Annotated in this window: 60 protein-coding genes, 1 tRNA gene, 2 pseudogenes and 3 riboswitches (2 of these 66 cut by a window edge); of the genes and pseudogenes, 35 read left to right on the forward strand and 28 right to left on the reverse strand. The window is 37.4% G+C overall.

Annotated features, from left to right (window positions below; genetic code table 11):
- From ACHABU_RS14345 to lipA, 5 genes are all read left to right on the forward strand, one after another.
- Positions 1 to 520, forward strand: the 3' portion of a protein-coding gene (locus ACHABU_RS14345) for a phosphoribosylanthranilate isomerase (protein ID WP_435765579.1). Its footprint begins 101 nt before the window's first position; only the last 520 of its 621 coding nucleotides appear in the window; its start codon lies beyond the left edge, outside the window; its stop codon occupies positions 518 to 520.
- On the forward strand, positions 517 to 1716 hold the full coding sequence (trpB, locus tag ACHABU_RS14350) for a tryptophan synthase subunit beta (RefSeq protein WP_435765580.1): 1200 nt from the start codon (positions 517 to 519) through the stop codon (positions 1714 to 1716). The genes ACHABU_RS14345 and trpB overlap by 4 nt, the downstream gene beginning before the upstream one ends.
- Complete coding sequence (gene trpA, locus ACHABU_RS14355) at positions 1716 to 2507, forward strand: tryptophan synthase subunit alpha (protein ID WP_435765581.1); 792 nt, start codon at positions 1716 to 1718, stop codon at positions 2505 to 2507. The genes trpB and trpA overlap by 1 nt, the downstream gene beginning before the upstream one ends.
- A gap of 113 nt (positions 2508 to 2620) precedes the next feature.
- Positions 2621 to 2728, forward strand: a riboswitch (TPP riboswitch).
- Between the two features lie 84 nt (positions 2729 to 2812).
- Positions 2813 to 3676: a lipoate--protein ligase family protein gene (locus ACHABU_RS14360; RefSeq protein ID WP_435765582.1), complete on the forward strand. Its 864-nt coding sequence runs from the start codon at positions 2813 to 2815 to the stop codon at positions 3674 to 3676.
- Complete coding sequence (gene lipA, locus ACHABU_RS14365) at positions 3648 to 4592, forward strand: lipoyl synthase (RefSeq protein WP_435765583.1); 945 nt, start codon at positions 3648 to 3650, stop codon at positions 4590 to 4592. Before ACHABU_RS14360 ends, lipA begins: the two co-directional genes overlap by 29 nt.
- Before the next feature lie 321 nt (positions 4593 to 4913).
- On the opposite strand, the gene ACHABU_RS14370 is transcribed toward lipA, so the two are convergent.
- Positions 4914 to 5129 (reverse strand): hypothetical protein, encoded by a 216-nt coding sequence (locus tag ACHABU_RS14370; protein ID WP_435765584.1) that lies wholly within the window; start codon positions 5127 to 5129, stop codon positions 4914 to 4916.
- 128 nt (positions 5130 to 5257) lie between these two features.
- Between ACHABU_RS14370 and ACHABU_RS14375 the strand changes: the two genes are divergently transcribed.
- Together ACHABU_RS14375 and ACHABU_RS14380 are read left to right on the forward strand one after the other, a co-directional pair.
- A complete protein-coding gene (locus ACHABU_RS14375) occupies positions 5258 to 5389 on the forward strand; it encodes a hypothetical protein (protein ID WP_435765585.1) in 132 nt (43 codons plus the stop codon).
- Positions 5390 to 5611: 222 nt separating this feature from the next.
- Positions 5612 to 6160 carry a DUF4367 domain-containing protein gene (locus ACHABU_RS14380; RefSeq protein WP_435765586.1) on the forward strand — a complete coding sequence of 183 codons (549 nt, stop codon included), beginning with the start codon at positions 5612 to 5614 and terminating at the stop codon, positions 6158 to 6160.
- A gap of 48 nt (positions 6161 to 6208) precedes the next feature.
- Here ACHABU_RS14380 and ACHABU_RS14385 read toward each other — a convergent pair whose 3' ends face one another.
- The gene (locus tag ACHABU_RS14385; RefSeq protein ID WP_435765588.1) at positions 6209 to 6337 is read right to left on the reverse strand and encodes a hypothetical protein; all 129 of its coding nucleotides are present in this window, start codon (positions 6335 to 6337) and stop codon (positions 6209 to 6211) included.
- Positions 6338 to 6500: 163 nt separating this feature from the next.
- Between ACHABU_RS14385 and ACHABU_RS14390 the strand changes: the two genes are divergently transcribed.
- Positions 6501 to 6782 (forward strand): thioredoxin family protein, encoded by a 282-nt coding sequence (locus ACHABU_RS14390; RefSeq protein ID WP_435765675.1) that lies wholly within the window; start codon positions 6501 to 6503, stop codon positions 6780 to 6782.
- 15 nt (positions 6783 to 6797) lie between these two features.
- Here ACHABU_RS14390 and ACHABU_RS14395 read toward each other — a convergent pair whose 3' ends face one another.
- From ACHABU_RS14395 to ACHABU_RS14410, 4 genes are read right to left on the reverse strand one after another with little or no spacing between them, the layout of a single operon-like run.
- The gene (locus ACHABU_RS14395; RefSeq protein WP_435765590.1) at positions 6798 to 8018 is read right to left on the reverse strand and encodes a hypothetical protein; all 1221 of its coding nucleotides are present in this window, start codon (positions 8016 to 8018) and stop codon (positions 6798 to 6800) included.
- Between the two features lie 14 nt (positions 8019 to 8032).
- Complete coding sequence (locus ACHABU_RS14400) at positions 8033 to 8866, reverse strand: hypothetical protein (RefSeq protein ID WP_435765592.1); 834 nt, start codon at positions 8864 to 8866, stop codon at positions 8033 to 8035.
- A complete protein-coding gene (locus ACHABU_RS14405) occupies positions 8863 to 9552 on the reverse strand; it encodes an ABC transporter ATP-binding protein (protein ID WP_435765593.1) in 690 nt (229 codons plus the stop codon). Before ACHABU_RS14405 ends, ACHABU_RS14400 begins: the two co-directional genes overlap by 4 nt.
- A 12-nt stretch (positions 9553 to 9564) precedes the next feature.
- Complete coding sequence (locus tag ACHABU_RS14410; protein ID WP_435765595.1) at positions 9565 to 9939, reverse strand: GntR family transcriptional regulator; 375 nt, start codon at positions 9937 to 9939, stop codon at positions 9565 to 9567.
- Positions 9940 to 10270: 331 nt separating this feature from the next.
- Here ACHABU_RS14410 and ACHABU_RS14415 point away from each other — a divergent pair, with 331 nt between their 5' ends.
- Positions 10271 to 11032 (forward strand): exodeoxyribonuclease III, encoded by a 762-nt coding sequence (locus ACHABU_RS14415; RefSeq protein WP_435765597.1) that lies wholly within the window; start codon positions 10271 to 10273, stop codon positions 11030 to 11032.
- Between the two features lie 119 nt (positions 11033 to 11151).
- Here ACHABU_RS14415 and ACHABU_RS14420 read toward each other — a convergent pair whose 3' ends face one another.
- The 3 genes from ACHABU_RS14420 to ACHABU_RS14430 all read right to left on the reverse strand — a co-directional run bounded on the left by ACHABU_RS14420 (position 11152) and on the right by ACHABU_RS14430 (position 14359).
- On the reverse strand, positions 11152 to 12099 hold the full coding sequence (locus ACHABU_RS14420) for an MBL fold metallo-hydrolase (protein ID WP_435765598.1): 948 nt from the start codon (positions 12097 to 12099) through the stop codon (positions 11152 to 11154).
- Between the two features lie 634 nt (positions 12100 to 12733).
- Positions 12734 to 14089: a tripartite tricarboxylate transporter permease gene (locus ACHABU_RS14425; RefSeq protein WP_435765600.1), complete on the reverse strand. Its 1356-nt coding sequence runs from the start codon at positions 14087 to 14089 to the stop codon at positions 12734 to 12736.
- 3 nt (positions 14090 to 14092) lie between these two features.
- The gene (locus ACHABU_RS14430; protein ID WP_435765602.1) at positions 14093 to 14359 is read right to left on the reverse strand and encodes a hypothetical protein; all 267 of its coding nucleotides are present in this window, start codon (positions 14357 to 14359) and stop codon (positions 14093 to 14095) included.
- Positions 14360 to 14514: 155 nt separating this feature from the next.
- On the opposite strand from ACHABU_RS14430, the gene ACHABU_RS14435 reads away from it, so the two are divergent.
- The 7 genes from ACHABU_RS14435 to ACHABU_RS14465 all read left to right on the forward strand — a co-directional run bounded on the left by ACHABU_RS14435 (position 14515) and on the right by ACHABU_RS14465 (position 19158).
- Positions 14515 to 15129 (forward strand): spore coat protein, encoded by a 615-nt coding sequence (locus ACHABU_RS14435; RefSeq protein WP_435765604.1) that lies wholly within the window; start codon positions 14515 to 14517, stop codon positions 15127 to 15129.
- A gap of 218 nt (positions 15130 to 15347) precedes the next feature.
- Positions 15348 to 16142 (forward strand): TIGR00266 family protein, encoded by a 795-nt coding sequence (locus tag ACHABU_RS14440; RefSeq protein ID WP_435765606.1) that lies wholly within the window; start codon positions 15348 to 15350, stop codon positions 16140 to 16142.
- A gap of 83 nt (positions 16143 to 16225) precedes the next feature.
- Positions 16226 to 16396, forward strand: coding sequence for a YfhD family protein (locus tag ACHABU_RS14445; protein ID WP_435765607.1), 171 nt, complete (start codon positions 16226 to 16228; stop codon positions 16394 to 16396).
- A gap of 117 nt (positions 16397 to 16513) precedes the next feature.
- Positions 16514 to 16969, forward strand: a complete 456-nt coding sequence (locus ACHABU_RS14450) for a YueI family protein (RefSeq protein ID WP_435765609.1) — start codon at positions 16514 to 16516, stop codon at positions 16967 to 16969.
- A gap of 130 nt (positions 16970 to 17099) precedes the next feature.
- Positions 17100 to 17345, forward strand: a complete 246-nt coding sequence (locus tag ACHABU_RS14455) for a DNA alkylation repair protein (protein WP_435765611.1) — start codon at positions 17100 to 17102, stop codon at positions 17343 to 17345.
- A 122-nt stretch (positions 17346 to 17467) separates the two neighbouring features.
- Positions 17468 to 17992 carry a type 1 glutamine amidotransferase domain-containing protein gene (locus tag ACHABU_RS14460; RefSeq protein ID WP_435765613.1) on the forward strand — a complete coding sequence of 175 codons (525 nt, stop codon included), beginning with the start codon at positions 17468 to 17470 and terminating at the stop codon, positions 17990 to 17992.
- Between the two features lie 23 nt (positions 17993 to 18015).
- Positions 18016 to 19158: a conserved virulence factor C family protein gene (locus tag ACHABU_RS14465; protein WP_435765615.1), complete on the forward strand. Its 1143-nt coding sequence runs from the start codon at positions 18016 to 18018 to the stop codon at positions 19156 to 19158.
- Between the two features lie 171 nt (positions 19159 to 19329).
- On the opposite strand, the gene panF is transcribed toward ACHABU_RS14465, so the two are convergent.
- From panF to ACHABU_RS14485, 4 genes are all read right to left on the reverse strand, one after another.
- Positions 19330 to 20787 (reverse strand): sodium/pantothenate symporter, encoded by a 1458-nt coding sequence (gene panF / locus ACHABU_RS14470; protein WP_435765617.1) that lies wholly within the window; start codon positions 20785 to 20787, stop codon positions 19330 to 19332.
- 5 nt (positions 20788 to 20792) lie between these two features.
- On the reverse strand, positions 20793 to 21071 hold the full coding sequence (locus tag ACHABU_RS14475) for a YhdT family protein (protein WP_435765618.1): 279 nt from the start codon (positions 21069 to 21071) through the stop codon (positions 20793 to 20795).
- Between the two features lie 180 nt (positions 21072 to 21251).
- Positions 21252 to 24935 carry a 5'-nucleotidase C-terminal domain-containing protein gene (locus ACHABU_RS14480; RefSeq protein WP_435765620.1) on the reverse strand — a complete coding sequence of 1228 codons (3684 nt, stop codon included), beginning with the start codon at positions 24933 to 24935 and terminating at the stop codon, positions 21252 to 21254.
- Between the two features lie 252 nt (positions 24936 to 25187).
- The gene (locus ACHABU_RS14485) at positions 25188 to 25511 is read right to left on the reverse strand and encodes a DUF4870 domain-containing protein (RefSeq protein ID WP_435765622.1); all 324 of its coding nucleotides are present in this window, start codon (positions 25509 to 25511) and stop codon (positions 25188 to 25190) included.
- Positions 25512 to 25654: 143 nt separating this feature from the next.
- On the opposite strand from ACHABU_RS14485, the gene ACHABU_RS14490 reads away from it, so the two are divergent.
- Positions 25655 to 25727 (forward strand) — tRNA-Ala (locus ACHABU_RS14490).
- Between the two features lie 162 nt (positions 25728 to 25889).
- Here ACHABU_RS14490 and ACHABU_RS14495 read toward each other — a convergent pair.
- Positions 25890 to 26204: a hypothetical protein gene (locus ACHABU_RS14495; RefSeq protein ID WP_435765624.1), complete on the reverse strand. Its 315-nt coding sequence runs from the start codon at positions 26202 to 26204 to the stop codon at positions 25890 to 25892.
- 201 nt (positions 26205 to 26405) lie between these two features.
- Positions 26406 to 26520, forward strand: a riboswitch (TPP riboswitch).
- Between the two features lie 184 nt (positions 26521 to 26704).
- Between ACHABU_RS14495 and thiW the strand changes: the two genes are divergently transcribed.
- The 4 genes from thiW to ACHABU_RS14515 all read left to right on the forward strand — a co-directional run bounded on the left by thiW (position 26705) and on the right by ACHABU_RS14515 (position 29745).
- Positions 26705 to 27193: an energy coupling factor transporter S component ThiW gene (thiW, locus tag ACHABU_RS14500; protein ID WP_435765625.1), complete on the forward strand. Its 489-nt coding sequence runs from the start codon at positions 26705 to 26707 to the stop codon at positions 27191 to 27193.
- 112 nt (positions 27194 to 27305) lie between these two features.
- A complete protein-coding gene (gene thiD, locus ACHABU_RS14505) occupies positions 27306 to 28112 on the forward strand; it encodes a bifunctional hydroxymethylpyrimidine kinase/phosphomethylpyrimidine kinase (protein WP_435765627.1) in 807 nt (268 codons plus the stop codon).
- 24 nt (positions 28113 to 28136) lie between these two features.
- Positions 28137 to 28760, forward strand: a complete 624-nt coding sequence (gene thiE, locus ACHABU_RS14510) for a thiamine phosphate synthase (RefSeq protein WP_435765628.1) — start codon at positions 28137 to 28139, stop codon at positions 28758 to 28760.
- 223 nt (positions 28761 to 28983) lie between these two features.
- Positions 28984 to 29745 carry a MerR family transcriptional regulator gene (locus ACHABU_RS14515; RefSeq protein WP_435765630.1) on the forward strand — a complete coding sequence of 254 codons (762 nt, stop codon included), beginning with the start codon at positions 28984 to 28986 and terminating at the stop codon, positions 29743 to 29745.
- A 69-nt stretch (positions 29746 to 29814) separates the two neighbouring features.
- On the opposite strand, the gene ACHABU_RS14520 is transcribed toward ACHABU_RS14515, so the two are convergent.
- Positions 29815 to 31299, reverse strand: a complete 1485-nt coding sequence (locus ACHABU_RS14520) for an MDR family MFS transporter (protein ID WP_435765631.1) — start codon at positions 31297 to 31299, stop codon at positions 29815 to 29817.
- A 323-nt stretch (positions 31300 to 31622) separates the two neighbouring features.
- On the opposite strand from ACHABU_RS14520, the gene ACHABU_RS14525 reads away from it, so the two are divergent.
- Positions 31623 to 32162, forward strand: coding sequence for a hypothetical protein (locus ACHABU_RS14525; RefSeq protein ID WP_435765632.1), 540 nt, complete (start codon positions 31623 to 31625; stop codon positions 32160 to 32162).
- A gap of 713 nt (positions 32163 to 32875) precedes the next feature.
- On the opposite strand, the gene ACHABU_RS14530 is transcribed toward ACHABU_RS14525, so the two are convergent.
- A complete protein-coding gene (locus ACHABU_RS14530) occupies positions 32876 to 34429 on the reverse strand; it encodes a BCCT family transporter (RefSeq protein ID WP_435765633.1) in 1554 nt (517 codons plus the stop codon).
- 355 nt (positions 34430 to 34784) lie between these two features.
- Positions 34785 to 35603 (reverse strand): squalene/phytoene synthase family protein, encoded by an 819-nt coding sequence (locus tag ACHABU_RS14535; RefSeq protein ID WP_435765634.1) that lies wholly within the window; start codon positions 35601 to 35603, stop codon positions 34785 to 34787.
- A gap of 225 nt (positions 35604 to 35828) precedes the next feature.
- Here ACHABU_RS14535 and ACHABU_RS14540 point away from each other — a divergent pair, with 225 nt between their 5' ends.
- Entirely contained in the window at positions 35829 to 37016 is a 1188-nt protein-coding gene (locus ACHABU_RS14540) for an MFS transporter (RefSeq protein ID WP_435765635.1), read from the forward strand.
- A 17-nt stretch (positions 37017 to 37033) separates the two neighbouring features.
- On the opposite strand, the gene ACHABU_RS14545 is transcribed toward ACHABU_RS14540, so the two are convergent.
- The 3 genes from ACHABU_RS14545 to ACHABU_RS14555 all read right to left on the reverse strand — a co-directional run bounded on the left by ACHABU_RS14545 (position 37034) and on the right by ACHABU_RS14555 (position 39166).
- Entirely contained in the window at positions 37034 to 37708 is a 675-nt protein-coding gene (locus ACHABU_RS14545) for a hypothetical protein (protein WP_435765636.1), read from the reverse strand.
- Between the two features lie 115 nt (positions 37709 to 37823).
- On the reverse strand, positions 37824 to 38819 hold the full coding sequence (locus tag ACHABU_RS14550) for a D-cysteine desulfhydrase (RefSeq protein WP_435765637.1): 996 nt from the start codon (positions 38817 to 38819) through the stop codon (positions 37824 to 37826).
- Positions 38820 to 39007: 188 nt separating this feature from the next.
- Entirely contained in the window at positions 39008 to 39166 is a 159-nt protein-coding gene (locus ACHABU_RS14555; protein ID WP_435765639.1) for a hypothetical protein, read from the reverse strand.
- 198 nt (positions 39167 to 39364) lie between these two features.
- Between ACHABU_RS14555 and ACHABU_RS14560 the strand changes: the two genes are divergently transcribed.
- Genes ACHABU_RS14560 through thrB form a run of 3 tightly spaced genes read left to right on the forward strand, consistent with a single transcriptional unit; the run spans position 39365 to position 42605 of the window.
- A complete protein-coding gene (locus ACHABU_RS14560; RefSeq protein WP_435765640.1) occupies positions 39365 to 40666 on the forward strand; it encodes a homoserine dehydrogenase in 1302 nt (433 codons plus the stop codon).
- Positions 40663 to 41724, forward strand: a complete 1062-nt coding sequence (gene thrC, locus ACHABU_RS14565; RefSeq protein ID WP_435765642.1) for a threonine synthase — start codon at positions 40663 to 40665, stop codon at positions 41722 to 41724. The genes ACHABU_RS14560 and thrC overlap by 4 nt, the downstream gene beginning before the upstream one ends.
- Positions 41721 to 42605 (forward strand): homoserine kinase, encoded by an 885-nt coding sequence (gene thrB / locus ACHABU_RS14570; protein WP_435765643.1) that lies wholly within the window; start codon positions 41721 to 41723, stop codon positions 42603 to 42605. The genes thrC and thrB overlap by 4 nt, the downstream gene beginning before the upstream one ends.
- Positions 42606 to 42717: 112 nt before the next feature.
- On the opposite strand, the gene argF is transcribed toward thrB, so the two are convergent.
- The 7 genes from argF to ACHABU_RS14605 all read right to left on the reverse strand — a co-directional run bounded on the left by argF (position 42718) and on the right by ACHABU_RS14605 (position 48619).
- Entirely contained in the window at positions 42718 to 43683 is a 966-nt protein-coding gene (gene argF, locus ACHABU_RS14575; protein WP_435765645.1) for an ornithine carbamoyltransferase, read from the reverse strand.
- A 629-nt stretch (positions 43684 to 44312) separates the two neighbouring features.
- Positions 44313 to 45509: a class I SAM-dependent rRNA methyltransferase gene (locus tag ACHABU_RS14580; protein ID WP_435765676.1), complete on the reverse strand. Its 1197-nt coding sequence runs from the start codon at positions 45507 to 45509 to the stop codon at positions 44313 to 44315.
- A gap of 64 nt (positions 45510 to 45573) precedes the next feature.
- Positions 45574 to 46137 carry a GNAT family N-acetyltransferase gene (locus tag ACHABU_RS14585; protein ID WP_435765647.1) on the reverse strand — a complete coding sequence of 188 codons (564 nt, stop codon included), beginning with the start codon at positions 46135 to 46137 and terminating at the stop codon, positions 45574 to 45576.
- 150 nt (positions 46138 to 46287) lie between these two features.
- A complete protein-coding gene (locus tag ACHABU_RS14590) occupies positions 46288 to 46581 on the reverse strand; it encodes a DUF3219 family protein (RefSeq protein ID WP_435765648.1) in 294 nt (97 codons plus the stop codon).
- Positions 46582 to 46656: 75 nt separating this feature from the next.
- Entirely contained in the window at positions 46657 to 47139 is a 483-nt protein-coding gene (locus ACHABU_RS14595; protein WP_435765649.1) for an acyl-CoA thioesterase, read from the reverse strand.
- 140 nt (positions 47140 to 47279) lie between these two features.
- A riboswitch (cobalamin riboswitch) is annotated at positions 47280 to 47460 on the reverse strand.
- Between the two features lie 359 nt (positions 47461 to 47819).
- Positions 47820 to 48236: an ATP-binding cassette domain-containing protein gene (locus ACHABU_RS14600; protein WP_435765651.1), complete on the reverse strand. Its 417-nt coding sequence runs from the start codon at positions 48234 to 48236 to the stop codon at positions 47820 to 47822.
- Positions 48233 to 48619 carry a GntR family transcriptional regulator gene (locus tag ACHABU_RS14605; RefSeq protein WP_435765653.1) on the reverse strand — a complete coding sequence of 129 codons (387 nt, stop codon included), beginning with the start codon at positions 48617 to 48619 and terminating at the stop codon, positions 48233 to 48235. The genes ACHABU_RS14600 and ACHABU_RS14605 overlap by 4 nt, the downstream gene beginning before the upstream one ends.
- 672 nt (positions 48620 to 49291) lie before the next feature.
- Here ACHABU_RS14605 and ACHABU_RS14610 point away from each other — a divergent pair.
- The 9 genes and pseudogenes from ACHABU_RS14610 to ACHABU_RS14650 form a co-directional block, all read left to right on the forward strand.
- Entirely contained in the window at positions 49292 to 49867 is a 576-nt protein-coding gene (locus ACHABU_RS14610; RefSeq protein ID WP_435765655.1) for a TetR/AcrR family transcriptional regulator, read from the forward strand.
- A gap of 219 nt (positions 49868 to 50086) precedes the next feature.
- A complete protein-coding gene (locus tag ACHABU_RS14615) occupies positions 50087 to 50929 on the forward strand; it encodes an alpha/beta fold hydrolase (protein ID WP_435765656.1) in 843 nt (280 codons plus the stop codon).
- 72 nt (positions 50930 to 51001) lie between these two features.
- Positions 51002 to 52063 carry an alkene reductase gene (locus ACHABU_RS14620; protein WP_435765658.1) on the forward strand — a complete coding sequence of 354 codons (1062 nt, stop codon included), beginning with the start codon at positions 51002 to 51004 and terminating at the stop codon, positions 52061 to 52063.
- Between the two features lie 62 nt (positions 52064 to 52125).
- On the forward strand, positions 52126 to 52572 hold the full coding sequence (locus ACHABU_RS14625; RefSeq protein WP_435765660.1) for a PaaI family thioesterase: 447 nt from the start codon (positions 52126 to 52128) through the stop codon (positions 52570 to 52572).
- A gap of 4 nt (positions 52573 to 52576) precedes the next feature.
- Positions 52577 to 53563: an acrylyl-CoA reductase family protein gene (locus ACHABU_RS14630; protein WP_435765662.1), complete on the forward strand. Its 987-nt coding sequence runs from the start codon at positions 52577 to 52579 to the stop codon at positions 53561 to 53563.
- A gap of 108 nt (positions 53564 to 53671) precedes the next feature.
- Positions 53672 to 55033, forward strand: coding sequence for an MFS transporter (locus ACHABU_RS14635; protein WP_435765664.1), 1362 nt, complete (start codon positions 53672 to 53674; stop codon positions 55031 to 55033).
- A gap of 474 nt (positions 55034 to 55507) precedes the next feature.
- Positions 55508 to 55933: a MaoC family dehydratase gene (locus tag ACHABU_RS14640; RefSeq protein ID WP_435765666.1), complete on the forward strand. Its 426-nt coding sequence runs from the start codon at positions 55508 to 55510 to the stop codon at positions 55931 to 55933.
- 169 nt (positions 55934 to 56102) lie between these two features.
- On the forward strand, positions 56103 to 56654 hold the full coding sequence (locus tag ACHABU_RS14645; RefSeq protein WP_435765667.1) for a hypothetical protein: 552 nt from the start codon (positions 56103 to 56105) through the stop codon (positions 56652 to 56654).
- Positions 56655 to 56822: 168 nt separating this feature from the next.
- A pseudogene (locus tag ACHABU_RS14650) lies at positions 56823 to 57239 on the forward strand (nucleotidyltransferase family protein); the annotation flags it as partial.
- Between the two features lie 45 nt (positions 57240 to 57284).
- Here ACHABU_RS14650 and ACHABU_RS14655 read toward each other — a convergent pair.
- Positions 57285 to 57671 (reverse strand): annotated as a pseudogene (locus ACHABU_RS14655) (IS110 family transposase); its annotated part runs 134 nt beyond the window's last position; the annotation flags it as partial.

Raw genomic sequence — 57671 nt, forward strand, 5'->3', positions numbered from 1 at the left:
GGAAATCTCACCTGAAGCTGCTGCTTCCATAGCAGCTTCCATCCCTACTTCAATTAAAAAAGTCGGCGTATTTGTAAATGAGACAGTTGAAAACATGAAGCGAACCGCTGAGGTTGTTGGGCTCGATATTATTCAATTACATGGTGATGAACCAGCTGAAGTAGCGGAGCAATTGCCCTATGGAATTATTAAAGCTTTTCCAGCAGAAAAAGAAGCACTTGAAAATCTAAAAACATATCCTTGTGATTACTGCCTATTGGATACACCAGGCAAAAGGAGCCGTGGTGGAAACGGATCCGTATTCGATTGGAGTTTGCTTGAAAATCTGCAGTTGGATCACAGTAATATCATACTAGCCGGTGGATTAACTCCGGAAAATGTGGAACGCGGAATTAAAAAAGTGAAACCCGCAGCAGTCGATGTATCAAGTGGAGTTGAAACGGACGGGAAAAAGGATATTACTAAAATTCGAAAATTTATTACAAATGCCAAACAAACACGGAAGGATGAAGACTCATGACATCGTATACCATGCCAGATAAAACCGGAAAATATGGGGATTTTGGAGGAAGGTTCGTTCCAGAATTATTGATGCCTGCTGTAATTGAGCTAGAAGAAGCATATGAAACAGCAATGAAAGACCCTGATTTCATCAATGAATTAAACTATTATTTAAAACAATATATCGGGCGCGAAACACCATTATATTTCGCAGAGCAGATGACCAAAAACCTTGGTGGTGCTCAAGTTTACTTAAAACGCGAAGACCTAAATCATACAGGAGCACATAAAATCAATAACACCATCGGCCAAGCACTTTTAACGGTTCGAATGGGCAAGAAGAAAGTTGTTGCAGAAACGGGAGCAGGTCAACATGGCGTCGCTACAGCAACCGTATGTGCACTGCTTGGGCTTGATTGTATCGTGTTCATGGGTGAAGAAGATATTCGCCGGCAAAAATTGAATGTCTTCCGAATGGAGCTACTAGGTGCTGAAGTTAGAAGTGTCTCCCAAGGCAGTGGCACCCTGAAAGATGCGGTCAATGAAGCATTACGTTACTGGGTCAATCATGTGGAAGACACACATTATATTATTGGTTCTGTTGTCGGACCACATCCATTCCCGAAAATCGTTCGTGATCTGCAATCTGTTATTGGTTCCGAAACGAAAAAACAAATCATGAAACAGAATGGCAAGCTTCCAGAAGCTGTCATTGCCTGTGTCGGTGGTGGAAGTAATGCAATGGGTATGTTTTATCCATTTATAGAAGATAAGAATGTATCACTATTTGGAGTAGAAGCTGGTGGTGCCGGCATCGAAACAAATAAACATGCAGCAACATTAACAGGTGGAAATATTGGTGTATTACACGGGACAATGACATATCTCTTGCAGGATGCGCACGGCCAAATTAAAGAAGCCTCCTCCATTTCTGCAGGTCTGGACTATCCTGGAGTGGGGCCAGAACACAGTCATTTACACGAGACAAATCGTGTCACATACACATCAATCACTGATGAGGAAGCACTTGATGCATTTCAATATTTATCAAAAACAGAAGGAATTATCCCGGCATTGGAGAGTGCTCATGCAGTGGCATATGCCATGAAGCTCGCGCCTGAAATGTCACCAGATGAGACAATTGTCATCTGTCTTTCAGGCCGCGGGGATAAAGATGTAGAACAAGTAAAAGACCGGATTGGAGGAAAATTATAATGGGCAAAGCAAAATTAGAAAAAGCCTTAAAGGAAAAAATCAAATCCAATCAAAATATATTTGCTCCATATATTATGGCTGGTGATGGCGGACTCGATATTTTGGAAGAGAGAATAAATTTTATACAGGAATGTGGGGCATCAGCAATTGAACTTGGTATCCCCTTCTCGGATCCAGTTGCAGATGGTCCAACTATTCAAGAGGCTGGCATACGTGCATTAGACAATGGTACAACCTTAACAAATGTATTAGAGACATTGCAATCTACGAAAGAAAATCGCTCTATTCCAATTGTCATCATGACTTATTTAAATCCCATTTTAGTTTACGGGATAGAAAAATTTGCTGTAGACGCAGCGAACGCAGGGGTTGATGGTATTATTATACCTGATTTGCCAATGGAGGAAGAACACATTATTTCCCCCTCTTTAAGTGATCATGATATTGCATTTGTCAGGCTTGCCGCAATGACAAGTCCAAAAGAACGTTTAGTGGAACTCGCAAAGCGTTCAGAAGGATTCCTATATGCAGTGGCTGTCAATGGAACGACAGGAGCCCGGACAAAACATGATACGAATGTAACTTCCTACCTGGATGATTTAAAGAAATATAGTGATGTACCTGTATTAGCTGGTTTTGGGGTGTCCAATACAGAACAGGCACATGCACTTAGTAAGCATTGTGATGGGGTAATTGTTGGAAGCAAAATCGTTCAGCTTTTACACGAAAAACAATTTAAGGAAGTTAATCGCTTGATTGAAGGAAGTATCCTTGCAGAAGTGAAAAGTTAGATAAGCGGCTTTCATATCGTATTAATTTTGGATTACATGAATTATCAAACTTATCTTTACATTTCCAAAAATTACAAGTAAACTTTAATAGTAAACACTTAATTAATTAAATAAATACGCACTAGGGGAGCTTTTAAGGCTGAGAAATACCTTCTATCGGTATTGACCCTTTGTACCCGATATGGATAATACTATCGTGGGGAATGTGCAGTCGATGTGTATTTTTTAACCTTCACTAAAAGGACTGCAGTCTATTTCCTGCAGTCCTTTTTAGTGAAGAATTTTGGATATAGGAGGTGAAAATATTGAACAGGCAATGGGCATTTATTGATACGGGTCTAAATGATGCGGCAATAAATATGGCGTTTGATGAATGTTTAATCAATTGGCATAGTGAAGGGAAAATCCCCCCAACACTCCGGTTCTATGGATGGTCGGCTCCAAGTCTATCTGTTGGGTATTTCCAAAAGGTGGAAAATAAAATTGACTTTGAAGCAATCGTACGCCATAACTGCCAGTTTGTTCGTCGATTGACCGGCGGCAGTGCGGTACTACATGACGACGAACTAACATACAGTTTGGTTATTTCTGAAAGTGAACCTGGCATTCCAAAGTCCGTACAGGAAGCTTATTACACTTTATCAAAGGGTGTTTTGGAAGGATATAAAAATTTAGGTATTCCCGCTGAATATGAACTGGAAAAGAAACGCTCAGAGTCAGGAAGAACAGCTATATGCTTCGAAAAACCGGCAATCTACGAAATGGTAGTGAATGGGAAAAAGTTATCTGGTAATGCACAAACAAGAAAAAAAGGTGTACTGCTGCAACATGGTTCTCTACCAATTAGCATTAACACGACAATGCTATTTGATTTATTTCAATTTTCTACCGATAAATTACGCGAAAGACAGCGAAATGGCTTTTCTAAGAAAGCGATTACAATCAATCAGTTAACAGATGAAAAAGTGAATGATGAAATATTGAAAAAGGCTTTTAAAGAAGGTTTCAAGAACGGATTAAATATTGATTTCCATCCGCTAAAACTGTCAGAAGATGATTGGAATGAAGTGAAAGAACTAGCCAAGACAAAATATGAATTGGATATACGGGATACTAACTTAGATAAGGAGCGTGCAAACATTGACAAAACAGGCAGAGTACATTCGTAAACCCGAATGGTTAAAAACGAAAATTAATACTAATGATTCCTACAAAAAATTAAAGAACTTAATGCGTGATAAGCGACTAAATACAGTTTGTGAAGAAGCAAAATGCCCTAATATCTATGAATGCTGGAGTGAGCGGAAAACAGCTACATTTATGATTTTAGGTGATACATGTACACGTGGTTGCCGATTCTGTGCGGTTAAAACAGGACTACCTAACGAACTTGACTGGGGTGAACCGAAACGTGTTGCTGATTCGGTTGAAATTATGGGACTGAAACATGTTGTTGTAACAGCGGTAGCTCGTGATGATCTAGCTGATGGTGGTGCAGCTGTTTTTGCCAATACGGTTCGGGCAATTCGGGCACAACGCCCCGGATGTACGATTGAAATCCTCCCATCAGATATGAAAGGTGATTATGAAAGTTTACATACATTAATGGACAGTGAGCCCGATATCTTTAATCACAATATTGAGACGGTTAGACGATTAACCAAACGTGTTCGAGCAATTGCCAAGTATGATCGGTCTCTCCTGCTTCTTAAGCGCGTAAAGGAGATTGCACCAAATGTCCCTACAAAGTCAAGTATCATGTTAGGTCTCGGGGAAACGAAAGAAGAAATCGTGGAAGCGATGGATGACTTATTAGCGCACAATGTCGATATTATAACCATTGGCCAATATTTGCAACCAACGAAAAAGCATTTAAATGTTGAGCGTTACTACCATCCGGATGAATTTGAAGAGTTAAAAAGAATTGCTTTAGAAAAAGGTTTTTCTCATTGTGAATCTGGTCCTCTTGTACGCTCGTCCTATCATGCTGATGAGCAGGTTAGCCAAACCTCTGCCCAAAAAAGAATTGACTATATGAAGGGTGTCGAGTCACAAGAAGATAAAGAAGTTAATTTTAAATTTTAATTTAAGCTTTCATATTTTAAAGGACCCCAACAATTTGCTTGGGGCCCTTTAACTAGGAATAATTTTTAAGCCCAAAAATGGATATCGTTCGATGCTACATATTTTTATTATCTTCATTAAAAAAAGGAGAAGCCAATGTTAATCGACCTCTCAGGTAATCATGGGTTGTTGGAATAAATCTATGACTACTATTGTCTAGATTTATACTTTATGTATATGTATCAGCTAGATGCCTTGTCTCGTCACTTTAACTACTGTAAACGTCCATTTTTTTAAAATCAGTAAAAATCCTTAAGCAAGTTGCACTTAAGGATCCTAAAATTATTGATTATCCTCTTTATTTTTAAACTTCCGTTCACTTTGTGAGGCATCTTTTGTTTTTGTTTTCTTCTTTTCATCTTTCATTTCAATCTTTAAATCTTCCAGAGGGATATCATCTGCAAACTTTTGATTTTCAAACTCATCGAGCTTCGTTCTGTCTTCCTCATTCCATTTTGTCTTTTCTTTGTTTGGTGATTGTTTATCCTGATTACTCATTACGTTCACCTCAATTGTCTTGTTTTAGTTCACTTATCCATTCTGATTAAGATATAAACATCATTTATGATTAAAATTCCCTTTCTTACTATACTAGAGTTAAGGCATATTACTCGGAGGTATAAAAAATGAGAGAATTTGAAGAACTTTCATCAATTCAAACAGTGGATAATTTTATAGTAGCAAATGAACTATCTGAGTATTGCAGACAGAATGAGCCACTACTGCGGAGTTTTGAGCCACCGTTTGCGGACAATTGAGCCAGTGAATGCGGAGTGGAGAGCCACTGATTATCATGAGAGAAAAATAGGCTTTTTCTATTTGCTGTCGACTTAGGGAACATAGTGCCGTTTTCTGATGAATGTAAATTTATTGTGTATTTTTTATAATTATCCAAACGATGGGTTGATTCCGAAGACTACTGGCATGTCGGTCCAAGTTTCCAACGACTATCTTACATGTGTTTATAAGGAGGTAAAACAATGAAGAAACGAAACGCTATCATCGGAGGTATTTTAGGGACAGCGCTTGTTATTTCTGGATTTCTTTTACAAGATGAATCCACATCAGCAGATTCATTTGAAAAGGTGAAGGTAACAGAAAATAATAAAGTAAAGTCCGAAAGCGTTGAAGGAATGGTGCAAGAGAAAGTACCGTTCGAGATTCGTAAGCCTGCGGTTATTCCGGAAGGATTGGTACCGGTGGAACCCAAAACAAAGACCATCACCCAAGGAGCCAATAAGTTAAATGTGATGCAGCAAGGATGGGTGGATAAAGATGCGGACAAAAAGTTAAAGTATCAACAAAAAGAATTGTTAATTACCCAATCCAGTGATGACGGATCAGTAAAACCAACGGAGATTCTTTCAAAAGGGGAAAAAATTGAGGTATCTGGTGTAGATGCTTGGTTGATTAGCCGAGGCGAACATAATCCTGTCCAAATCATGTTCTGGAAAGATAATCAGTATTTTAATGTCAGAGGTATGAACATCGAAGTGGACAAACTAATCGAAATTGCTGAATCTCTATAATAAGCAAAAAATAAAAGCCGGTAATTCCTAGTTAAAGGGATTGCCGGCTTATTTAATGTACGCTCTAGTTGCGAATTTCATAGGGACTGTATTTCTGGAGTGACCAGTACTTGAACTAATTGTTCGTTGACTGATTTCTTCATAATGCAGTTCCAGAATCCTACGAAAATTAATCATAAAAAAACCTCCTGTATAATAAAGTCATGCTTATATGCATGCATTTTTTATTATACTAGAGGTTTTCCTATTTATCTTGCTGACTCTCCTGTCCGCAAACGGTGGCTCATTTTTCCGCACTGACTGGCTCAAAAGTCCGCATAAGTGGCTCAATTTATATGCAATAATCAAACTATCCTTTCTCTATATTTCCAGACCAAATTGCAGTGTGTGTCATGGACTACTCCCACAAGTTCGAGCGTTGATGGGAAAATATCCAGAAATTAAACTGGGACACATCAATGCCGAAGCTGTAGAAGAAGTAGCTGGACGCTTTTCCATTTTTACCGTCCCTGTATTATTACTCTTTGTGGATGGAAAAGAATATGTACGTGAAGCACGAATTGTCCATATGGATCTATTTGAAGAAAAACTGGATAAAATATATGAAAACGTGGTCAGATAAAACCGACCACGTTTCTTACTTTAACTCCATTTCATAAATATTTAATATATAATCCAGTTGAGTCTCTTTCAAATTTTCCGTTACTATTACTCCTTCATATTTTATTTCCCCAGAGTCTAAGTCGATAACAAGTAATGGTGCTTCAGTATTCTTATTTTTTTCATGACCAACTAAATATAATTCTCCGTTTTTTATTTTCATACTAAAGTGATCATTCAAGCTATTACCACTATTTATATTGGAAAGATTGATCGTTTTTAAATTCTCGATCTTTTTACTGTCCATGTTAAAGGATGCAACCTTTATGTCTTTATCCGCCAGTTCAATACTATAAAGTGTTGAATCATTTAAATAGATGGACCCACTTGACACTTGTATTTCTTCTGGCAATTGAATACTTTCCAGCTCATTTGTTTTCAAATGATAGGCTATTAATTCACTTTCATTAGGTTCGAGATAATAATTTCCATCCGCATGCTGTACTTCTTTCATATATTCCTTTATGAAAACGAGATGTTTTGCTGATCCTATATCGGATTGGTCATGAATTAGATTCACATGAGCAAATTGTGCACTAGCTTGTTCTGGATTCACTTGTATAACTTCATCAGTAACTAACTTCTCATCTGTAATATTTAACCTATATACATGTATTTCATCTGATCTCCCATTTACAGAATGATTAACCGTTGTTACGATCATTTCATTGTTTAAAACTTGAACATCCTCAATTTGAACGTAATTGTATTTGTTCTTTTCCGAAATATTTATTGTAAAATCTTTTGTCTCATTCGAATCCTTTTCCAATATATCAATATCAAATGTAAATTCTCTTGGTCCATCAACGATGTAATTATCATTGATATCAGCATAAGCTAGTATTGCCTGGTCCTCAAAAACAGCCCAGATATTATCCTTTCCTCTCATAAAATTTCGATAATTCTTTTGAAGTCGCTCCATCTCGCCATCGGTGTAAATTCCTCCAAGGCGATCTAAAAAGGATTGCTCACTAGCATACATCGTTCCTTCTGAAGTGATTTCGGCATATTCACCGTTTATACCCTCGCTGTAATCTGCACGAATGGTAATATTCGCAATTTCATCTTCATTTCCGTTCTGTGTATCTAGGACAAATTCAGGATAATTATTACTTGCCATAGCAGATTGAATATAAAATGCTCCTATGGTTAAAACAGTTATGATACTAATTGAAATTAATTTCCAATAACGCAACATTTTCTCATCCTCCCTTAGACGGTTATTCTCTTATTCATTAGATAATTACTCAACCAAATGGATGCACCGATAACAATGATGGCTAAAATAAGTTCTACAAAAAATAATTCAGTTGGGTACAAGTAATTGGCACCAAAGAAAATTTCTAATACCAAAGGAAACAGAAATACTACTGTAGCCAATAAACTATATCCAAACCCTAATAAAATTCCCTTTAAACGAAAACTTCTTTCAAATAAAATGGCAGTAAATAGAATAAATATAGCCATAAAGCCAATTCCATAATTTATAATAAATTGCATAAATGAATCTGGTATTAAAATAAATAAATATGAAAAGTTATTAATGATATTACTAATTTCCATATCCGTTCTGAAATCAAATGGAACGATAAATTTAAGAATCGTACTTTCTATAGGTAATAAAATCAGTTGAATTGAAGTCAAACCAAGTACCATCAGAAATATCGACGAAGCTTTTGCTAGGAACACATGAAGCCTTGCATTGGGCAGCATTAGCAAACGATAGATAAACGTATTTTTGCCGAACCATTCACGGTACCATATGAAGAAACTATAGAAAATTAATGCCGCAATACACAGTGCGATTGGGCCCATAAACCATAAACTTTGTGTGATAGGTACCATACTCATGTGACCATTTTGCTGTAGAAATTGTTCTTTAGGTATGGAATCTATATTAATAGCCTGATTTGCTTTATCCAGATAGCTTCTTGATTTTACAATCACCCCTGCAATTTGTGAGATAATCGTTATTCCAATCAGCACTAGGTAGACCTTCATAAAACGTCCCAATTCAAAGTTGACCAGTTTGAAATAGCTCTTCATCCTCTATAAACCTCCCGCATTACATCAATGACAGACTTTCCTTCATTTTCACGCACTTCTTCTGCGTTAAACTCTTTCGAAACAACTCCATTATCCAGTAAAACTACTTTATCGATGATATGCTCGATATCATTAATTTCATGTGTGGTAATGATAACACCACGATCTTCTACTAAATGACTTGTAAATACATCAGCTATCTGTTCCCGACTAAAAATATCAATTCCGGAGAAAGGCTCATCCATTAGAAGATAGTCCACGTCGAGCGCTAATCCAAGCAGTAAATTGACTTTTGCTGTGTTTCCTTTCGAAAGGCTAGAAATCCGTTCCTCTTCCTTTAATTTAAAGAACCCTAGCAATTCGGTCGCCCGTTGCTGGTTCCAACTGTGATAGAAATCCTGCATAAACTGCATCGCTTGTGCAATTGTCATTTGCGGGGGCATCGTTATTGCATCTGGAATAAAAGTGATTTTTTCATAGGTTTCTTTTTTAATTTTGTCTCCGTCAATTAGAATCTTCCCACTATTTACAGGTGTTAGATTCATAATCGCATTTAGAATCGTTGTTTTCCCAACTCCATTAACACCGATTAGACACGTAATTTGTCCCTTTTCCGCTGTAAAGCTAACACCATTCAGTACTATTTTCCGTCCAAATTTTTTCGTTAAATTATTTACTTCTATCATGTTTACAACCCCCTATTCATTGAAATCTTCTTTATATTTTTCTTTGATTAATCCTACCAGTTCATCAATTGGTACATTAATTGGGCGAATGGATGTAATAAACGAATCAACAGCTTGAATTATAAGTTCTTCCCGTACCATGCCTATAACTTTTTCATCTCTTGTGATTTTACTTGGGCTATTCCCCTCGGTAAAGATCAAACCTTCTTCCTCCATTTCTTTGTACGCTCGTTGTGCAGTATTTGGATTGATTTTCAACTGATTCGCTAATTCACGACGTGACGGAATTTCCTGACCAGGCTCAACGTTCCCAGTAGCAATTTGTTCTTTGAAATGTCTCACAACCTGAACATAAACAGGCTCCCGCTTATTAAAACTGACATTCATGACACACGCTCCTATTATTTATTCTTAGCTGTATAATTCCACCGTATTATGTGCTTAATACGCTATTCACATATAAATGTGTATTAGATGCATAATACGCCTTCGAATGTATTATACGTTTAATACACTTAGAATGCAATAACATTTTTCAAATCGTTGTTCGACAATATATTTCCCGGGAAATTAATATTCACCAAAAATCGACTCGGCCGGCTATGATATAGATTAATTACTGTAGTTACAAGCATGATTGGACTTCCATCAGCAACTTTATCTATTCATGTGGTAAAATTGACAAATAAAATGAAAAAAAAGGGGAAATAATTAATCTATGAAGTTGGTATCTTGGAATGTAAATGGAATTCGAGCATGTGTAAAAAAAGGATTTCTTGATTATTTTAATGAGGTTAATGCTGATATTTTTTGTATACAAGAATCGAAATTACAGGAAGGGCAAATAAATTTAGAACTTGATGGTTATTTCCAGTATTGGAATTATGCAGTCAGAAAAGGATATTCTGGTACAGCTGTTTTCACAAAGAAAAAGCCAATTCGTGTTAAATACGGGGTAGGACAGGATGATTTTCAAGAAGAAGGGCGAATTATTACACTAGAATATGGAGAATTCTATTTGGTTAATGTTTATACTCCTAACTCAAAAAGAGACTTAAGTCGATTGGATTATCGTCTTGATTGGGAAGATGAATTGTATCGCTATTTAAAGGAATTGGATGGAATCAAGCCTGTTATCTACTGCGGAGACTTAAATGTTGCACATCAGGAAATCGATTTAAAAAACGATAAAACGAATCATGGAAACTCTGGATTTACTAAAGAGGAACGGGGCAAAATGACTCATTTACTCGAATCAGGATTTGTAGACACCCTCCGACATTTTCACCCTGATGAAGAAGATATCTATTCCTGGTGGTCTTATATGAAAACAATCCGAGAGAGAAACGTCGGTTGGAGAATCGATTATTTTGTTGCATCAGAGAGACTGGTACCTTTCTTAAAAGAAGCGCAAGTTCATTCACTTGTTATGGGAAGTGATCATTGTCCAGTTGTTCTTGAGATGAATGAACTTAATTAACAAAAATAATAAATTGCAAGGAAGACTGGAATATTCCTGGGAACTTAATTTTTCAAAGTAAAGATTAAAAAAAAGAAGCCAAGGACAACTCCTGGCTTCTTTTCGAACTGTAATTCAACCTACTGTTTCAATTTTTTAAAATAATCAATAATCCCTAGTGCACCTACCTGCAAGTCAAGGTTAATGAGAATATAGACTTCATGCTCATCTGCTATCCCTTTTTCCCTAAGATGCATTCTAACTTTTTCTAGTAGTCGCTGTGAAATGGTATCGTATCCTCTACCTTCTATAGCTGCCTGTTCTCCCACTTCCATGTAGGTTTCCAACCAACCGGAGACCTGATTTAAAGCTTCATCTACTTTTTCCGTCATGCCGAAATGACCAAAATATATCCTGTTTAGTTTTTTATCGCGAATCCGATTGATCGATGCTTCCATATCATTCGGATTAAAATGGTTCGGAGATGTTGAAGGTAAAAATAGATGAACCCCATCAAGCAGCAATTGTTCATACCGGACTCCAACTGTATCACCCGTAAACATTCCATTACTTACAGGATCATAGATACTTAAATGATGCTTTGCATGTCCCGGTGTGTCCCAAAACTCCAATATACATTCAGGTCCTATTTCCAACGTATCCCCTTCCCCTTTTATCAGCAAGCGATCTTCAAGCACTGGAATAATCGGATCAAATAATTCGGAAAAACTTTCTCCGTATACGGCTCTGGCACCTGCTGCAAGATGCTTAGGGTCTGCCAAGTGCCTTGCTCCTCTTGGATGAACAATAACTTTTGCGTTGGGACATTCCTTAATTAGCAATCCTGCTCCACCAGCATGATCCAGATGAATATGAGTTACGATTATATACTTCACTTCATCCAATGAATGTCCTAGATCTGATAGTCCAGCTTTAATATATTTTATAGATGGACTGGGGCCAGTTTCTACCAGTGTTAGATGTTCCTCGTTAATGACATAAGTACCGGTTCGATTGGATACATCCAGGTCAAAACCATCGATTAAATAAATTCGTTTATCTAATCGAATCGGGTCTTTTTCACGCATTTTTCATCCTCCTATTTATTGTTATAGTAATCTGATTATATATTCATCATATCATATTTGAAAATTTCTAATAACTCAACTTTCGCACCAATAAAATAGGTAACTGGGGTAAACTTAGAATGTCTCCATAAACTCCTTGCTACATTTGGTAAAAATAAAGATATTTTCGTAATGTTTATTGCTTGTTAATCATCGCAGAGTTGAGATAAACTACGAACTAGGATAAGTTACTTCGGCGACCGCTCTGGGGAAATATACTTGCGGTTCGCGGGCGGCTGGAGTCTTCGTATATTTCCCCAGAGCTGGTTTTAAGCTTACAAACTAATAACTGCATTAGTGATTTATAAAATTCATATCACCGAGCTTCACCAGTCCGGGTGAGCGGCGGGCGGTGACTCCTGCGGGAACAAAGGTTTTCGGTGGGGCGAGTAATCGCAGTCCCAGCACGTGTCCGAAGACCAGAAGAGTGGTTTTCTCTTCGGGGCTGAGGCCGTGCCCGCGGAAAGCATCCGCCCAGAGCGATCCCGGACGGCGGGAAAAGCAGTTACTTAAAGAAACCAAACAACCAGCAGTTACTTCGTAGTTTATGTAAAATGCGATGATGAAAAGCAACAAAATGAAAAAAGGATTAGTGCTATAGAACAAGATTGCTCACGATCCATGGCGCTGCATACAGCACCATGAATTGTACTCCATAATTAATGCCCCACCTATGTAATACCCCTGCAACCAAACCAATTAATAGAACACCGCCTATATTGATTAACCCTGCATCCATATAAGCCAACATAATAACAAGCGCTAAAAATACACCAAGTAAAGCTTCATGTGGGATATATTTAAATACAAAAGTACAGATCTGCTGCGAATATTTAACGGTAACAAAATACGTTAAGCTGATCGCTATGACTGCTCCAATAACTGTAGCAATAACAAAATCGCTCATTGATAAAATATGATGGAGGTTATGATCTTTCGTAAATACAGGGGGAGCATTAAATAAAGCCATACCCGGCCCTAAAGCTGTTGGTGATAATGGGACACCAATAGCAATTAAAGGAATTAGTATACCTGAAATATAGGTAGCATTCGTAACACCATCCATACTGGAAATTGCTCGTGTTGCTCTTTTTATAGGATCCTTAATTCTGCTCGATAAAACCTCTCCAAGGAATATTGTCATACCCGCCGGACTCATAAAAAATGTGAATACTCCAAGCACGGATGCAAATGCAGAAGAGACTGCCTCCTTTTTATCTAAAATTTTAAAAGGATTTGGAAATCCCTTCACCTTTTTTTGCTTCTTTAATACAATATCATTTGATTCTTTTCGCGGTAAATTACTGCGGATTTCATTATTTAGTAATTCAAGCAGTTTCAAAATAATTGGCCCTACAGTAATTCCGAGGAAAAACGAGGTGAACACTGTCGTATCTTCGGGAACCGCACCTACTCCCCAATATAAATGCCGCAGTCCTTGTATCAGTAAAGCAAACGGTACAATGGAAATCAATGCCAACCATCTGTTCTTTGTCATAAGTGCAAGAAATACTGCACCCCCGAAAAATATTTGATTGGAATAACCTGCAATGGTATCTCCAAAAGGAATAAGCAAATGAGCAAGAATTAAACTTAGCGGAACAGCAATGATGGTTCCTATTACAGATCCCGATGCCATTTTACGAATACTTACATCAGGCATGCCTTTATTTTTTAATACCATGGCATGCTCTACCATCGGAGCCGATAAAACGCCTCCTGGAATCCCTGCAATCGCAACTGGAATGGAATCAGTGAGCTTTTTTGCTACAATGGCCGATATAAAGAAGGCCAAAACGGAAATAGGCTGCATTCCAGATAATACTAAAATCAGTGTAACAGGCATTAATACTGCAGTTTCATCTGTTCCAGGTGCTATACCAATGATGGTGTATAATACTGCACCAAAAATAGATACTGCTATTAACTCCATGATTAGTGAAATGTCCATTGTCTATTTCTCCTCATCCTCAAATCTAAGTGTTCGTTTTGGTTTAATAATAATACTGCTGATTACAAAACCAATAACAACCCCAACCAATCCATATAAAAGAGGTTTAGGTGGGTCGTCTGGGGCGATTAAATAAGCCCCCATCGCAGTCGCTGTACAAAGTAAAATACTTAATAGTAAGTCCTTTATATCGACAACATCTTCCCAAACTTCAATATTATTCGCTTGCTTCCTATCTCGTCTCTCTTTTTCAGCCTTTTCATCCATCATGACTGGTCTCCTTTAAAATGCCTAATTGTCAACGGTAAAATTATACCGTTTTTTCATACGAAGAGCAAAATGTATAAATAGGTAATCATTTTATAATGAATAACTTATCTCCTTTAGTAAAAAATATCTTTGACTAATTAAAGGAGGTTTTTATTTTGCATAACCAACAACAAAGCCAAAATCTGCAAGGTACTTCACAGATGTCCGCAATGGAAAGTCATGGTGGACATGAAATGTTTGATGCACATGAAGCAATTTCAGGACTTATCGGTAGCATGGAACAATCATTGCTGTATGAACAGCATATCCAGGATCCGGAATTAAAAACAATGCTTCAAAAACACAAAACATATATGTCCCAAACGTATAATACGATTATCGAGACATTAAAAACCGGCCAAGAACCGAGTGTAAAAACCCAAACCTATAATATGGCACAAAGTAATGATGTGATTTATGGAATGAAGCCAACACAACCAAAATCACCTGCCCAATCCGCAACGGAATTAAATGATCAATGTATCTCCAGTTTTATGATGGGTAATTTAAAGTCATGTACTTCAGCCTTTACGATGACCGCATTGGAAGCAACTAATCCGGTATTAAGAAGAGTGTTTGCAGATAGCGTGCCACATATCATTGAAATGGCTTACGAGGTCTTTTTATACCAAAATAAACATCAGTATTACCAAGTACCTCAATTGAAACCTGAAGATATGCAAACTTATATGAATAGCTTCTCACCCGTTCAAAATACAATGAAACATTAACTGAATACACAGAAGGGCTCTCAGATTATGAGAGCTCTTTTTAAATACGGATTATCGTTATGGAAATTTTTGAATCTTTACTGAACTTATAACGTACTATTACTTAATAACTCAATTTGAGCAGTATCATCCTCAGACCTCCCATTTCTACCAAAGCGCATATTTGTTAATTTCACTCTGTAAAAGTTGAGTTAATAACGACGAAGGGAAGTAAAAATATGAATAATCATGAGATTGATTACAAGCTACATGGTGATGATATGCAATTCGTAGAGGTTGAACTTGACCCAAATGAAACAGTCATCGCTGAGGCCGGAAGCTTAATGATGATGGACGACCAAATTCAAATGGAAACAATTTTTGGAGATGGTACACAGAACCAAAGTGGGATCATGGGAAAATTACTCGGAGCTGGAAAACGAGTGATTACTGGTGAGAGTCTATTTATGACTACATTTACGAACGAAGGCGTGGGCAAAAAGCATGTTTCATTTGCTTCTCCATATCCAGGGAAAATTATTCCAATGGACTTAAGTGAAATCGACGGGAAACTAATTTGTCAAAAAGATGCATTTCTCGCAGCAGCTAAAGGTGTAGCTGTAGGAGTTGAATTTCAAAGAAAAGTTGGTGCAGGCTTCTTTGGTGGTGAAGGATTCATTATGCAAAAGTTAGAAGGCGACGGTATGGCCTTTGTACATGCTGGAGGTACAATCCATAAAAAAGTATTAGGCCCCGGTGAGACACTAAAAGTCGATACAGGCTGTCTTGTAGCAATGACAGGAACCGTGGATTATAATATTGAATATATCGGTGGCATTAAAACTGCGCTATTTGGCGGTGAAGGGTTGTTCTTCGCCACATTACGTGGCCCAGGTACAGTATGGATCCAATCACTCCCATTCAGCAGACTGGCAAGCAGAATTTTTGCGGCAGCACCCGAGCGTGGGGGATCTAAAGGAGAAGGAAGCGTGGCCGGCGGTTTATTCGATTTATTGGGTGGCGACAGGAAATAATCAAAGTAATACTTACCATGCAATAATGGAAGATAGTTGCACATACTATCCTATGTAACACTTTCTAAAACGAGGTGATTGACATGAGAAGAGACGATTATAAGAATAACAAAAATAATTATTTGGCACAAACACCTAAGAATTTAAAGTCGGACGGAATCGATGTTGAGTTTACCAATGAATTTGCTGACGTAGATGACAAAAAAGCTCAAGCTAGAAGCCGTGCCGCAGATAAACGAGCGCATAAAAAATAAATTCTTTTGAAATGCGATTCATTCAATGAATGAATCGCTTTCATTTTTCATTTATTGTATAAAATTATAGAATGTTGTACATTAGGAATAACCTAACTATAAGAAGGGTGATATTCAATGAGCAAGAAGAGCGTTGATGATTATCTTACAGATGGACTATATGGAACACGCCTTCCAAAAGAAAATGAACGAATTAAGTTTCTTGGCACGCTTAGAGAACGAATTGTTCTTGCACTTACAATCGGCCAAGTAATGACTGATTCCGGTATCAACAAACTCGAGGAAGCGATTAAGGAGAACCCAAAGGCAAAATTACTTATTAACGGACATGTATCCTATCGTTTTTTAAAAGCGGAAAAGGTGCTTGCCAATAAATATAACATTCATTATACAACGATTACAAATAATGAAAAGGATACGGATATTGGGGCTGTTCTAACCTACGACTATGCAATTGAGAAGGAGAATATATTTATCGAAGAAGAGCAACAAAACGAAGAAAGTGAAGCTGTTTCCGAAACAGACGACCAAAAGTCAATTTTTAGCAAAGTTAAAAAATGGTTCGGTCTCTAATTTCACCTATTTACATATTAATCATCCTTACCCAGAGCCAAAAATGGCAATGGGTTATTTTTTTACTTCTAATGCCTAAAATTAATAAAAAATATCTTCATTGGAATAATAAGCTTTGGAGGTGTTTATAATGAATCAACCGTATCGATGTCCGAATTGCAAAACAAATCGTTCCAGGTTTAATATTATTGAACAAGTTGCAAAACCAGTGAAGCTGAATGCTCAAACCGGGGAAATGATGAATGAATATACAAACGAAAGTGTAGAAGTTTTCCATCATACTTATAAAGGGCCACAGTACAAAATACAATGTGCTTCCTGTGGACTTGTTGAAAATGAAAATACTTTTGCCAAGTACGCGGAATACAATGGATAACATCATTTAATTTCTCGCCAATAGTTGAATATGCATTAACTCACTATGCTACAGCATCATAATCGAAATCTCTTCGTTCCTCTGTTACACTGGATGTATTATAACTATATGGAGGGATATGCATGCGCCTGCAAAATAAAAAGGTTATCGCGCTAGTGGAAAATGACTTCGAAGATCTGGAGCTTTGGTATCCGATTTTACGTCTTCAAGAAGAAGGTGCACAGGTCGATTTGATTGGTAAAGAAGCAAATAAGACATACATTGGGAAATATGGTGTCCCTGCAGAATCAGCATATGCTTTTACCGATATACGAGCAGATGATTATGATGCGATACTTGTACCCGGTGGATGGGCACCAGACAAACTAAGACGTTATCCGGAAGTAATTGAATTTATCCGTTCCATGGATGAAGCAAAAAAACCAATCGGACAAATTTGTCATGCTGGCTGGGTACTGATATCCGCAAATATTCTACAAGGAAAGAAAGTAACCAGCACACCTGGCATAAAAGATGATATGACCAATGCTGGTGCTACATGGAGCGATGAAGCGGTTGTCGTTGATGGGCATATTATTTCTAGTAGACGCCCACCAGACCTTCCACCTTATATGAAAGCTTTTGCTGACAAGTTAGCAAGTGAATAAATAAGGCAAAGGAGGCATGCACGATGAAAATTATTTCGATTGAACCAACACCAAGCCCTCACTCCATGAAAATAAATGTAAATGAAGAATTATCTTCAGGTGAGAACTACAATTTTAATGAAAAAGATAATTTAGAAAATGCTCCACACTATGTCAAACAACTTTTTAAAATTCAAGGCGTTAAAAATATCTATCGGGTTGTTGATTTTATTGCTCTGGCACGAAACCCAAAGACACCGTGGGAAGAACTTTTACCAAAAGTACGGGATGTCATTGGTACAGAAGAAGAAATCGAACAACCTAAACCTGCACCTAAACGGATAACCGAAGATGCCTTTGGTGAAGTGAACGTTTTTATACAAATGTTTCGTGGAATCCCTATGCAAGTCAAATTAGAAGACGGTAACGAAGAGAAACGGTTGGGACTTCCTGACATATTCACAGAGGCAGTTATGGAAGCTTCCCCTTCTTCTCCCAACGTGATTATGGATAGAACATGGGTAGAACAACATCCACGATATGGTACGATGGAGGAAATCGGTATCGATGTAGTTGAGGAGCTTTCAGCAAGTTTCGATAAAGATCGACTGGATACTTTAGTTCGAATGGCTTTTGACGAAAATGATTCAAGCGAAATGAACAAAAACAGCACGAAAAAAAGTCTCAATCTGGAAACTTTGGATCATCCTGATTGGAAAGTACGTTATGCAGCACTGGACCGTCTTAATCCTACTTTCGAGGACCTATCCTTGCTCGATAAAGCATTAGAAGATGAAAAATCATCGATTAGAAGGTTGGCAACTGCATATTTAGGGATGATTGAAGAACCGGAAGTGCTCCCCTTCCTATATAAAGCATTAAAAGATAAAGCTGTAAATGTCAGGCGAACAGCTGGGGACTGTATTTCCGATCTAGGATTTAAAGAGGCGATGCCTGAAATGATTGAATCACTTGCTGACTCTAACCGAATTGTACGTTGGCGTGCAGCTATGTTTTTATTTGAACTTGGGGATGAAACAGCAATTCCATCACTGGAAGCAGCTGCTGATGATCCTGAATTTGAAGTACGTATGCAAATACAATTGGCCATGGAACGTATTAAGGGCGGAGAGGAAGCAAAAGGTTCTGTCTGGCATCAAATGACACAGGCTACGAACGAGAGCTGACTTGAGTATTTACTCATATCAGCTTTCTTTTTTTTAATTGGCTGTTTTCACAAGACCGGGAAAAGCTGTTACTTCGCATTTTATCTCCATTGCGAGAATTATAAAGCAACATACATTACAAAAAGCGCCTATTTAAAAAACCTCTTTCATGTAAAAAGAGGTTTTTTAAATTTATTTGATAACCTGTTCTGAATTTTCCAATGCGACTGTATTTTTCCGTGTAGCGAGACTTAACCCGACATATGCGAAAAATGATAATACAATTGCGGTGACAACGGAATGCATACCGAATGGCTGTGGATAAAATGATTCGAATAAAATATAGCTACCAACACCTGTAATCATCGATGCAATTGCTCCATACTTATTACCCTTTTTCCAATAGAGACCCATAACTATCGGCCAAATAAATGCCGCTTCTAGCCCACCCATCGAAAATAGATTTAACCAAATAATTAAGTCTGGAGGGTTCAAGGACATTACAATGACGATTATTCCAATTACTGCTGTAACCCACATACTCATTCCCTTTACTTTGCTTTCCCTTGCATCAGGTTCCATGTAATTTAAATAAATATCTTTTACAATTGTTGAACTTACCAATAATAATAAAGAATTCACTGTGGTCATGATTGCCGCCATTGGTGCAGCCAATATTATCCCCGCAAGCCAGTTCGGCAATACCTGTTGCGCGACGAGCGGCATGACTGTATCGCCTATTTCCACTCCCGGTATAACGGGTCTTGCAAATACTCCTATTAAATGCATATTAAGCATAATGAATCCGACTACGATGGTACTTATCAAAATTCCCCGGTGCATAGATTTGGTATTTTTATAGGACATGGCACGTACTGCAATTTGCGGTAATGCCACCACACCAACACCAACCAATACCCAAAAAGATGAAACATATCTTGGCGTCAAATCGCCATTTGCTCCAAAAGGTGTTATTAGATTGGGATTCTCCGCTGCAAGATCCGAGATAATATTGGGTATGCCACCACCAGCGATAATAACAGCAATTAATAAGACTAGCGTACCGAAAAACATAACGATACCTTGTAGTGCATCCGTTAATGCTACCGCACGGAATCCGCCTATCACAACATACACAAGCACCGATATCGAAAAAATAAATAATGCCGCAATATAGGAAAAGCCTGTTAATGATTGAATTAAACGTCCTCCACCAATCCATTGCGCTGACATAGCAGAGAATAAAAATATTAAAATACTAATGGCCGATAAAATGACAACCCATTTTGATTGATAGCGTTCTTTTAAAAAGTCTACAATTGTAACCGCTTTATACTTGCGAGTTACGATAGCAAATTTTTTACCTAAAATCATTAACACAAAATAGCCTGTAGACAATTGAGTCATTGATAGTAATACCCAAGCAAGTCCTTGGTTATATGCCGTACCCGGGCCACTTAAGAAACTACTGGCACTCCCGTAGGTGGTTACCATCGTCATTGCCAAGACAAATCCACCTAGACTTCGCCCACCGAGGAAGTATTCCTGTAAAAACGAATTTGTGGATTTAACATATTTTCCTGCCCAAATTCCAACCACAAAAATAATTATGATAAATAATAATAACGGTAAAATAGCCTGCCAATTCATAATTCCTAAATCTCCTCATCATCTAATGGTAAGTTTTTAAAAAATACCTTTAAAACAATCCATACGAGTATAACCATTACAACAAATCCAAGCACACAGCTGTAAAAAAACCATGCCGGGAGACCGAAAACATAGGAATATTCGGAAGGGTCCTTACTTCCTAATCCATATGCAAAAGCATACCACCAAACAAAGTTAAAAAGTACTAAGCCTATACCAATTAGTGCCTCTTTATTCGCTGTTTTAAATCGATAATCGTCCTGGTTGATAACAGGTTTATTCATTTAGATACCTCCAAAACTACAATTCTCATTCTATCGTTTATTTTTTACCTAGTTCCAATATAATGTAAGTTAGCTAGATATGTAAACAAGTAGATGAAAAAGAAGGATACAACCACGATGGTCGCATCCTTCTTTTCTTTTAAGCAAAGATTTTATTATTCTCAATTATTTGCATACCTGTTACTGATTGAGACTAACCTTCAGCACTTTGTTTTGTACATCAATCATTTCAATTGTCTCTGTATTAGCTCCATTCGTAACTACCAAGGTTACTTCTTTTTCTTTCAGTAAATCTACCTGTTTTTTATTAAGCAGTAGATTTCTAGGTTTTCTCTCGTTGTAAATATTGATTAAAACGTGAGAACCATGGTCAACAGCTTCCAAATCTTTTGTGTGAACTGTCGCTGTACCGTTATTTTTCTTTGGTTCGATTTCCAGTACTTGTGGCTCTTCTTCTGGTTCACCTGGCTTTTCATCTGTTTCTGTAATTCTTCCTTCTGGCCCGTACTCAATTGGATTTGTTTCTGAGCTATTTAGGCTCTCTACAAATTCAACCATTGCATCAACATCAACCGGTCCCATAACTGGATTTTGGCCAAGGTCTTTAATTGGTCCATCGGATGTTCCCATATAATTATTCACGGTTAACGTATATGTTTCATCTTCATCAATTGGTGTACCATCTGGGAAGGTAACATCTACAACTTCACTTAACTCAGGGTTCCACGTATAATGCAATCCACTGATACTGTAATCCGGTCCATAAGTTGGTGATAATTGTTCATTAATAATTGGGTAAAGGTCAGCACCTGTTACTTCAACTGTCATTAAGGTATTTCCAAATGGAAGAATGTTATACAATTCACCCCAAGTGACTTCACCTGCAAGTAAATGGTCTCTAATTCCCCCACCATTCTGCATTGCAAAATCACTATCCATATTTGCTTTCATTCCATCTGCAATTAAGTTACCCAAACCGTGATCACCATTGTTTGTATAATCACCAATCAGATCTTGTGCATTATATCCTACTACTTCGTTTATAATAGGTGCAATTTGTTCTGAATAATAGCTCAACGTTTCAGTAACTGTTTCATCAGCAGTATAATCACTTTGTTTCACAAATACGATTTCAGCTTCTTTATTTACAATGTCTCCTGTATTTCGATCAATTTCTAGGTCCACATCTGCAAAAGCTTTTCCGTATTCAGAAGCTTGAACAATTAGCTTATTATCTACAACAGCATTATTTACTGCATGATTATGTGCTGCAAAGATAACATCTACTGTATCATCAACGCTATTGGCAAGATCAGCCGCTGCACCAGTAGCCGCTTCGCCAGATTGATAAGCTGGCATATGTGCAAGAATGATAATTGCTTCAACACCTTGCTCTGAAAGTTCAGCAACTGCATCGTTGACTGCTTCCGCTTCATCTGTAAATGCTACATTTTCAAGTGATGCCGGCATAACCATATTAACTGTTTCAATCGTATTGACACCGATAAAGCCAATATTCACGCCATCAACTTCTTCAATAGCATATGGTGGTAAGAATGTTTCACCCGTATCTTCATATACACAATTCGCACAAAGTACAGGGAAGTTCATTCCATCATAGGCTGTCCCTAAACCTTCTGGATGCTCTCCACCATCTACCATACGTAACAATTCTGGTAAGCCTTCATCAAATTCATGATTACCTACTGTTCCTACATCAAAACCGATTTCTTCCATAATTTCTACTGCTGGTTCATCCTGCAGGAGTCCTGAAACTGGTGAGCTTCCACCAATCATGTCACCAGCATGAACGATTAATGTATTTTCATTTTCCAGTTCACGTTCTTTAATGGCGCTCGCCGTATAATCCATGCGGCCATACATATCAGAAACGCCATCTCCATCAGGATCAAGCATATACTCCTGATCAATTTTCCCATGTAAATCATTCATGCTCAGTAGCTGTAATTCCAGTATATTTTCATCTGGAGTTCCTTCATCTCCAACTGAAGTATATCCATACGATTCAGCTTCATCTGCACTTGAGAAGAAGATTCGTTTCTCAACCGACACATCTGCCCAATCATTTGGTTCTACATATTCCATGGTGTCAGAATCTCCAACATAACGCAGGAATCCTTTTTGATCATCATTTGCACGGAATGCAAACGGCAATTCCAATAACGGATCTTCCGGATTCCAAATTCCTAATCCAGCATCTTGAGCTTCTTTTACTGCTTGCTGGTAAGTAGGATATGCTTCTTCATCAATTGGTGCAAGAAAGTACGTTGATGCGTAACCTGCCTCGACCATTTCTAGATTGATGTTTAGCCCATCTTCTTTACGAATAACTTCTGCTAAAATTCTTCCATAATCATCTGTTGGCTCTTCCCCGATTTTCAGATAAATCTCATCTCCTGGTTGAAGAAGCTCACCAATATAATTTGTGGCCAAATCACCATAGTATTTTTGATTTTCATTTATATCATCTCGAGCTGGGTCATCATTATGTGCAGCATACGTTTCTGCTGTATCCATATTCAGGAAGCGAACTCTCGTCTCACCGAAAACAGGTGTTTCTACACGAATTGTATCTCCATCTGTTATTCTCTCAACTGTAGTTTCATAGAGTCCTGCGGCGGTTGGCGGTTCCGGTTGTTCTTCTGCTACTTGCAGATCAGCCTGTTCTGTTGGAATAATCTGATAATCATTATATTGACTTACGATAGCAGTAATGTCATACCACATATTAGATTCTACTTGTGAGATATCCAGTGCATTCTCCATTACTCGTAAAATCGTTCCATTAAAATCTGTATCTACCAAGGATACATTATATCCACCACCAGCTGGGCTGCCTGGTATATTGTTAATATAGCCATTAATCTGGACTAATTCTCCCTCATAGGACTCTGCAATCTCTGGATTTTGAAGATCTTCAAGGGTAATTTGTTGTGCTTCTGGTAATGCTTGTCCTGTTTCCAGTACTTCAATCTCAGTTGGAATAACTTCTTTTAATCCATTATAGGAATCTAGTTCCCCAACAACTTGTACCCGATCCCCTTTTTGCAGGTCAGGTAACCCACCTTGTTCGAAAGCAAATAGATTAATGCCGCCAGTATCATCCTGTATGTAAGTTGTGAACTGGGAGCCATTACTGATTGCAGCATGATCTACTGTGACGATGCCTTCGACAGTTACCACTGTTCCATCACTTAAGTCACGAGCTTCTTCAATGGAATATTCATCTCCTGGTTCGCCAGGTTCAACAGGTTCCACGCCATCCATTGTATGACTGCCAAGGTATAAAAATTTATCACTAGCATAATCCATCCACTGTCCTTCATCATACGTTTCAGTTGGTGCTGTGACTGATGAATTTCTTACTAGATTCACATTTTCACCATAAGGAGTACGTTCACCAATGAAACCTAGTATATCCGTAGGTTCTCCATTATTTGTTAAAGCAAGTGCATCATCACCATTAAAATTAATGACAGAGCCATTTACGATATCTGCTTGATCAAGAATGGCCTGTTCAGCACTTGTATGGGCAAGAACCAGAACATCACCATGTGCAAGGGTACCGGAAAGTTCCAGTGTCTGACTTGCAGTAGAAGCACCATTGCTATATAACTCTAATCCATAGCCTGATAAATCCACCTCACTTCCCGTACCATTATAAATTTCTATCGCCTTGTTATGAGAACTACCTTCAATATACTCCGAAATAAATAAATCCTCTGCTGTCGCTTCATTACTTTCAGCAGCTGCAGACATAGAAAATACAGGTGTGAAATTCATGAATGTCAGCGCTAAAATAAGAAACATACTAACGGTCTTTTTAAAAGCTATACGCTTCATTGATACCCTCCGTTTTTTTAGAATATTTGTTCCAGATGCGAGATTTTAAGACAAAATCCGCACTAGTCCTTCTTAAATATTGCATAAAAGTAAGAGGGTTACTATGAAATATTTGTAAACTTTTGTAAATATATTGTAAATTCAGACCATTAGTACTATGTATTTTTAAAAAGGGTTCATAAGTCCTTCGTTCTATTTTCTGGATATAGTTCCAAAGAGTAAAAACAAAATAAGAGAACCAGAAATGTCCTCTTATTTAATGAAGTGAATAATAAAAGGGAATCTATATCGTTCCCCCTGATACGACTTGACCGCTGCAATAATTGTCAAAATAATTGCCATAATGCCTAATATAATGAGTATAACAATCCCCACTAATAAAATAATTAATAGTGTACCAATTGCTCCAAAGATAAAATAGGAAACCAAAAAATTAAAATATTCCTTTCCATGATAATCAACGAATTCGGACTCATCCCTCTTTAGTAACCAAATAAGTAATGGGCCTAAGATAGGAAAAGGAAAGCTAAGTACATAAATCAGCATAGAAAACAGACGCTCATCATTGGTTGGCAAAATAACCCTCCTTGTTTTTATTTTTTATAATAACAAATAAATTTATTGCTTTGTATAGTATATCTTATATTATCTAAAGCCATTACTCTAAAATTTTTCTTGAAAAATTGATAAAAAGTGGCTATAATCATAATTATGAATCTGGGGCATTAGCTCAGCTGGGAGAGTGCTTGCATGGCATGCAAGAGGTCAGGGGTTCGAGCCCCCTATGCTCCATCCTAAAATTAATAAGGTTAGATGGGACTTGTAAAAACATCCTATCTAACCTTTTTAAGTATAATAAAAACATTTTTACTGAGAAGTTATGACTGCGTGGCAGAAACTTGATTAAGAAATGGGGCTGAACACACGAATTGAAGAATAACCTAGTGGTCGCTTTTATTTTACCTTTTTGATAATATTTGCATGTGTGTCTAGTTGGTTCTGTGTATGTTTAAAGTTACTTCGTGTTTCAACAGTAAAATCATCTAGTTTTAATTCGAAGCGATTTTGATTTTTTTCCATCCGGGCTTGATTGATTGCCAATTGCTCCAGGCTTACCGTAAATTGCTCTTGATTTTTTCCCATTTGATCCTGACTCTTTTCCATGCGAACCTGATTCTTTGCCATCTGCTTTTGATTCAAGACTAAGTCTTCCTGCCCTTTTTGAAGCTTTCCTAATTCAGCAATAATCTGATCAAACTTTGCTTCCATTTCAACATATACCTCCTTTCTTTCTACATATTATACCAGAAAATATTTCAAATTGTAGACTATATTTATTCACTTTTATATTCTATTTCGTATCATTCGCCTTCCGTTCCACCTGGCAAAGTTGTACCAGGTTATCAAGTTAATACTGACAAAAGTTAAAAAATTTGGTAAGGTTACAGTTGTACACACAATTATATAGCATGAAACTACTAGGGGTGCCCAAATGAAATGTGGGCTGAGAGGAAAGCATTCACTTTCCGACTCTTATGGACCTGATCTGGTTAATACTAGCGGAGGGAAGTAGTCGGACGTTTATTATATCGTCTATTCTATTTTCAGCCTACCAAGCCAGGTCCATAAAGGATCTGGCTTTTTTGTTGACAGTTAAGAAAGTATAAACTACTTTCTTACTGCATAAGTGCAACGAAGGCTGTCACCCAAAAGCTTGGTGACGCCTTCGTTTTCTAATCGTATTTTATGAAAAATGTAGGGGGAATAATATGAATCGAACGCTTTTGTTAACAACAATGGCAGTTTTTGTAGCAATTGGAACGATAGGTGCTCAGTTATTGTGGTTTCCAACAGGGATCGCACGCGCATATCCTGTTCAGCATGCAGTCAATGTCATGGCAGCTATCATGCTTGGACCAGGTCCTGCAGTTGCCATCGCATTTATGATTGGCTTACTTCGGAACATGCTTGGTTTAGGTACTTTATTGGCCTTTCCTGGAGGCATGGTTGGAGCATTTCTAGCTGGTTATATTTATAAAAAAGGTGGTAAAAAGGGATGGGCAGTAATTGGAGAAACGATCGGTTCAGGAGTAATCGGATCTCTTTTCGCGGTACCATTTGCCCGCATTCTAATGGGTACCTCCGTTGGTGCATTTGCCTTTTTACCGGGATTTCTTGTCAGCAGCATTACCGGTGCTTTCATTGGCTGGTTTATCGTATCAAGAGTTAAAACCAAAAATTTAGCACGTATTAATTAGGAGGCTATATGATGACATTTACTGACGTATTAAGAAAAGCTGCTTCAAATGCAGAACTAAACAGAATCAAAGCATGTGACGAGTGGCCATCAAAAAGGGCGGTGTCATATCGATGAAACAAATACCTTGTGTCCTTACCATTGCTGGGACAGATCCTAGTGGTGGAGCAGGAATTCATGCTGACTTAAAAACTTTCCAGGAATTAAAAAGCTATGGTATGTCTGTTATAACATCCGTAGTTGCCCAGAATACTACTGGTGTCCAGGACATCCATCATGTGCCACTTAATATGATCAAACAGCAACTGGATTCTGTTATTTCGGATATGCCTGTTCATGCATTAAAGACTGGAATGATTGCCAATATAGATATGATGAAACTCGTGGTTAGTAAGATTTCAAAGTTAAATGCTCCATATGTTATGGACCCTGTTATGGTTGCAACAAGTGGAGACCCATTAATTGAAGAAAATGCGCGTGACTTTCTAAGAAAAGAGCTTTTGCCATTAGCTACTTTAGTAACACCGAATATCCCGGAAGCTGAATATCTGACCGGTGAAAGTATTGAAACGGTTGATGATATGAAACAAGCTGCAGAGCATATTGTTGAGAAATTTGGTGCCGGAGCTGCACTGGTGAAAGGTGGCCACATGAAAGGTGAAGCAATTGATTTCCTATACGATGGTTCAAGCCTTCATACCTTTTCTGCTAAACGAATCAATACTAAAAATACACACGGTACAGGTTGTACCTATTCTGCAGCTATTACAGCCTATTTGAGTCAAGGTTTACCATTAAATGAAGCCGTTAAAAAAGCGAAACATTTCGTTACGGAAGCAATTCAATATTCCTTTCCACTTGGATCTGGAAGCGGCCCAACAAACCACTGGGCAACACGATGTGAATCTTCACTCGATTAAAGTTTTCTAAAAGGGAGATAATGAATGAAACATCATATAAAACAAAACTTGCGTAAATATTTTATTATGGGCAGCCAAAACTGTACCATTGATCCTACAGAAATTTTAGAATCAGCAGCAGAAGCTGGAATTACAGCATTTCAATTTCGCGAAAAGGGACCCAAATCACTTACTGGCCATGCAAAGTTAGAATTAGGCAAGCAATTAAGAGATATATGCCGAAGACACCATATTCCGTTTATCGTTAATGATGATATTGATTTGGTAACCCCTCTAGATGCAGACGGGATTCATGTTGGACAAGACGATCAATCAGTAGAAGAATTACGTAAAATGTTTCCAACTAAGATAATTGGGCTTTCTGTATCAAATCCCTACGAAGTTGAAAAGAGTCCTCTACAGTTGGTTGACTACATCGGTGCAGGCCCAATTTATGCTACTAGCACAAAAACGGATGCTAAAACACCTGTTGGAGCAGAATGGATAACAACATTAAGAAAGCAATTTCCAGACCTACCTATTGTTGGGATTGGTGGCATCAATACTGAGAATGCATTGCCTGTAATTGATGCAGGTGCAGATGGTGTTTCTTTTATATCAGCGATTACAGCTGCTAACGATATTAATCTTGCTGTACAACGTTTATAAGTCATAGAAACTTTGAAACTTCTTTCTTTATGATTATAATCGAAATGAAAGTTCAATAGGGGGTGGAAATAATAGTATTTCTTTCACCCCCTTTTTGATTATCTATTTCGATTATAGTTGTGTAAGGAAGACTTTTTTGATTTCGCCACAAATGAATTCATATTCCCGCTTGACCTTTACGCAACGTAAAGGTTTATGATAACAATTGTCAGGAGGGATACAGATGGAATATACGGTAAATAAATTAGCTAAACTTTCAGGCGTGAGCGGCCGCACACTCAGGTATTACGACCAAATCGGACTTCTTAAGCCAGCTAGAATAAATTCTTCGGGGTATCGCATATACGAACAAAAAGAAGTTGATCTGCTTCAACAAATCTTATTCTACCGTGAATTAGAAGTAAGTTTGGAAGGAATCACGGAAATTATGAATGAGCCAACCTATGACCAAACAAAAGCGCTCAAAAATCATTTTATAAAACTGTTGCAAAAAAGATCCCACCTCGACAAACTAATGGCAACTGTCGAGAAGACGATTGCAAGCATTGAAGGAGGAACACCTATGCAGGATAAAGAAAAATTTGCAGGATTTAAGGATAAAATCATTGAGAGAAACGAACAAAAGTTTGGAAAAGAAATACGTGAAAAGTATGGTGATAAGACAGTTAATGCTAGCAACGCAAAATTGAGAGGAATGTCTGAAGAGGATTTAAAAGCCATGAACGACTTAGAAGGAGAAATAATGCTACTGCTTGAAAGAGCATATAAGACTGGAAATCCAGCCTCAGACTTGGCACAGGAAGTTGCTGCAAAACATAAACAGTGGCTCATGTATGCTTGGCCTAATTATTCAAAAGAAGCACATGCAGGTCTTGCTGAAATGTATGTTTCAGATGACCGTTTCACTGCTTACTATGACAAGGCAATCAAGGGTGGCACAAAATTTTTACGCGATGCGTTATTAATTTATTTAGATATGGAATGAATATGAAGCAGAAAAACGAGCTCCTTTCAGACAATCACCTAAAAGGGGCTCGTTTTTATGGATACTTTTTCATCGTTCTTTATTTGACTGTACCTCTATTTCAATCGGTTTTGCGCGATAAACAAAGAAAGACATAATTACAGCAACAATAGACATTGCAAAGGCAATAAAGTAAACCAGTTCAACACCTGCCACCATTCCTTCATTTACTACCACCAAGTCTGTTGGATCATTTGAATGTTGCAAAACACTTTTTTGCCTTGCATTCATGATACTAATAAAGACGGAGACACCTATTGCCCCTGCAACTGGCTGTAATGTCGTCATAACTGCCGTTCCATGTGGGTAAAGTTCTTTTGGAAGCTGATTTAATCCATTTGTTTCCGCAGGCATCATCGTTGCAGAAACGGATATCATTAATAATATATAACCAACAATAATTACCCATAGCGGTGTATTTAAGTCTAACCTGCTCAACATAAACATCGTTGCACATAATACAAGGGTTGCAGGCACCATCAATACACGAGGCCCGAACTTATCAAATAAGCTCCCCATTACCGGTGACAAGGCACCATTTAAAATACTACCCGGTAATAGAACTAAGCCTGCTGTAGCAGCCGTTAATGCTAAAGGTCCTTGCATATAAATCGGTAAAATAATTTCAGAAGCAAACATCGCCATAATGATAATCACAAACAGGATCACCCCATGCGTATACATCGGGTAACGAAATACCCTTAAATCGATGAGTGGTTCTTTAAGCTTCAACTGCCTTAATGAAAAGAACAGCACAGCAATAAATCCTACCAAAATAACGGAATAAACTTTAGGATCCAAGAACCCAGCTTCACTTTCTCCCGCCGAGCTAAAGCCATACACAATGGAACCAAACCCGATCGTTGATAAAATAAGCGATAGGACATCTATTTTTGGCTTCGTAACTTCAGAAACATTCACTAAATATTTATAAGCAAATGCGATAGAAAATAATGCAAATGGGATAACAATTATAAATAAATATCGCCATCCTAAATATTCAACAATGACTCCAGATAAAGTTGGCCCAATTGCCGGAGCAAACATAATGACGAGTCCAATTATCCCCATGATTTTACCCCGTCTGTGTGGTGGATATATTAATAAAAACACATTAAACAGGATTGGCATTAAAAGCCCTGTACCAACCGCCTGTATCAACCTACCTGTTAATAAAATAGGAAAAGTTGGGGCAAGTGCACATAGCGTAGTTCCAATCGTAAATATAATCATGGTACTCAAAAAGAGTTGTCGCGTTGTGAACCATTGTAGTATAAGAGCTGAAGCAGGAATAACAATTCCCATCACTAACATAAATCCTGTAGCCATCCACTGAACAGTGGTAAGGGATACATTAAACTCATGCATGAGCGTAGTTAGAGCAATATTTAATAAAGTTTCATTTAATATAGCAAAAAAAGCACCAATTATTAGAGAGAGCATAATTGGCATTACTTTTACATTTGGATCATCAATCAGATATTCATACTTTTTTGGGTGATTATTATCATCCATACAAAAAACCCCTTTCTCCAAACCAATTAAAAAAATAATTATACCAACATCTACATAAAAGGCAAAGAGTTCATTGTATAGATCCTATATTATAATGTTGTTAGTCCTTCCATAAACATTTGTTCGTAAAATGCAAGATAATCTTACCACGCAATAGGACTCCTTACAAGATTATTTTCTCATAATTCAAATTAAGATAAGGTGTTTATATATCTTTTCCGTTGTGTTTTTGCCCATTCTACAAAAATTAATCCCCAACTGGACTATTCCCCCATATATTAAAGAGAATGAATTTCACAAGTTTATAGGGGAGGAAATAATAGATGAGTTATAATCAACCACCATATGATGATGAGGAAAGACAATTTAATCTTCCAGGTTATTTACTAGGTCAATTTTTCGGTTCGGGAGGAACAGGAGGTCCTGGCGGTTTTCCCGGTGGCGGTCCCGGGGGATTTCCTGGAGGACCTGGTGGGTTTCCCGGCGGTCCAGGTGGATTTCCCGGAGGACCTGGTGGATTTCCCGGAGGACCTGGTGGATTTCCTGGGGGACCCGGCGGATTCCCTGGAGGACCTGGTGGGCTTGGGGGACCTCCAGGGAGCGGCCAACAAACTGGGGCACCAACAACTCCGCCACCAAGCTTCACTCCAACACAGTCACAGTTTCAAACGTATGCCGTTGACCCTGGCGGAATACGTGGGTGTTTATTCAGATTTACGTATATTTGGCTAAGAAGGGATGCCTTTTGGTTTTATCCAACATTTGTTGGTAGAAATTCCATTGCCGGTTTTAGATGGACCGGATTCAGATGGGTATATTTCGGCATTGATTTAGACAGAATCGAATCCTTCCAATGCTTTTAGTGACAAGTGACATACTAATATAGTCATACAATCAGCTCTTCATATGATGAAGTGAGAAGGAATGATAATGTATCAATTGGCATGAATCTATCTTGCGTTAAAGGCGCTATTTAATAGATGATCAGTAAGAAATGTCACCTGATTATTACTACAAAAGATAAGCTAATTACAACTTATCCACTAAGGAAAAACGCAGGGCTCCTCAGAGCTTTGCGTTTTTTTAGGTATCCCTTATTTACAGTAAATTAATATTTCCACATCACTTTATCAGTAAACTCTAATCTTTTTCACATTAGGATTTTATGTTAAGCGTCTACTATTGTGGTTAGGAGGAAATATATAATGAATGACTTATTTCAACTTAAATACTATTTTACATCCTGTATAAACTTGATTATGGCAAAGGAAAAGATACCCAAATTTTAAAAGTTACAGTACCAGAAAACCTGAATCATGAAAACCTGCTGGAGGATGTTTTTAGTCGGTTTACCTTACATCATTCTCTTCGACAGGTGGAAACGACCAATCTGGGAACGATGATCATGTACACTTATGCAATACGAAGTAATAGTGAGACAAAAGATAAAGATTTACTCGATCGTATTCGTGAAAAAAACGCGAACTTAAAAGTCTCCCTCACATATTTGGAAAATCAACAATAAGAAAAAAGCCATCCAAATTTGCCGAATAAAATTGGATGGCTTGTATATTAATTAATATTTTTTATCTACTTTCTTTTTCATTTCACGTTGCCATACGAGTCCTTGTTCCAAAGCCATTTTCTTTGCTATTCTCGGCGCATTCCACAGAGGTGGCAGCAATAATAATGACACTGGAACTGCAGTTATAACAATGGAGTTTTGGATAGATGAAACGCTGTTTTCTCCAATTGTAAGAATTACCATTGTTGTTGCACCAAAAATTAATGCCCAGACTACACGAAGCCAGCGTTTTGGATGATCATTCCCCGTGATGGTAGCAGCAACTGTATACGACATTGTATCCGTGGTTGTAGCTACAAACACAATGGAGACTAGAAGGAAACCTACGCCCATTAAAGTTCCCATTGGAAGTTGATCCGTAATCGCCATCACTGCTGCAGGCATACCGCCTTCGTTCAATGCATTCGATATAGATCCAGGATTCTCACTTTCAAAAAATACCCCTGTACCGCCAACAATGGAGAACCAAAAGTTATTTACAATCGGCGCCACAATCGATACCGCAAGAATTAATTCGCGAATCGTACGCCCACGGGAAATTCTGCTAATAAATACAATCAACATCGGGGCATAACCGATAAACCAACCCCAGAAAAAGATTGTCCAGAATGAAAGCCAGCCCTCATCTCCACGATACATGCTCATCGTAAAGAAATTTTGCAAATGAAAACCTGTACCACCGACAAATGCATCAATGATAAACGTCGTAGGTCCGACTACAAGAACAATTAGTGCTAATAAAATCGTGAATTTAACATTCCAATTACTCAAATGGTAAATTCCTCGATCCACTCCTGTAGCAGCTGATATCGCAGCAATTAGAACAAGTACCATTACCACAATAATACTTACTGTTAAAGTGTTTGGAACATCAAATAAATGATTTAAACCATATGATATTTGTAATCCCAAAAACCCAAGCGGTCCTAATGTACCAGCAACCGTTGCTATAATGGAAAAAATATCTGCAGATGAACCGAGTAAGCTATTGTGATATATTTTTTCACCAAAAATCGGGTATAACAATCCCCTTGGTTTTAAGGGTAAGCCCTTATTGTAATGAACATACATCATAACAATTACCGCGAGAGTCCCTAAAATCGCCCAGGCAGTAAAACCCCAATGCATAAAAGATTGGGCAAAAGCAGCACTCATATTATTAAATTGCCCACCGCCAAATAACGGCGGTGTATCTACATAATGATACATCGGTTCAGCGGCAGCCCAGAATACACCACCACTCGCAAGTAAGGTAACCAAAATCATAGAAACCCAACCAAAATAACTATATTTAGGTTTATCCTGCTTCCCCAACTTGACCTTTCCATATTTCGAAATTGCTAAACCTAGCCCAATAAAAAAGTTTGCAAGTAATAGTAATTGCCAATAGGCACCAAATAAATCGGATGAATAGGCAAATAATGTATTGACTACACCACCAACCATTTCACTATTTATTAATGATACGACAATAAATGCAAGTAAAAATCCTCCACTAATTATAAATACTGGCCAATCAAGACCCTTCTTCTTATTCGAATCCACGCTTTACCTCCTGATTTTATTAGGAGCAAGTATCCATAATATAAGTTTCTGCTTTGTCATTAAAGACCATTGGATGAAATTTGAATCATTAATTGTTATAATCAACGATCCAATGACGATATTCCACCAACTTGCTCAATTTAGTAACGCAAGTTTTCATTATAGATATTAATTATTAATCTTACAAATAATATACCCCACGTTACACAATTGAATGCAGTACATTAATATTTCAAAAACTTATTTTCATTTGATATAATACGCAGAAAAAGCTTGTTGAAGCGTGTTGAAGGTTTTAATTTTATGAAAATCAATCAAAAAATACACGACTATTCCTAGACGTGTATTTTTGTATTTATTCGTTTATTATTTGATCAACTGTAGTTTCAACTTCTACTCTGGATATCTTTTCTTTTCCACTTTTTAAAGCTTTTAGTGTCCGATTCGCCAATTCATAAGGGATCTTACAAAATAAAATAATATTTTTGGTTTCAATCTGCTTCATATATTGGCCTGCTTTGTTTAAATTATCCTCTGCATACACAAACATATCATCCCTGGTCCAGCCGTCGGGGAAAAAGCGTACGCCACGTTCTGCGTCTTCATCCTTATTTCGAAGTATATTAACTGCCTGTAAGCCTCTTCCATAACCAATAGCTAAATCACGATCGGTTTCAGTCCCATCATACCATCTCCAAATATCTGACAGCATAACACCAACAAGACCTGCCACATAATATGTATATTCATCCAAATCTTCCTTGGTTTTGACGACCCAATCCTTTTTGACCCATTTCGCCATGCCCTCTGCCATTTCACTGGTTGACTCTTTAACTTTATCAACGATTCCATCCGGGCAGAATTCTAGCCAGTCGCTAAGACGTACCGTAACTTCAGGCAATAATGACTGATAAGGTTTTATAAGCTCTTGATAGGCATTTGAATCAAAGTCAGTCTTTAATAAGTTACTTGTTCCCTGCAGTAATTGTTGCTTTACTTCCGAATCCAGTTGTTCATGATCTTCAATTTCATCTATTGCTCTCATGCAAAGATAAGCAGACCCTATTGTCTTTTTTAACGTAGAATTCAATAACTTAATAGGTATATAAAACGTTCTGCTCGTAAGTTTCAGTACATGCATGGCTTCTTTTTCCAATTTAGCTTGACTACTCAACGAATTTCTCCTCCTTTGGACATTCACGAGGTAATCTAAGTATAACAAAAACTCACACCTTTTTCCCGTTTCGTCCCTTTTAGTGACCGTCACTCCCTAAAATATATCGAAATATATGGGTTTATGACGTACAATATATCAATAATTACTGTTTTCGCTTGCTAGCGGAATGCTTTTAGGTCTAATATTGAATTGTTGTATTTTTTTAAGAAAGGCGTATGAATAATGGATAAACGAGTATATTTATTAACGATTGTCTCCTTTGTAGTTGGGATGGTCGAATTGATTATAGGTGGCATATTAGATTTAGTTGCAATTGACTTGAATGTCAGTGTCGGACAGGCAGGGTTATTGATTACGATTTTTTCTCTTGTATTTGCTGTAGCTTCACCAATTTTATTATTCCTCACTTCTAAATTGGAAAGAAAAAAATTGACTCTATTTACACTGTTTATTTTCTTACTAAGTAATATCTTAGCAGTTTTCAGCCCAGTATACGGTGTGCTGTTCTTAAGCAGAATTATTTCAGCAGCAAGTGCATCGCTGTTAATTGTATTATGTGTCACAATGGCTTCCACTATTGTAGAAACAAAATATCGAGGACGTGCAATTGGAATCGTAAATATGGGCGTGAGTGGTTCGCTTGTCCTTGGTATTCCATTTGGACTGATGCTTGGTAATGCATTTGGATGGCGCGCACCATTTATCTTGATTTCAATTTTAACATTGTTCTCTATTGCAGGAGTATACTTTTTCATGGAAAAAATTACTCCTGAGCAGGTTGCTGTTTCCTTTGGCGATCAAATGCGTACCTTAAAGAATAGCAAGGTACTGTATGCTCATGCAACTACCTTTCTCGTGTTGGCAGGACATACGACACTATATGCCTATTTAACTCCATTTGTAAAAGACACAATGGGACTTGATGGTGTATGGGTGAGTGTCGTCTATTTAGTATTTGGCGTAGCAGCGGTCAGCGGTGGAGCGATTGGTGGTACATTTTCAGATCGCTTTGGCTCCAAACCAACAATACTTTCTGTCATTGTTCTATTTATCGTAGCTATATTGGCAATTCCGTTCACTACATTTTCCATCCCATTTTTCTTTATTGTTATGGTTGTATGGGGCACAATGAGTTGGGCTATTACACCTCCGATGCAGAGCTATTTGATTGAATCATCACCAGGCAATTCCGATATTTTAATCAGCCTGAATAATTCATCATTGCATTTAGGTGTTGCAGTCGGCTCATTCGTAGGTAGTATTATCGTTGATCATGCCGGAATCGAAAATAACGCGATCATAGGGGGAATCATCATCTCACTAGGACTCGTTACAGCCATCCGATCCATTCGGGTGCCTGTCACTCCCCGAAATTTGTCGAAAGGTATAAAGAGCAAAACCACTGATTAATAGTGATTTTGCTCTTTTTATATAGAAGATTTTTTATCTTGAAAGGACTTTGTAGCAATAAGTGATGTCAATAAAATTAGCTCGAATAAATTCGTTGCCGCTCCACTTTCGATTGGAATAGGAATGAAACTCCCACCAATCATAATGGCTGATCCAATAAAAAACCAAATCCATTTCTGTCTCCACCAAACAATAATGGAAGCTATAAGCAATATAACACTAATAATCAATACCATAATTGGTGGGCCGTTCGAAGGTTCGACGTTTTCATAGCTTAAAATGCCATAGTCCCATGTTGCTTTCAGTGATATTCCAACAACTTCAGTAATCAGCTCTACGATAACCAATAAAATAGTAATGAGAACAGTAACATACATAGCCGCTTTGGATTTTGCCGACTTCATATTTGCACGTTTTAATGCATTCCAAGAGAAAATAACTAATAAAGGCGTAAAAAATGCATGAAGCCAATACCTCGCCAAATTTAATGCTTCCAAAATATTGCCTTCCCCTATAAATCGACCCAAAGCAAGTATTCCATTATCATAAATAAGACCAACTACGACAAACAACACGATATTCGCACTGCTCGACCAACCATATTTCGCAGCAAGTTTAATTCCCCAAATCAGTAATGCGATATAAAGAAAAGTAAATAAAGCAAACAGGAAAAGGTCCAAATGTCCAACCATCCTTTCAAATTATTCCTTTCCTTTATAATACCCTTTGTAGGTGCCTGTCACTCCTCAAATATTGGGTCGAAATAAAGGGGAATATTTAAGTATATTCCCCCTATTCTTTCTAGCTCTATTTAAATAAATCGGTATTTGCATACAAAGCTGGTGAACCACCGGAATGTACGAATAGTATATTATCCTCTTTTCTAAAATAGCCTTGTTTAATTAAATCTATAAGCCCAGCAGCTGCTTTTCCTGTGTACACCGGGTCAAGTAAAACACCTTCTTCTCTAGCAAATACTTGAACTGCTTCAACCATTTCAGGTGTTGGCAATGCATAACCTGGGCCCATATATTCATCAAAGCACAATATAGCTTCATCAGGAATATTATTGGAGATCCCTATATGATCCGCAGTATCCTTGACAAGTTGGGAAACTTTCTCTTCCTGTTCTGACTTTCCTCTACTTACATTGATACCAATGACAGGAATTCCAGTCTGATTGCCGTAAAGCCCTGCAATTAATCCTGCGTGCATCCCACCACTGCCACTGACACATACTACTGCATCTATTTTCAGTCCTTGTTCAAATGATTGTGTCATTATTTCCTGGGCACAAGCTGCATATCCCGTAGCTCCTACAACATTCGATCCTCCAACAGGGATCACATATGGTTTACGACCTTGTTCGGTTAATTCGTCCGCTTTTCTTTGCATTTCTGCCATTAGGTCTACACCATTTGGAACGACGATAACATTTTCTGCACCAAGCAAGTGATACAAGAAAAAGTTACCGTTGAAATCAGGATCTTCTATATTAGAGATTCCTTCCTCCAGCACAAGAATACACTTCATATTCTCCTTAATCGCAGCTGCGAGCGTTAAACGACAATGGTTTGATTGAATTCCTCCTGCTGTAATCAACGTATCTGCACCTTTATCCAAAGCATCCGCAACAAGGAATTCTAATTTCCTTGTTTTATTCCCGCCGGCTGCAAGTCCTAGTAAATCATCTCGTTTCAGATATATGGACGGCCCTTCAAGACCTTCTGAAAGACGATTCAATTTTTCTATTGGTGTATAACTAGATGTGTACTTTCTTCTTGGGAATTTTGCTAAGTTCATATTAATCTCCTCCTGATAAATCATAGAAAAAAGACTTTCTATTTGGACATAACTCCTAAATCAGTCATGCACTGACAAATGAAATTTCTGCCTCCTCCATTATAATAACAAGTAAACCTATTTAAACGAATAAATATTACCCTTCCATAACGTATTACGTACAATACGTCCTGAAATGGCCAGTCAATTTAACGATATTTGTCATTTTTTCTTAATATAATAATACTAATTAATCCAGCACCAAGACCAATTGTTCCGCCAACCTCCATACTTCCGCAAAGAAGTCCAATCGTGAACCCCAGTCCCAAACAGGTAATAAATATGGCTCCAGATATTACTTCACCCATAATGTATCCCTCCCAATTTTGGGTTATATACTTAGTTTATTGATTAAAACCGATATTGGTTCATCATGCTGCCTTTTAATGAAAACGCTTCAAACGAATTATTCAAAAATTCGCTATTGCCATACTATGCTTTTCATGTTTAAATGGATTAAATATACGATTTGATGTTTTAATGAGAAAGTTATATGAGGTGATTATATGGAAAATAAAGTATCTGTAGGTCTATTAGGTTTAGGTGTTGTTGGTTCAGGAGTAATTAAACTAATTGAAAACCATCAGGAAAAACTTGCACATCAGCTTGGCTGCAGTGTACAGGTCAAAAGCGTCTTAGTTAGGGACCTGGAAAAGAATCGTGATGTAAATACAAACGAAATCGTACTCACAACCAATCCAGATGATGTTTTAAATGATCCGGAGATTGATATTGTAGTAGAAGTAATGGGTGGAATTGATGAAGCTAAACAACATATTTTAAAAGCCTTTACTGCAAAAAAACATGTTGTATCTGCTAATAAAGACCTTGTTGCATTGCATGGACCGGAGCTTCAGGATGCTGCCAACAGAAATAAATGTGACTTTTATTATGAAGCAAGTGTCGCTGGCGGTATACCTATCTTAAGGGGCATTGTAGATGGTCTCTCATCAGATCATATTCAAAAGTTAATGGGAATTGTAAATGGTACAACAAATTATATATTAACGCAGATGGATAGCGAAGGCGTAAGCTATGAGGATGCATTGAAAGAAGCACAAGAGTTCGGATTTGCTGAATCAGATCCTTCTTCTGATGTAGATGGTCTGGATGCCGCAAGAAAAATGGCTATTTTAGGGAGACTTGCCTTTTCCACTGCTGTCGATCTTGAAGATGTAGAAGTTACTGGTATTAGAGGTATTGAATTGGAAGATTTACAGTATGGAGACAAATTAGGATATACAATGAAACTAATTGGTTATGCAAATTTTGATAATCATGAGCTTGAAGTTAATGTTCAACCTACACTTCTCTCTAAAAGTCACCCCCTTGCATCTGTAAAAAATGAATTTAATGCTGTATATGTATACGGAGAAGCTGTCGGTGAAACGATGTTTTACGGTCCTGGAGCAGGGAGTCTGCCAACCGCAACAGCAATCGTATCCGATGTTATTTCCGCCATTAAAAATTTACGTTTAGGTGTCACAGGAAATCAATTAATCGAACCACACTTTAAAAAAGAATTGAAAACGCCGGATAAACGCTATGGACAATATTATGTTAGACTATATGCAAAAGATGAAGCGGGAGTATTCTCAACGATTTCCACTCTCTTCCATGAGCGAGAAATCAGTTTTAAGCGAATCCTTCAGACTCCTGATAAAAAGCATGAGCTAGCAGAGATTATCTTTATAACACATGAAACATCACTGGAGAATTTCCGTAACGCTCTTGAGAAGCTTAAGGATTTGGATGTTGTTCTGGAAGTTAAAAGCTATTACAAAGTTGAAGGAGATGCTGTTACATGAGTTGGCAAGGGCTTCTAAGTCATTACAAAGATTATTTACCTGTCACAGAAAATACACCTGACCTTACTTTAATGGAAGGAAATACACCATTAATCCATTTCCCTAATTTATCCAAAGAATTAGGTATAGAATTATATGGAAAAGTAGAAGGAGCTAATCCAACTGGGTCCTTTAAAGATAGGGGAATGGTCGTTGCAGTTGCAAAAGCGATTGAAGAGGGTAGTAAATCCGTAATTTGTGCGTCGACTGGTAATACTTCCGCAGCTGCGGCAGCTTATGCCGCAAGATCTGGAATTCGGGCAATCATCGTTATTCCAAAGGGAAAAGTCGCCCTTGGAAAACTGGCTCAAGCTGTCATGTACGGTGCCGAAATTGTTGAAATTGACGGAAACTTTGATGAAGCATTGAAAATGGTACGAAAAGTTAGCGAAAATACACCTGTAGCATTAGTTAATTCTGTTAATCCATATCGTCTGGAAGGACAAAAAACAGCTGCATTTGAAGTTTGTGATCAATTAGGATCAGCTCCTGATATTCTTGCCATCCCTGTTGGCAACGCTGGTAATATCAGTGCTTATTGGAAAGGGTTTAAAGAATATAACGAACACAAACAAACTGGCCTTCCAAGAATGTTTGGGTTTGAAGCAGAAGGTGCTGCAGCGATTGTTCAAGATAAAGTAATCGCTAATCCAGAAACGGTTGCCACCGCAATCCGAATCGGAAATCCAGCAAGCTGGAATTTAGCAGTGCAGGCAAGAGAAGAATCAAATGGAATGATCGGTTCGGTTACAGATGAGGAGATCTTAAATGCCTTCAAATTGTTACCAAGCAAAGAAGGAATATTTGCAGAACCTGGCTCATGTGCATCCATCGCAGGCGTTATCCAGCAATGTGCAAATGGAACAATTAAAAAGGGATCAAAAGTAGTTGCCGTATTGACCGGAAATGGCCTAAAAGATCCACAAACAGCAATTGATCAGATGGATATAAAACCAGTATCTCTCCCTAACGATGAAGAAGCTGTAACGAGTTTTATTGAAGAGATGATAAAAAAATGAAGTCATTCAAGATTTCTGTACCAGCAAGCTCGGCTAACATCGGGCCAGGATTCGATTCCATGGGCTTAGCTGTAAATCTTTACTTAACATTGGAAGTGACAGAGTCTGAAGAATGGGAATTCTATTCCCATTCTTCTCCTTCCAACAGAACTAACTATAAAGAACATTTTATTTATAAAATAGCGAAGCAAACTGCAGAACGACACCACAAGCAACTTACGCCATGTAAAGTAGTAGAAACGAGCGATATTCCTTTGGCTCGTGGGCTTGGAAGCAGTGCATCTGCAATCATTGCAGGAATTGAATTAGCTAATCAAGTCTGCGATCTTTCATTGACCTCTGAAGCGAAACTACGTTATGGTACGGAAATAGAAGGACACCCCGATAATATTGCTCCAGCATTATATGGCGGTCTCGTCATTTCAATCGTAACCGAAAATGAAATTGATTGGATTCAAATGTCGGCATTAGATGTTGATGTCATCTTATATATTCCGAATGTCGAGTTAAAGACAGAAGAAGCAAGAGATGTTTTACCAAATAGTTATTCGAGAAACGATGCTACAAGTGCAAGCGGCATCAGCAATATTGTCGTTGCTTCACTTTTATCAGGAAACTATAAACTTGCAGGAAAAATGATGGAACGAGATATTTTCCATGAACCATATCGTGCAAATCTCATTCCTAACTTTAGTAAAATAAGGAATGAGTCCAAAAAATATGGCGTTTACGGAACTGTGATTAGTGGGGCCGGTCCTACAATGCTGTCTTTCGCACCTAAGGGAAGTGGGCAATCTGTAGCGGAGAAAATGCAAGCTCTACTTAACGATTACCAAGTGAAGTTATTGGAGATGGATGTCCAAGGTCTAACTGTAAAATAGACGAACCGTATGAAAGACTAATAGCACGAATAATCGAAACTAGCCACATACACATCAAAAGGCCCTAATCCTGTAGATTAGGGCCTTTTTGATAATCTCTTTTGTCTAACTACTATCCCATCAAAGCGGTCATCAATGCTTTCTGAGCATGCAAGCGATTTTCCGCTTGTTGGAAGACAACAGAATGCTTCCCGTCAATCACTTCAGCTGATACTTCTTCACCTCGATGTGCTGGTAAACAGTGCATAAATGTTACATCACTCTTAGCCTCAGCCAATAACGCCTCATTGACCTCGTAACCATCAAAGTCCAGTTCCCTTTTCATCTGTTCCTCTTCCTGCCCCATACTTGCCCATACATCTGTATAGATAACATCCGCATCCTTAACTGCAATAGATGGGTCTTTCTCTATCTTAATCTTAGCATCATGTTCGTTGGCTAGTTCAATTGCCTTTTCGGTAACCACCGAATCTGGCTGGTACCCTTCAGGCGCAGAAACTACAAGCTCCATTCCCATAATCGCAGCTCCAATCATCAGTGAATGCGCCATATTATTTCCGTCTCCAATATAAACGACTTTCATGCCTTTAAGCTTCCCTTTAATTTCTTTAATTGTTTGCAAATCTGCAAGTACCTGACATGGATGATACAAATCCGTTAACCCATTAATGACAGGGATATTCGCATACGCAGCAAGCTCTTCAACTGTATCTTGAGAAAAAGTCCGAATCATGATACCGTCCAAATAACTAGACAGAACTTGTGCAGTATCTGAAATCGGCTCCCCTCTACCAATCTGAATATCTTTTGAACTTAAAAAGATCCCCAGCCCACCTAGTTGATAAATTCCAGCTTCAAAAGATACACGTGTTCTTGTCGAAGATTTTTCAAAAATCATTCCTAATGTTTTTCCTTTAAGCGGCTCGAAGGCAATCCCCTCTTGTTTTTGTTTTTTTATATAATCAGCCAAATCAAGTAAATAATTGATTTCATTCTGGGTATAATCTGCAAGTGTTAAAAAATCCCGCCCTTTTAGTTCTTGTTGCTGAAAATTAATTTCCTTCCCATTCGTGATCATATGAACGCTCCCTTAATAATTGTTTGTATGAATTATTATGCAACAAAAAGAATAAATATACAATAGTTTTTTGTGCTTTTTATTAAAATAACCTTTAACTCTTTTCTAAATGACTGGGACTACGGTTATTCGTCCTACCGAAAGGCATTGTTGTTTCAGCCACAAAATCTATAAACTATGAAGTAACTGCTGGTTGATTTCTATCAGTATATAGAAACTTCGGCGACCGCTCTGGGGAAATATACTCGCTTTCCGCGGGCGGCTGGAGTCTTCGTATATTTCCCCAGAGCTGGTTTTAAGCTAACTGCATTATTGCTTTATAAAAATCATATCACACAGCCTTACCAGTCCGGGTGAGCGGCGGGCGGTGACTCCTGCAGGAATAGCACGTGTCCGAAGACCAGAAGAGTGGTTTTTTCTTCGGGGCTGAGGCCGTGCCCTAAGGATGCGCATCCGCCCAGAGCGATCCCGGACGGCGGGAAAAGCAGTTACGTCGCATTTCATCTCAACTGCGAGTTTTATAAAACAACAACTGTGCGAAAATATCATAATCTTTTTTTAACAGATGGAAACTGTCTTTTACCAACTAAAAAACCCGCTAAGATTTTTGTATCAAAGCGGGTTTTTCATTAATTTACCTTTTGCACAATAACTACCTTCAAATAATTTCCTTGATTAAAATTCCGATCCACCTGGAAATCAGCTGGCAGTGAAAATTCCTCTAAAATCTTGTATTTCATACTCATATCTTTAAAACCTTTCTCAATAAAACCTTTAAATTTCTTCATTCCAAACGATGCACTGTTTGTAGAAGCGATGATGATACCTTCCTTCTCAAGGATCGCCAGTGTATCTTTTATCAATCCCGGATAATTTTTCGATGTACTGAACGTGTGTTTTTTTGAACGCGCAAAGCTTGGTGGGTCTAGCACAACCAAATCGAATTTCAATTCTTTCCGTTTCGCATATTTAAAATAATCAAAGACATCCATAACTTTGATGTCCTGCTGCTCGAAGTCAACTCCATTGACACTGAATTGTTCGATTGTTTTACTTTTACTGCGCTTGGCAAGATCAACACTTGTTGTTTTAGTTGCCCCACCTAACGCAGCAGCAACAGAGAATGCTCCCGTATAGGAGAAAGTATTCAGCACATGTTTACCTTTTGCATACTTGTCTCGAAGTGCTTGGCGTACTTCTCGCTGATCGAGAAAAATACCAACCATTGCTCCGTCGTTTAAATAAACGGCATAATCCATGCCACTTTCTTTAAAGAGTAGTGGGAATTCACCACGCTCACCCTTTACAAAATCATCGTCATCTATATATTGCCCCTTCGTATCAAAGCGTTTTTTCTCATATATAGCCTTATAATCACCAAGTTCATCTAAGACACTTATAACCTTTTCCTTAAACGAAAAAATCCCTTGGCTATACCAATTGATTAAATAATAACCATCAAAATAATCAATTGTCAGTCCGCCAATACCATCACCTTCCCCATTAAAAAGACGAAATGCAGTTGTATTTTCATCTTTATAATACGATTGACGTTTATTTATTGCTGTCAAAATTTTATTTTTAAAAAAGACGGAATCGATTTTCTCTCCCTCATTAAAAGACAGTACCCATCCAATTCCTTTATTTTGTTTTCCATAATATCCTTTGCCAAGAAAGGTACCATTATCATCCACAAGATGGACAAGGGTACCTTCCAACGACAATGACTCGTTATTCACAACTGCATCCTTATTAATCAATGGATATTTATTTTTATAGTGACCGATAAAGTCCGCTTTTACTTTTAATTCAATTATTTGTGTCATCATTTCATCCAATCCTATTTTTTGTCATTATCGCATGTTAAAGGTCAAAGGAAAAGCATATCTATCACTTTCTAATTTTCGCATAAATACAAGTGTCCCTTAGCTCACTTTCATCTGCAGACATATCGTCGTTAATTAAAATTCCTTCTAAATTAAATTCTAATCTTTCTGCCACAGCGCGACTTTTTCTATTTTTGGCATCACAGCGAATTTCGATACGGTTTGCTCGCAGTTTCTTAAAAGCAAAATCGGTCAAACCAGCAACAGCCTCCGTAACATAACCATTTCCCGTATAGCGGCTATCTGCCCAGTAACCTATTTCAAACTTTCTCACATTCCAATCGATTCGATGAAGGCCCGAAGAAACAATAAATTCACCCGTTTCTTTTAAGAATACATGAAACCTCAAATCTTCCCTAGATAAAAATTTGATATAAGCCTGACGAATATTAATTTCTGTTTCCTCTTCGCTTGGTACGTTCCTGGCGAATGGCATCCATGGTCTCAACTCATTAATAGATGCCTTAATTGCTTGATTTACTGCTTTCCCATCTCCGGGTCTGGGAGCCCTCATCAACAATCGTTCTGTCTCAAATTTTTGTGGAAAATCAATTAGAAAAGGATTCATATGTAACAACCTCCTTAGAAATTTCATTATTATTTATTTCTCTATTCAAATGGAGATTCCCTTCATAATAAAAGGATAATCAGATAATTGTGGGTGGATTTTATTGCATATACCAAAAAACCTATGACTAAGAACGTCACAGGTGGATCTTCAGGCTTTCTCCAACAATTCCAATTTAAAATCGCCAACCGCCCCTGCTTCATACAAATTAGTAATAGAGGTGGAGTAACGATGAATAACAGCTGGGAATTCAAGGCTTTTATCAGGCATCTTTACCATGAAATCATTTTTATACAGCAATGTGGTGATGTCATGATAGTCCTCTGTGGTTACTTTAAAATCAAATCTTATTTTCTTTAATGCCCTTCCATCCTTTTTCACTGTTTCTTCTTGAAAGTTTATAGCATCAATCGTTACGTCGTTAATCACAACTTTTTCGTTCATTTTAATCCCTCCAACCATTTAGTATAAATACTAACCGTTTTCAGCAAAATTGTTTAGTCGGACAACTCCTGGCCATTACATCTGTTTCTGCCTATAAGCATTACGTCGTAGGCGATTCTCTTTTCTCGCTGGTGCCGATGAATATAACTCTTTCTCCACTTCACTCTCCGCGAATACCCCAGGGACCGGAACAGGTTTTCCATTTTCATTAACTGCAACCATGGTAAGAAATGATTCTGTCGTTAATTTCTTTTCATTTCTTATTAAGTCATGGGCGGTTACTTTGACATGGACTTCCATGGAGCTTGTCCCCGTATACGTAACATAAGCCTCCAAGGACAATGAATCTCCAACCTTTGCCGAAGATAGAAAATCAACTGAATCAATTGAAGCTGTTACAACAGCACTATTAGCATGTTTCATGGCAGTTAAAGCGGCAATTTCATCAATATAGGCAAGAACTTTCCCACCAAAAATAGTATTTAAATGATTAGTATCAGGTGGCATAACTAGTCGTGTTTGAATTGTTTTGGTATCGCTAATAGCTATCTTATCCATACTGTATCTTCTCCTCATCAAATAAAAAAACACCTTCTTTTACGGAAGATGCCTGTGAATGACACTACTCATTATCATTGCAAAAAAATGCACAGAAATTAGATTAGTTCATGCACCCTCCTATCTCCCGTAGGATTTAAATGCTACTTTTCCTTATGGCAGGTCTTCTGGCTCAGAATCAACAAACCCATTGTCTTCCCTTTATTAAAACAGGGAATTCGATGGATTCTCCTCTTTCACAGTGGCGGGACCGCGCTGGATTTTCACCAGCTTCCCCTGTTCAACTTTGTATACAAAGTCCTCATAAAGCGAAATATTTATTCCTTTTAGTATAACATAATTTATTAATAGCTCATTGAATCGAACGCTTCCCAATCACTTTATATATTCTATCCAAACATCCGAGTCACTACTGATTTCTATGTTTTCAGGAACTTTAAATAACCATTTTTTATGACACAATAAGTTGTGTCTACCCCTACTGTTCCTGTGTGGTTTACCTCTTTATTTGCTGCCCACTGCATAACTATTTCGGTTCTTCCTGTCAAACCAATTGCAAATTCTTTCAATTCATCCATGGAAAGGTGAAAGTATTTTTTAACTTGATCAATCAGCAGAACCTCTTCAAGTAAATCCTCAATCTCTTCTAAGTGATGACTAACGTGATAATAAGTCGATAATCATATTAAATGTACTTTTTTTACCTTTGGATAAATGGTATGAAAATCATTTGGATAAAAAGAAAAATAATCAAAGAGACGCATTGCCAGTTTTTTATCCCAGTTTACATAAAATCTTTCCGCTTCGATTAAAATATCTTTTAATGTCAGCCTCGTAAAAAAACCCATTTGATCATCCACATAGATGACATTTGCCGAGACTAGTAAATTATTAAATGGCTTTTCTTTAAACACGCTAACCTCACCAGATGTTTCATTCCAATAACCAGTAAGTATCTTTAAAAGCGTTGTCTTGCCTGCCCCATTTCTACCGATTAAGCCGGTAATCGTATTTTCCTTAATCGAAAAAAACAAATCATGTAAAGCTTTAAGTTGTCCTCGTTTTTTTGATAACCCCTTACATGCAATAACATTCATTCCGCATCCCCCTTACGTTCGTTATGAATAGCCTGAAGCATTTTAATTAACTCTTCTTCCCCAACGGTTAACCTTTCCGCCTCCAATGACACTTCCTTTAGCAAACCCTTTAGTGTCTGATTTTTCCGTTTATCCATAATGATTGCTTTAGCATCTTTGGTCACAAACTTTCCAAGGCCCCGTTTGTTATAAAGAATTTTTTCATCAGAAAGTATATTTAATCCCTTTGCAGCTGTTGCAGGATTAATCGTAAATATCTCTGCAAGCTTATATTGGGAATAAACTTTTTCATCTTCTTTGAGTTTTCCATTTAATATTTCTGTTTCGATCCATCCTGCAATTTGTATATAAATTGGTTTCGACCCATTGGAATTAAGAATCAAGTCTGCAACTCCCTTCATGCGAGTTAGTGCATTACTCGTGTAATGTAGTATACTTCTATTATCTGAAAAATACAATAGGTTAATTAAAAAAATGTCTCAGTCAGACATCGGATTCTGTTACCTGTCGCAAACGTTAAAAATGTAATGTAAAATGACCATCAATGTAAATTGACATACTTAAATTTACCATTAAATTGAAAATTGATTAGTTTTCGCTTGATTTTACAAGGTAATCTGAAAATTTATGTTAAACTAAATATAGATATTGTGAACGATTACACTTAAACTAACGGGGCAGTTTAGTGAAAGAGTCTAGATTGGTCTTTGTTCAGCAAACGGGCCAGATTGCGGAACAAGGCAATCAAGAGTCAGGATAATGTAAGATGAAAAATTTATTTAATTAACAATTTTTCTCTTGTTGAAATATAATTTGAGAAAAAATCACTATCCGATGGTTCTGAAGCATAGAGAAATGTCATAATAATTACTGAAGTTATTTATTGATTGATCGTTCTCTAAATGATATCGTAGGGTATATAAGGTAAGGGATAAGTGATATTTTTTTAGAGAAATGAGAATGGTCGTTCTCAAAACAAGCTTCTAAGTACTTAAAGACTTTTTAAACGACGTTATAAAGAGCTGCTATAGTTTTTTAGAAAGGAGGGGAATTGGATGGCAAGAATCAAAGAATATGATGAAAATGAAGTATTACAAAAAGCTATGGTACTCTTTTGGAAACAGGGCTATGAAAAAACTTCGATGCAAGATTTAGTCACGCATATGGGCATCCATCGCAGAAGTATATACGATACATTTGGCGATAAGCACACATTATTTATGAGAGCATTGGATCGCTATGAAGAGGTAATAGGGACCAAGATAGATTCGCAAGTAAAGCCACTGGATTCGGTAAAACAGGCCATCAGGCGTTTATTTGAGATTGCAATTTATAAAAATGAAAAAAAACCTATTGGTTGTTTAACAGTAAATACAGCAGTTGAATTATCCCTGCAAGACGAAGAGGTGGCAGAGAAAGTTGTGGATAGTTTCTCAAAGACTGAAAAACTACTGTACGAGCTATTGCTACGAGGTCAAACATTAGGAGAAATATCAAATCATCATGATGCGGAAAATCTCTCCCAATTTATTCATAATTCATTAGTGGGATTGCGAGTATTAGCGAAAACAAGCGATGATAAAGAAAAATTGGAAAGCATTATCGATATGACACTGTCTGTCTTGGATTAAGCTTTCTTTTTTCTACTCTTTCGAGAATGTTCGTTCTCAAATTATTTCAATTAAAATTGTACGTATACTTGTAGAGTAAATTGTTTCCTTTACAAGAGATTAGAATGAAAAATTATATTGAAAATCAGATAACCACCACATGTACAGTAAGTCACAGCTCGACAGATAAAATCCAATATCAAAATACTCGAACAAATAAGTTCGAAAGGAGACTATACAATGTCAACATTTACAATTCCAACTAAATCAAGTTATATCGAGGCTGAAGGAATCCGATTTGCCTATAGAAAATTCGGTCAAGAAACAGGAATTCCACTTGTTTTCTTCATTCACTTCCGTGGAACAATGGAAAACTGGGATCCTAATATGATTGGTGCTTTAGCAGAAAGTCGACCAATTATTCTTTTTGATAATACTGGTGTCGGTGAAACCAGTGTAAAAACGCCATCTACTATAGCTGAAATGGCAAAGGATGGAGCAACTTTCATTAAAGCACTTGATTTAAAACAAGTCGATGTTCTGGGCTTTTCAATTGGAGGAATGGTTGTACAGGAATTAGCATTACAAGAGCCTGATTTGGTAAGGTGTATCATTATAGCTGGTTCTGCTCCAGAAGCTGGAGTTAATCCAGATCCAGTAATATTTGAGAGAATGAAACGTCACGGTGGAAATGTAAACGATGCTTTAGATAATTTCATGTTCTTCTTCTATCGTTCAACCGAAACAAGTAAAGCTGCTGGGATGGAGTCTCTACAACGAATTATGAATCAGAAACAGTTTGAAAGTTCAGATCAAGTACAAGCAGCTCAACTAAAAGCCCTTGCAAAGTGGGCCCAACCGAAGACTGATCATAATTACGATTGGTTGCAAAACATTCCTCATCCTGTGCTTGTCACCAATGGCATTGAAGATGTAATGGTACCAACAAAAAATAGTTATATTCTAGCTGAGCATTTACCAAATGCACAACTGATTATTTATCCTAATTCTGGTCATGGACATCTATTCCAGTATCCAGAACTATTTGCCAAACATGTAAACCTATTTCTTGATTCTAAGTAATTGAGAGGGTAAAAACCAATTAGTCATAGATATTAAATTGTTTATAATATGTTAATAAAAAGGAGAGTAAAAATGAAAAATCTATTTGAAGAGGTTCGTATTGGAAACTCTACATTGAAAAATCGCTTAGGTATGTCACCAATGACGAGAAATAGATCTTTACCTGATGGCACTCCGGGAGAGTTAGCGGCTGAATATTATGGTCAACGTGCTTCTTTTGGTTTAATCATAAGTGAAGGTACACAACCTTCAGATGACGGCCAAGGGTACTTAAATACACCAGGGATTTATACACCATCTCACATAGAAGGTTGGAAGAAAATAACGAGCCGCGTACACAATGAAGGGGCTCGCATATTCATTCAGCTCATGCATGTAGGGCGTGTTTCACATCCTGACAATACGCCCCATCATCGACAACCGGTTGCACCTTCAGCTATTGCACCTGGAGTAGAAATGTATACAGCTGAGGGGAAGAAAGATATCCCGACTCCTAGGGAATTAGGTCAAAATGAGATAAAAGAAGTCATTCAAGAATTTCGTACAGCTGCAGCCGCAGCAATTGAAGCTGGAGCTGATGGAGTCGAAATTCACGGGGCAAATGGATATCTAATTCAACAATTCCTTAGTGAAAACTCAAATCTCAGGCAAGATGCCTATGGTGGAACAATTGAAAACCGGGCTCAATTTGCAATTGAAGTGACTAAAGCAGTCATTGATGAAATTGGTTCGGAAAAAACGGGAATTCGGTTTTCTCCTCAAGGAACATTGAACGGAATTGAGGAAGGCGATACAAATATTGAGATGTATCGTTATTTAATAGGGGAGTTAAATAAGCTTAATTTGGCTTATCTTCATATTATGCACTTTGGCAATGAACCCTTATTACAAGAAATACGCCAATTATGGACGCAGCCACTGTTGGTAAATAGAGCGGGACGTCCGCTTGAACAACTTACGATGGATTTGGATAATGGTCTAGCAGATGTCGCAACAGTAGGGATTTGGGCACTAGCTAATCCAGACTTCATTAAGCGTTTAAAGAAAAATGCCCCTCTAAATGAACCGGATTTAAATAAGCTCTATACCGGTGGTGCACAAGGTTATGTAGATTATCCGTTTCTAAAAGATTAATTTAATTATTCAATATTAGCGGTACCCTAAAAGTAAAATTTATTATTTAGGAGTTGTGGATAATGAGTCACTTAGAAAGATTAAAGAAAATGATGACGGGTGAAATACCTGGTGCCCCTGTTGCGCAAGTACTTGGCTTTGAGGTGGTAGAAGCTGAAGAAGGCAGAGTCGTTATTGAAATAGAAGCTTCTGAAAGATTGCATAATCCGATGGGCACATTGCATGGCGGGATACTGGGTGATATAGCTGATGCTGCAATGGGATTATCTTTTATTAGTACACTTGCTGAGGACGAATTGTTTACGACGGTGGAACTTAAGTTGAATTTCCTTAAACCTATTTTTGAATCGAAACTGCGAGCTGAGGGGCAAATAATAAAAAAGGGCGGCACAATTGGATTGCTGGAATGCCATATCTATGATGAAAAAAAGAGTCTTGTTGCGCATTCAACAAGTACGTGTATGGTTTTAAAAGGGAATTCCAATCATAAAAGAGAAAGGAAAGGATGATAAAATGAATAATTTCAAAGCGATGGTACTAGACAATGTAAATGATCAAACCAAGTTAGAAATCAAACAATTACGTATGGAAGACCTTCCAGAAGGCGACGTAACCATTCAAGTAGCCTATTCTAGCGTAAACTTTAAAGATGGTGCAGTAGCCATCCTAAATAAGTTTGTATCCTGCTATCCTGTTGTGCCAGGAATCGATTTAGCTGGAACGGTTATTGATTCAAAAGACGAACGATTTACAAAAGGTGATGAAGTTATTGTTACGAGCTACGAATTAGGAACAGGTCATTTTGGCGGCTATAGTGAACTCGCACGTGTTCCTGCAGAGTGGGTTGTTCCTCTTCCGAAAGGGTTATCTTTAAAGGAATCCATGGTTCTTGGAACAGCAGGATTAACTGCTGCAATAGCCGTTCAAAGACTAGAAGATAATGGATTAGAACCTAGCCAAGGACCTATTCTAGTAGCTGGTGCAACAGGAGGAGTAGGCAGCGTTGCGGTAAATATTTTAGCTAAAAAAGGTTATGAAGTTGTGGCGAGTACAGGAAAAAAAGTCCAAGAAGAGTATTTGAAAGGATTAGGCGCTAAACAAATCATTCATCGAGATGAGATTGTAGATAACGACAATCAGCCAGTGCGTGAAGAAAAATGGGCAGCAGCGGTTGATCCTGTAGGGGGGAAAACTCTCCAATATATTCTAAGTACATTGAAGTATGGTGGATCTGTAGCTACATGTGGTTTCACAGGTGGCAGTGAAGTTTCCACAACTGTTTTTCCTCATATTTCACGAGGTATAAATTGGCTTGGCGTTGACTCGGTTCAATATCCAAGAAATGAGCGTTTAAAGGTTTGGAATCGTCTTGGGAATGATTTGAAACCAACAACCTTAAATGAAGAGATGGTGAATGAAATCTCATTAGAAGAACTACCTGAAGTATTAGCTGCTATATTAGAAGGGAAAGTACGCGGAAGAACGCTTGTTAAACTATAAACAGTTTTTGAATGGAATCAGCTTACTGCCTGTGTGAGGCAGGTTGATTAGTCGTTGTCGTCCGAATACGATATCGACTAATTACTTTAAAAATAAGGACGGGATCAAATGACGTCAACTACTTCTTCCCAATTAGAAAGCATTGTACCCATTCAAGAGAATAAGATTATTTTAATTTTGAGTTTTACCATCTTGCTCGTAGTAATGAACACGACGATGTTTAATGTTGCATTGCCCTCTATAATTATAGACTTTTCCTTAAATTCATCAACAGCGTCGTGGCTCGTTTCCGGTTATTCAATCATGTTTGCCATTGCATCATTGGCTTTTAGCAGATTGTCGGACTTTATCTCCGTCTCTAGACTTTTGTTTTTTGGAATCAGTATTTTAGGAATCGCATCCATCATCGGCTTCTTTTCTAATCATTTTCTCCTCTTATTAGGAGCTCGAATTGTTCAGGCTGTTGGTGGTGGAGGGATTATGGGATTGGGAATAATCATCGCCGGGCGTTTACGTCTTTCGAGGCGTGCAAGAGCGATGGCAATTATTACTTCTACGGCTTCTTTGGCATTTGGGTTAGGCCCTCTAATAGGGGGAATCATTACGCAATACTTAGGATGGAATTATCTTTTCGCTATCAGTAGCATTTCGGTCCTTTCGATTCCATTCTTCCATTTGTTGTTGCCGAAAGAGGTTCTTCAAAAAGGTCACTTCGATCTATTTGGTGCAATTCTAACGGGACTTAGTGTTACAGGTCTACTCCTTTTTCTGACCACATTTTCCTATATTATCTTAGCTGCAACCGTCGTTCTTTTTGTGGTGTGGTGGAGATATCTTCATAAAAGAAAAGAGCCGTTCATTCCGCCAATCCTATTTAGAAATAGGCAGTATACAAAACTACTGTTAATAGTTTGTATCACTTTTTTTATAAATTTTGCAAATCTGTTTTTAATGCCAATTATGCTTACAACTACATTCCAACAAGGACCGATAGAGGTAGGGATGATCATTTTTCCAGGAGCTATTATTGCAGTGATTGCTGGACAATTTATAGGAAGAGTAATTGATCGTTTTGGCAATATGCCATTAATTATTTCGGGGCAATTGTTTTTATTAAGCGCGACCATCCTATTCGCATTGTTATCTACCATCAGTCCTTATTTTATACTTGTGGCATATATGTTTGCGAGTGTTGGTTTTACATCACTTTCAACGAGTATTTCTAATGAGATAACGAGGATTCTGCCAATGACACAAGTCGGTTCAGGCATAGGAGTCGCCCAATTAATCCAATTTTTCGGTGGAGGGCTTGGAGTCACTATTTCTGGATTACTACTAACGCTTCAAAAGAGTTTATCTCCAGAAATTATTTATGGAAATATTTATATTTGCTTTTCCTTTGTTATAATTATAGCTATTTTAATATACAGTTTGTATTATCGAAGAGCTAGGTTAAGGCAGCCAAGTTAACTTCATCATCACTTGAATCAAAATAATACAATTATAATAGGTTTCAATGACTCTATCCGGTTGTTTATTAATTGAAAAGGTTCTCAATCGTTAATTCTTTAATGTTTCTGTTAATAAATCTTAAATAGATACTCTGCTCAGTTGTTCTTTTAATGCGCTTTATTATTCATGTTTCTTGCAACATTTTTAGTAAACCTAGATTTAATAAAAAATCCCAGTGAAACAATTAAATGTAAGATGTTAATTAAGACATGTCTGAGTGTTAAAATTTGAATAGTTAATACTTTCTTTGCATATTAAAATAGACTGTGAAAGATTGTACTTAAAGTAAATGGTGCATTAGCGAAAGAAGTAATATTGAGGTAAATGGCAGGTTAGTTTACAAGAAAAAAACATTATTAGCACCAACTCTTAATAATAGATGTTAAAATAGATTAAGTTCTAGTGTTAACTAATAATTAAGAGGTGTTTTGTATGAAGTTAGATGAATTTACAATTGGAGATGTGTTCCAAACTAAAGCACATAAATTAACAAAAGAAGATATTGTGAGGTTTGCAGGTGAATTTGACCCCCAATATATGCATTTGGATGAGGAAAAAGCAAATCAGGGAAGATTTAAAGGAATCATTGCTTCTGGAATACATACACTGGCTATTTCATTTAAGTTATGGGTTGAAGATGGTAGATATGGTGCGGATGTTATTGCTGGAACAAAAATGAATAATATTAAATTTATAAAGCCAGTGTATCCTGATGATGAATTACATATCATTGTTGAGGTTATTGATAAAAAAGCAATAAAGAATGAAACGGGTCTCCTTACGGTATTGTTATCCACTTTTAATGATAAGGAAGAAAAAGTTTTTGAGGGTGACTTAACCGTATTGATAAAGCGATGAAGGTTAATATATAAATTTGCTTATTAAACTATATGGTGCATTAACACAATAAGGGAATCGTCAATACGGAAGTCTTTTTTTAGCTAACTGTTCAGGATGATTGAATGTGTTTTGTGATTTGAAATCAAATAGTATTTGCATCGTACTTAATTATAAGGGGCAGATATTTATGAATAAAGATATTTCCATATTTATTGTTATTCTCTTGGTTGGCCTTGTTTTGTTCATCGCAGGTTGTTCTCCAAATACGGAGACTGAACCATTGGATGAAAATATTGCTACTATAGAAACAATAATGGAACACTCATTTACAGGACCAGAACAGGAATTGATAGAAATATGGAATAACATTCATACGGATGAAGATGAGATGGAAGATATTGAGTCAGCATTTGAAGCGTTAAATTCGTATACATCAGAGAAATTCAAGCCTTATTTTACAGAAGAGGGCTATAGTTCCTATATTTCTTCATTTGGTTTTACGTTCTTAAATAATGCGTATCGAAATGATTATCAGCTAAACCTTAATCGTATTGAAGTGGAAACATCAGAGGTAAATGATAATATTTATAAATTTTCATTGGAGGTACATTATCAAAAAGAATATAGTGACGAACACGAACTAGTGGTGAATGCAACTGGTGAAGTAAATATAAATGAGGACGGACTTATTTCTAATATGTTAATTCGTGGCAATGAATTGATGGAAGCATTGGAGTAATAAATAGAAAATATATATGAATTTCTTAATGAAGTAACTGGTGCATTAACACAACAAGGAGATCGTCAATACGGCGGTCTTATTTAACTAAAGGGGCATTTTAGTTTAACAACCTCCTTGCCCTTTCTTGTGATAATATAGAAATATATGTTCTGTGAGGAGGCTTTTATGATAATTCAAAACGAAAAAGATGTAATTGAGCTAATTAAACAAGATGAATGGATGATGGAAGTATTAAAAGCAGCGAAACTATTAAATCTTCCAGATTGGTGGATATGTGCTGGTTTTGTACTTTCAAAAATATGGGATCCACTTCATAATTTTAGTGATAGGACAAATACACCTGATGTGGATATAATCTACTTTGATGATACAAATATTGATGAATTAGAAGAAAAGAAAATGGAAGATAAGTTAAGAAAAATAACTCATAGTGTACCGTGGTCTGTAAAGAATGAAGCAAGAATGCATATTGCTAATGATATTCCTCCATATTCTTCTTCGGTTGACGCAATATCAAAATTTCCAGAGACAGCAACAGCATTAGGCGTAAAATTAGATGAACAAGAAAATGTGATTTTAACTGTTCAATGATTGGAAGGTTTTATTATATTTAGTTAGATATAGTATTTATGCTATATCTTGGAAAGTAGATCTGCTTTTTAGTAGGGCATAAATCCAGTGTAAGAGCTTATTTACACATGCAATAACTGCTACTCTAAAGGGTTTTCCTTCTTCACGCTTTTTATCATAAAACTCTCTTAGTCTCTTATTGCGTGCTATTATCTCATCGTCGTCTTCTTTTTACGAGCATCACGAATACCACTTTGAACAGCCATATATAAAGCGTGCCGTAGTCCATTAGATCCTCGTTTGGTGATTCTCGATTTACTGATGCTGTAAACTTACCAGAAGAGTAAACAATCGGATCAACTCCTGCGAATGCTACGAGCTTTTTGGCATTACTAAATCGATCAATCTCTCCAATCTCGGAAATAATAGTTGCAGCGATTTTTT

The sequence above is a fragment of the Oceanobacillus sp. CF4.6 genome, assembly GCF_051262635.1.
In the GTDB taxonomy this organism is placed as follows: domain Bacteria; phylum Bacillota; class Bacilli; order Bacillales; family Amphibacillaceae; genus Oceanobacillus.

What these genes read in the sequence shown, in the direction of transcription:
- trpB (WP_435765580.1), top strand. Translation starts at nt 517, where the DNA reads ATGACATCGTATACCATGCCAGATAAAACCGGAAAATATGGGGATTTT.
- trpA (WP_435765581.1), top strand. Translation starts at nt 1,716, where the DNA reads ATGGGCAAAGCAAAATTAGAAAAAGCCTTAAAGGAAAAAATCAAATCC.
- ACHABU_RS14370 (WP_435765584.1), bottom strand. Translation starts at nt 5,129, where the DNA reads ATGAGTAATCAGGATAAACAATCACCAAACAAAGAAAAGACAAAATGG.
- ACHABU_RS14375 (WP_435765585.1), top strand. Translation starts at nt 5,258, where the DNA reads ATGAGAGAATTTGAAGAACTTTCATCAATTCAAACAGTGGATAATTTT.
- ACHABU_RS14380 (WP_435765586.1), top strand. Translation starts at nt 5,612, where the DNA reads ATGAAGAAACGAAACGCTATCATCGGAGGTATTTTAGGGACAGCGCTT.
- ACHABU_RS14385 (WP_435765588.1), bottom strand. Translation starts at nt 6,337, where the DNA reads ATGATTAATTTTCGTAGGATTCTGGAACTGCATTATGAAGAAATCAGT.
- ACHABU_RS14395 (WP_435765590.1), bottom strand. Translation starts at nt 8,018, where the DNA reads ATGTTGCGTTATTGGAAATTAATTTCAATTAGTATCATAACTGTTTTA.
- ACHABU_RS14400 (WP_435765592.1), bottom strand. Translation starts at nt 8,866, where the DNA reads ATGAAGAGCTATTTCAAACTGGTCAACTTTGAATTGGGACGTTTTATG.
- ACHABU_RS14405 (WP_435765593.1), bottom strand. Translation starts at nt 9,552, where the DNA reads ATGATAGAAGTAAATAATTTAACGAAAAAATTTGGACGGAAAATAGTA.
- ACHABU_RS14410 (WP_435765595.1), bottom strand. Translation starts at nt 9,939, where the DNA reads ATGAATGTCAGTTTTAATAAGCGGGAGCCTGTTTATGTTCAGGTTGTG.
- ACHABU_RS14415 (WP_435765597.1), top strand. Translation starts at nt 10,271, where the DNA reads ATGAAGTTGGTATCTTGGAATGTAAATGGAATTCGAGCATGTGTAAAA.
- ACHABU_RS14420 (WP_435765598.1), bottom strand. Translation starts at nt 12,099, where the DNA reads ATGCGTGAAAAAGACCCGATTCGATTAGATAAACGAATTTATTTAATC.
- ACHABU_RS14425 (WP_435765600.1), bottom strand. Translation starts at nt 14,089, where the DNA reads ATGGACATTTCACTAATCATGGAGTTAATAGCAGTATCTATTTTTGGT.
- ACHABU_RS14430 (WP_435765602.1), bottom strand. Translation starts at nt 14,359, where the DNA reads ATGATGGATGAAAAGGCTGAAAAAGAGAGACGAGATAGGAAGCAAGCG.
- ACHABU_RS14440 (WP_435765606.1), top strand. Translation starts at nt 15,348, where the DNA reads ATGAATAATCATGAGATTGATTACAAGCTACATGGTGATGATATGCAA.
- ACHABU_RS14445 (WP_435765607.1), top strand. Translation starts at nt 16,226, where the DNA reads ATGAGAAGAGACGATTATAAGAATAACAAAAATAATTATTTGGCACAA.
- ACHABU_RS14450 (WP_435765609.1), top strand. Translation starts at nt 16,514, where the DNA reads ATGAGCAAGAAGAGCGTTGATGATTATCTTACAGATGGACTATATGGA.
- ACHABU_RS14455 (WP_435765611.1), top strand. Translation starts at nt 17,100, where the DNA reads ATGAATCAACCGTATCGATGTCCGAATTGCAAAACAAATCGTTCCAGG.
- ACHABU_RS14460 (WP_435765613.1), top strand. Translation starts at nt 17,468, where the DNA reads ATGCGCCTGCAAAATAAAAAGGTTATCGCGCTAGTGGAAAATGACTTC.
- ACHABU_RS14465 (WP_435765615.1), top strand. Translation starts at nt 18,016, where the DNA reads ATGAAAATTATTTCGATTGAACCAACACCAAGCCCTCACTCCATGAAA.
- panF (WP_435765617.1), bottom strand. Translation starts at nt 20,787, where the DNA reads ATGAATTGGCAGGCTATTTTACCGTTATTATTATTTATCATAATTATT.
- ACHABU_RS14475 (WP_435765618.1), bottom strand. Translation starts at nt 21,071, where the DNA reads ATGAATAAACCTGTTATCAACCAGGACGATTATCGATTTAAAACAGCG.
- ACHABU_RS14480 (WP_435765620.1), bottom strand. Translation starts at nt 24,935, where the DNA reads ATGAAGCGTATAGCTTTTAAAAAGACCGTTAGTATGTTTCTTATTTTA.
- ACHABU_RS14495 (WP_435765624.1), bottom strand. Translation starts at nt 26,204, where the DNA reads ATGGAAGCAAAGTTTGATCAGATTATTGCTGAATTAGGAAAGCTTCAA.
- thiW (WP_435765625.1), top strand. Translation starts at nt 26,705, where the DNA reads ATGAATCGAACGCTTTTGTTAACAACAATGGCAGTTTTTGTAGCAATT.
- thiD (WP_435765627.1), top strand. Translation starts at nt 27,306, where the DNA reads ATGAAACAAATACCTTGTGTCCTTACCATTGCTGGGACAGATCCTAGT.
- thiE (WP_435765628.1), top strand. Translation starts at nt 28,137, where the DNA reads ATGAAACATCATATAAAACAAAACTTGCGTAAATATTTTATTATGGGC.
- ACHABU_RS14515 (WP_435765630.1), top strand. Translation starts at nt 28,984, where the DNA reads ATGGAATATACGGTAAATAAATTAGCTAAACTTTCAGGCGTGAGCGGC.
- ACHABU_RS14520 (WP_435765631.1), bottom strand. Translation starts at nt 31,299, where the DNA reads ATGGATGATAATAATCACCCAAAAAAGTATGAATATCTGATTGATGAT.
- ACHABU_RS14525 (WP_435765632.1), top strand. Translation starts at nt 31,623, where the DNA reads ATGAGTTATAATCAACCACCATATGATGATGAGGAAAGACAATTTAAT.
- ACHABU_RS14540 (WP_435765635.1), top strand. Translation starts at nt 35,829, where the DNA reads ATGGATAAACGAGTATATTTATTAACGATTGTCTCCTTTGTAGTTGGG.
- ACHABU_RS14545 (WP_435765636.1), bottom strand. Translation starts at nt 37,708, where the DNA reads ATGGTTGGACATTTGGACCTTTTCCTGTTTGCTTTATTTACTTTTCTT.
- ACHABU_RS14550 (WP_435765637.1), bottom strand. Translation starts at nt 38,819, where the DNA reads ATGAACTTAGCAAAATTCCCAAGAAGAAAGTACACATCTAGTTATACA.
- ACHABU_RS14555 (WP_435765639.1), bottom strand. Translation starts at nt 39,166, where the DNA reads ATGGGTGAAGTAATATCTGGAGCCATATTTATTACCTGTTTGGGACTG.
- ACHABU_RS14560 (WP_435765640.1), top strand. Translation starts at nt 39,365, where the DNA reads ATGGAAAATAAAGTATCTGTAGGTCTATTAGGTTTAGGTGTTGTTGGT.
- thrC (WP_435765642.1), top strand. Translation starts at nt 40,663, where the DNA reads ATGAGTTGGCAAGGGCTTCTAAGTCATTACAAAGATTATTTACCTGTC.
- thrB (WP_435765643.1), top strand. Translation starts at nt 41,721, where the DNA reads ATGAAGTCATTCAAGATTTCTGTACCAGCAAGCTCGGCTAACATCGGG.
- argF (WP_435765645.1), bottom strand. Translation starts at nt 43,683, where the DNA reads ATGATCACGAATGGGAAGGAAATTAATTTTCAGCAACAAGAACTAAAA.
- ACHABU_RS14580 (WP_435765676.1), bottom strand. Translation starts at nt 45,509, where the DNA reads ATGACACAAATAATTGAATTAAAAGTAAAAGCGGACTTTATCGGTCAC.
- ACHABU_RS14585 (WP_435765647.1), bottom strand. Translation starts at nt 46,137, where the DNA reads ATGAATCCTTTTCTAATTGATTTTCCACAAAAATTTGAGACAGAACGA.
- ACHABU_RS14590 (WP_435765648.1), bottom strand. Translation starts at nt 46,581, where the DNA reads ATGAACGAAAAAGTTGTGATTAACGACGTAACGATTGATGCTATAAAC.
- ACHABU_RS14595 (WP_435765649.1), bottom strand. Translation starts at nt 47,139, where the DNA reads ATGGATAAGATAGCTATTAGCGATACCAAAACAATTCAAACACGACTA.
- ACHABU_RS14600 (WP_435765651.1), bottom strand. Translation starts at nt 48,236, where the DNA reads ATGAATGTTATTGCATGTAAGGGGTTATCAAAAAAACGAGGACAACTT.
- ACHABU_RS14610 (WP_435765655.1), top strand. Translation starts at nt 49,292, where the DNA reads ATGGCAAGAATCAAAGAATATGATGAAAATGAAGTATTACAAAAAGCT.
- ACHABU_RS14615 (WP_435765656.1), top strand. Translation starts at nt 50,087, where the DNA reads ATGTCAACATTTACAATTCCAACTAAATCAAGTTATATCGAGGCTGAA.
- ACHABU_RS14620 (WP_435765658.1), top strand. Translation starts at nt 51,002, where the DNA reads ATGAAAAATCTATTTGAAGAGGTTCGTATTGGAAACTCTACATTGAAA.
- ACHABU_RS14625 (WP_435765660.1), top strand. Translation starts at nt 52,126, where the DNA reads ATGAGTCACTTAGAAAGATTAAAGAAAATGATGACGGGTGAAATACCT.
- ACHABU_RS14630 (WP_435765662.1), top strand. Translation starts at nt 52,577, where the DNA reads ATGAATAATTTCAAAGCGATGGTACTAGACAATGTAAATGATCAAACC.
- ACHABU_RS14635 (WP_435765664.1), top strand. Translation starts at nt 53,672, where the DNA reads ATGACGTCAACTACTTCTTCCCAATTAGAAAGCATTGTACCCATTCAA.
- ACHABU_RS14640 (WP_435765666.1), top strand. Translation starts at nt 55,508, where the DNA reads ATGAAGTTAGATGAATTTACAATTGGAGATGTGTTCCAAACTAAAGCA.
- ACHABU_RS14645 (WP_435765667.1), top strand. Translation starts at nt 56,103, where the DNA reads ATGAATAAAGATATTTCCATATTTATTGTTATTCTCTTGGTTGGCCTT.